Below are 57,671 nucleotides of genomic sequence, written 5' to 3'. Positions count from 1 at the left end.
GAGGGCAAAGCGGCGGCTTATGTTCACAAGCTGGTAAAACAAGTGCCTAAATTCGGGAATGATGAAGATTATGTGGATAGTATCGTGAATGATGTCTTTCATTCCTATCTGAAGTTGCTGCCGGACTATAAGACGGAACGCTATGGAAAAGGACCGGAGGTAAGCTGCTATACCATGTCTACCAGTAACATCACTTCCTATGTGCCCAATGGACTGGATGTAGGAGCAACTCCGGACGGCAGGAAAGCCAAAAGCCCGTTAAATGAGGGCTGCTCACCCACACAGGGAACGGATCGGAATGGACCGACCTCGGTAATCAATTCGGTTGCCAAACTTCCCAATGATCAGGTGGCTGCCGGCCAGCTCTTAAATATGCGGTTTGCCCCCGGTGCGCTGGCGGATGATGAGAATCTGGAAAAATTCGTAGATTTTCTCAAAGCGAGCCTGTTAAAGGGAATTTATCATAACCAATTTAACGTTGTTGATACGAAGACATTCCTGGATGCAAAGAAAAATCCGGAAAACTATACCGATTTAATTGTGCGGGTCGCGGGCTATTGCGCTCAGTTCGTCTCCTTAATGCCGGAGGCCCAGGATGCCATTATCGCCCGCACGGAAAATACCTGGTCCTGATATGAGTACAAAAGGATTAATTTCAACGATTCAAAAATACTCTACCAAAGATGGTCCGGGAATTCGCAGTACCGTATTTTGCATAGGCTGTAATTTGCGTTGTAAATGGTGTTCCAATCCGGAACTTATGGAACCGGGGATAAAGTATATGCATTTTGAAAACCGGTGTATTCATTGTGGCGCCTGCGTAAGCATTGCCAGCAATCAATCGATCAAATTTGCGGAAGTAGGTTGCGAGATTGACCGGGCACGCTGTATTAATATGGACGAATGTATGGATATCTGTCCCCGGGAAGCTTTTGAAAAAGTCGGGTATGAGATAACCAGTGAAGAACTGGTCGGGAAATTGCTCAGAGATAAAGTGTTTTATGACCAGTCTGCCGGCGGAGTTACCTTTTCGGGCGGTGAACCGGCCCTGCAGGGGGATTTTGTCGTAGAAGCTGCAAATCTATTGCGGCAGCAGGGTGTCCATGTGGCATTGGATACGGCAGGCTGTTTATCCTGGGGCGAGTTGAAACCGGTGGTGGAAGCTGTCGACCTGGTTCTGTATGATATCAAGGCTTTTGACCGGGATATCCACATAGCCTGTACAGGAGCAGGTAATGAAATGATTTTAGCCAATGCACGGAATATTGCCCAAATGAATAAAGAAATGATCATTCGCCTGGTCATTGTGCCGGGCTGGAATGATCAGTTCACCGATATAAAAAAGAGGCTTAACTTTATTAAAGAGCTGGGAAAAGGGGTGATACGAGTTGATCTATTAAGGTATCATGCCCTGGGGGCCGGAAAGTACCGGCGTCTTGGCCTGGAATACCCGATAACAACCGGTCTGGAATGTGATGAAACGCTATTGGAAGCAACCAGGCAAATGGCCGTGGAACTGAATTTGAATGTCCATTTGGAATAAATAGAGGATATTTTTGTAGCTGCTCTAGAACTATAGACGTGATGATAGTAAGGCTGCCGTTTAATTCTTGTAACGGACAGAAAGGAAGTCATTATGTTTCAAGAAGAACGTATATATGAAATAGTAAATATGTTAAAAGACAGAAGAGTGCTGTCCAATCAGGAAATCATGCAGGCCTTTCAAATATCCCGGGACACGGCCAGGCGGGATATTGTTAAGCTGGTGAATGAGGGCTTTGCCATACGGACCCATGGCGGCATTGCGCTGCCTGCTATTCAAGATGAAGTTAAGGATTATAAAAAACGGCTTTCCATTAATTCCGAAGCTAAAATACGTTTGGGAAAATATGCACTGAAGTATATTTCCGCGGGGCAAACATGCTTTTTTGATGTATCAACAACGATTCAGGTTTTGTGCCAGTATCTGGACGAAAATGTGCTGGCTTTTACCCACTCGCTGGATAATATGGAAGCATTAGCCGGGAAACAGGGTGAGGTTCATCTGCTGGGCGGTAAGTTAGAGCCCAAAAATCGCTATTTGTATGGCAGTAAAACGATTATGCAAATTGAGGATATCCGTTTTGATATTGCCTTTTTAGGGGCGGCAGCCATAGCCGCGGACGGTATTTATGTAGTGGATGATGAGGATGCCTGTATCAAGCGAAAAGTAGCCGAACGGGCGGCTTTTGTTTGTGTTGTGGCCGACGGTGCAAAGTTTAATAAAACGAGCAGCTTCAAAGTAATCTCTTTTGAAAAAGTAGATGTACTCCTTACTACCCAGGAACCTCCTTTGTCGGTTAAAGAGAGTGTGAAACATACGGGCACAACTGTGGAAGTAGTATGAGTATCAGTAAAGCGATATCCGATTATTAAGTTTTCCACTTAAGACTTTTATATAAACAGCAGAGCGTTACGGCCTATTCTTGCAAACACAGCGTTGGTTTCAAGGGTAGGCCTAATTGTTTTGTGCTGGGAAAATACCTAGTTTGGGCTGGTTAGGGATTTTTATAAACATATTGACAGTAAATGATATATGATATATCATAAATGTATGATACATTTGATATATATCAATAAAATGTTTATTGGGGAGGATCTGCTATGAAACCAGAAAAAAAAGCGTGTGAAATGTCGCTAAGGGAACTTGCAGCTTATATTGACCAATCAGTTTTAAAACCGGAGTTTACTCAGGAAGAGATTAAAAAATATATTCAGGAAGGCATAGATTTTGGCTGTAAAACGGTCTGTGTTAATCCGGCATCTTTAGATATTGCCGCAGAATTGACGAAAGGCACGGAGACCAAAATTTGTGTCGTATGCGACTTCCCGTTTGGGTTATCCACTACAGCTTCCAAAGTAATACAAGCAGAACAATATTGCAAACGGGGCGATATCTTTGAGCTTGATATCGTAGCCAACTATGGCTGGATTCGCAGTGGACTGTGGAAAGAAGTAGAAGAAGATATTAAGGCGGTCTGTGACGTATGCCATAAATACGGGACGGAAGTGAAGGTAATCTTTGAAACGGATGCGTTGACTATTGAACAGGTTAAGAAGGCTACGGCAGCGGCCATTGCTGCAGGTGCCGATTTTGTGAAGACTTCAACCGGGTTTTATACGGGTGGCAAAAGTGATGGTGCTACGGTAGCGGTCATTCAGGCCATGCTGGATGTGGCTCAGGGACGCTGCAAAATTAAAGGATCCGGCGGAATTCGTGATCAAGAGCACTTCTTTAAGCTTATTGATATGGGAATTGACCGCATGGGCGTTGGTTATCGTTCTACACCGGTTGTTCTGGGAGTTAGCGTAAAAGATGCAGCCAATAAAGACACGTATTGAGTAACAGAGGTATTGACCGACGTCTCCATTGCACCCTATGTTTGTTCGCGGAAGCAGAAATTTGCCATTGGCAAATTTCTGCTTCCTTTCATTTGGCGATGAAAAATGATAGCTAGAGCCATTTTTCTGTCCTTATCAGTAAATAAGAAAAAACTAAGTTTGACATGATTAAAAGTAAATGTTGAAAAAAATGTTTTATGATGTCTAAGGGAGAGGTATAATGTTAAGGGATTAATTGAGCAGTAGTTAATTAAGTCTTATAGCGTAATTTGAAAAGTAAGCAGGAGGTACTATTTTGACTATATTTCAAACAATTGCTTTTGCAATTGTTCAGGGGATTACCGAGCTTTTCCCCATTAGTAGTGTTGCCCATGGAGTGCTGACACCGTACTTTTTTCATTGGAATCTGGATCCAAATTTTTTAAAAGAACATTTCCTGCCATTTCTAGTTATGCTTCATTTAGGAACCGCGGTTGCGCTGTTACTATTCTTTGGCACAGAATGGATACGGATCATTGCTTCCCTATTTAAAGCTGACCAAGAGAATAGAAAACTGCTGTATTTAATTTTGGTTGGATGCATTCCCGCCGGCTTGATTGGCATTACTCTGGAGAAACCGCTAAGGATGATGTTTAGCAGTGTGAGCAGTGCTGCCTTCTTTTTGATTGTCAATGGTTTTTTGCTTTACTGGGGCGAAAAGATGCGTGTACAAGGCAGGAAGCAGATACGTGATCTTAGCTACAAAGAAGCGGCAGTGATCGGTTTATTTCAGGCATTGGCACTGGTTCCCGGTTTTTCCCGCTCTGGTGCCACCATGACAGCCGGTTTTTGGGCAGGGCTACAACATGCCGAAGCGGCGCGGTTTTCCATGTTGCTGGCAACTCCGATTATTATCGGGGCTGGCATTGTAGAAGTTCCCCGGCTTATGCATACCGGTTTGGGTGATTTACTGCAAGTTTCCCTGGCGGGCGGTGTGGCTTCCGGAATTGCGGCGTATATAAGCGTATGGGCCTTGATGAAGTGGTTCCATACGAATGAGATCAGTGCGATGCGGCCCTTTGCCTGGTACTGCTGGTTAGTCGGTATACTTGTCTTAGGCAGTTATTTTCTTTTTTAAATTAAGATTGGTGTTTGTGGGAGAGTGTTTTTATGTCGTCAAATGATAAACCAAGAAGAAGGCGGATGCGCCCGACCAAACTTTTTTGGGTATTGCTTTTTATATTGATTACCGTACCGCTGACAACCATGGCATATTTATATTGGACAAGCGATTCTTCCGGTGTTTCCAGTCAGTCGGGTATGAGTAAAAAAACGATAGAACATTTAGCAAACCGCAAAATTAATATTCTGGTATTAGGTATTGACGAACGGAAAAATGATATTGGCCGTTCGAATGTTACTTGTGTCATGACGGTGGATACAGACAGTAAAAACGTGTCTATGTTGTGGATACCCCGGGATAGCCGTGTTGCTATTCCCGACCATGAATGGAATAAAATCGGACACGCCTATTCTTACGGGGGCCATCAGTTAGCTGAGCAAACAGTGGCCAACCTTCTGGGAATTCCCATTGACTACTATATAGCCGTTAATATGGATGGATTTAAAAAGGTCATCGATGCATTGGGCGGAGTGGATATCAATGTAGACAAGCGTATGTATTATTATGATCCCTATGATGAAGGGGAAGTGGATAACGATGGCTTAATTGATCTTAAGCCGGGGTTGCAGCATATGGATGGAAATACGGCTCTGGAGTATGTGCGGTTTCGTCATGATGAAATGGGGGATATCGGACGGATTGAACGGCAGCAAAAGTTTGCCAAGGCATTGTTGGAGGATATCATTAGCCCTTCTATTTTTACGAAGCTTCCCGGTGCGGTTAAAGAAGCGAACCGGGCTTTTCAAACCGATATACCGTTAACTGATATGCTAAGCCTGGTCTCAATAGCGAAAGATGCCTATAAAAACGGTTTGAAAACAGAAATGGTTTCAGGCAAGCCGGTATATATAGATAATCTTAGCTATTGGCTGCCCGACATTTTAGATATGCGTAAACAAGTGGCAGCGATACAAGGGGTAAAAATAGATACTGATTATCTGCACAATGCCGATATGCTTGAAAAAAATTATGAGAAATCTATTGCAAAACTTAAAGTGGAGGATGCACCCTGACGGTGAACCTATGATCCACAGGAAGTCCTGAAAGATAGCTGTAATGCTTGAATTCTATTTTTATATTAAAAAAAACGTGTCGCATTGCGTTTCCTGAGAAACGTTTTGCGGCACGTTTTTTTTAATAGGGGGGGATTTCTGCCTGTATTTTATATGATACTGAATTTTTTGCCCATACTAGAGAAAATATCAAGGGCTTTATCAATTTGTTCTTCTGTGTGAGTCGCTATGGTTGTCAGTCTGATTCGGCTTTCATTTTTCTTTACAACCGGATACTTTATGGCAGGAGCCAGAATGCCATGTTCAAAGAGATAGCGAGATGCATCCACGCATTTTTGCTCAGAGCCGATAATAATCGGGATAATCTGTGTCTCGGAATTGACTATATTGAACCCCAGCGAAGCTAATCCGGCTTTTAACCGGCGGACATTACGCCATAAGTTCTCGCGCAGGGAAGGTTCTGCCTGGATAAGCTTTAATGCGGCTAAAATTCCGCAAGCCTGTTCCGGCGGAATGGCAGAGGTGTAGATAAAAGAGGAGGATCTTAACTTGAGATATTTTATCAGACTCTCCGAACCGGCGACAAAGCCGCCGATTGCCCCTATGGCTTTGCTCAGGGTGCCCATTTCAATATCGACTTGTCCTTCCAAGCCCAAGTACTCGGCTGTTCCTTTGCCGTTTTCCCCCAGTACGCCTGTTCCATGAGCATCATCCACCATCACCATGGCATCATAGGTGCGTGCCAGTCTAATGATATCGGCAAGCGGCGCAATGTCGCCGTCCATACTAAAGACACCGTCAGTTATAATGAGTTTGCGTTTGTCTTTATAGCGTTTTAGAATTTTTTCCAGATGATTCATATCCTTGTGAATATAGTTTTTTACCTGGGCGCGGCTGATTCGGCAACCTTCGCGAATGCTTTGGTGATTGAGAAAATCGCTGATAATCAGATTATCTTCATCGTTGATAGGCAGCGGGATATCATAAATCCCGAACGGATCGGGATTATCCATGATGGCAGGTATGACTCCCAAATTGGTTAAGAACCCGGTGGCGAACGTAAGCGAAGCATCGCGTCCTTTAAATTTTGCCAGTTCCTGTTCCAGCTCTTCCAGCACTCTGATATTCCCGGCAATAAAACGGGATTCGCAGGTACCAATCCCGTATTTTTGAATTCCTTCCATGGCGGCTCTTTTTACTGTCGGATGGATGGAAAGTCCCAAATAATTATTTGAGCAAAAACATAAATACTCTTTTCCTTCAATCACTAAATTAGGGTAGGGGACAGCATCCACCACTCTTATATCTGGATAAAGATCATGTGCCTCGGTATATTGGAGGATCTCATTTATTAGTTTCATAGTTTTTTCCTCAATGACTTTCTAGTAGTTTAAAACTCCAATATCATATTATAGGAATCTGAATATTACCTGAAAAGCAATAACGTTTTTCACTATATGTGTCTATATGAAATTCAACAAAGCAGATTATGTGGTGTCAGGTAAAAAAACGGCCATAAAAAACAGGCCAGCTAAAGGTAACTGGCCTGTAAGACAAGGGTATTAACGAATAAAGAAGGAGATTACGGATTTTGTCCGTTATCATCCTGGTTTTCTGCCGGTTTCATCGCCGGTTGCGGTAAGGACTCATGACTGGAAAACACTAATTTAATGCACCAGAGACCTGCTAGACCGACTAATGAATATACAATGCGGCTAAGCATGGACTGTTGACCGCCAAGAATAGTGGCGACTAAGTCGAATTGAAACAAGCCGACTAACAGCCAATTGAGGGCGCCAATAATAACTAAAATTAATGCAGTTTTATCCATCATATCACCTCTTTTTTTCTCTAGTATGTAATTCGATTGTCGCTTCTATTCCTTGAATATAAGCTAAATTAGCCCTAGTGCTAACCGGTTGTATCAGCAATGGTTGTATATACGCAAAAAAAAGACTGACCCCAAGTCAGTCTAGTGCTGTCGACAAAGTAAGCCAATAATCTGTTTTATTTATTTTTGGTCAGCCTTATCTGTTCGCTGGTTTCCTTTAGAAGTTGCCGTAAGGCAGCTTCTACGCCGTTGATGACACTTGTCCAGTCATTGGGCTGTGGTTGGCGAAATAACCGTAACGTAGGATACCATGGACTGTCTTGACGATGCTGCAGCCAGCGCCAGCAGCTATTGAAATGGACAAGCAGCCATACCGGTTTTCCCATGGCTCCGGCAAGATGGCATACGGCAGTATCCACAGTGATGATCAGATCCAGATTGGCAATTAGAGCAGCCGTATCGGCAAAATCATTGCAAGCGTTCATCATATCTACCAGAGGGAACTCTTGCGGAGCCGGCGGTCCTTCCTTTTGCAAACTATAGAACTGAACAAAATCAACGGATAAGATAGGGGCAAGCCAAGATGGATGGATAGACCGTCTGGTATCGGCAGAGGAGAGTTCAATAGAAGCATCTCTTTGTTTACCAGACCATACGATACCAACCTTCAAATTAGTTCTCCTGGCTGGCGGCAGCTGGCGGTGCCATTTTTCAATATCCTCTGGCGGTATGGAAAGGTAGGGAACTGTGTGAGGGATCGTATTCAAGCGGGTTTGAAAGGCCAGCGGCAGGCTCAGCATTGGACAATAATAATCAAAATCGGGCAACGGTTCGCCATAGGGGATTACCTCAACGTTCAGCAAAGAATGAAGCAGTCTCACCAGCGGCGGTTGTACCTCGAGCACTACGCGAAGTCCTTGGTCGGCGGCCATTGACGCATACCGGCAAAACTGCAAGGTATCCCCATAGCCTTGTTCACCGCGAATTAGCAAGATGCGGCCAGGGATAGCCTCTCCTTGCCAGCGGGGTTTAGTGGTTTTTTCTCGATTGGAAAAGGGTTTGATGAGTTCCAGTCGCCATTCGAATTCACGCCAGCCTTCTTCAAGTTGTCCAGTGCTCAGAAGAGACATAGCTAAGTTTACGTGAGGTTCCGGATTGGCAGGAGACAAAGCCAGGGAACGTCTGTAGATCGTAACGGCTTCCGCCAAGTCGCCCGTAGAATGCAAGGCAACGCCAAGATTGTTGAGGGCTATGGGATAGTCCGGTTGAAGCACCAAAGCTCGTTTAAATAGGGCGATGCTTTTCGTAAAATCATTTTGGCAGTGATAAATACTGCCGAGATTAATTAACGCATAAAAATAATCAGGATCAATAGACAATACACGTTGAAAATACTCGATGGCTTCAGTTAATTGTGCTTTCTCCATAAGAAGGATTCCCAGGCCGTTTAGAGCTTCCAGATGATCCGGCGCCAGGGTGAGAGTCTGTTGATAAGCTTCCAGCGCGTCCTGTTTATTTCCTTGCTGGTCATGAACCCAGCCGAGAAAGTAGTAGATATCCGGGCTTCCCGGAATGAATTGGGCGGCCTGTTGCAGGGTTTGGGCGGCTTCGGTATATTTTCCCTGCATTACGAGGGCTTGGGCGTGATTATAGTATAGTTCAGGAGAATTGGGCTGAAGCTTCAGCGCTTTCTCAAAATATTCTGCTGCTTCCGGAAAATGGGTCAGTCTATATTCGATGTCTCCTAACAGACTCAGGCAGACAAGGCTATCAGGATGGCTCTGACAAAAGATAGAGCAGATCTCACGGGCTTTTTCCATTGACTGAATATTGTTACTGGATAGAGCCTCTAGAACTTCATGGTAGGGTAAAAGCTGCATATAGCATCTCCTCACATAACTGTAGCAGAAATAATAGTTGGAGAAACTTTCTTTATTAGTATAACTCATATTTTGGTAATTAGCATTATTCCGGCTTTCGTCCAGATGACAGAATGATTTACAGTATCTGCGGATATAGTGTACAATACAGATATAAAGAATGATCTTGAAATTTGTTTTATGTAATTAAATTTATTTTCATTTCATACTAAAGAGGAGCATTCTATGTCGAATGAAGAGTTTAAATTATTGGTAAGGGTTACTAAGAAGTACTACCTTCTGGATATGAAACAGGATGAAATTGCCCAAACAGAAAAAATTTCTAAATCAACCGTTTCCAGGCTCCTCAACAAAGCCAAGGAACTGGGCTATGTGAAAATAAATCTCGATTTTCCGACATTGGTAATGGAAGAACTGGAAAAAGAGCTGAAAGATGTTTTTAATTTGAAGCATATTTATATAGCAGAGTCGTATTCCAGAGATGAGCGCCTGATCTTGTCCAGTGTGTCGGATGGGTTATCAAGATATTTGAATACCATTATCTCCGACGGTGATCTTATCGGTGTGTCCTGGGGAGAAACGATGACTTATATGTCGGAGAACCTGAAGCTCTCTCCCAAAAAGGGTGTCAAGATTGTTCAATTGAACGGTGGTGTGGCCCGTAAGAATATATCGACATTGAGTGAAAAGATTTTAATCAATTTTGCTGAAAATTATGATGCTGTGGGATATTTCCTAAATGTTCCTTCTTTTGTGGATAATGCAGAGATTGCCAATACAATTATGCAGGATTCCAAAATTAAAGAGGTGTTGGATTTAGCCGAAGAAGCCGACACTGTTATTTTTGGGATTGGCTATATAAACAAAAACTCTATTCTGGTTAGGGCGGGATATTTTTCTGAAAAGGATTATGAGAATCTTCGGGCAGAAGGGTTTGTCGGGGATATTTGTTCCAGGTATATAAAGGAAGACGGCTCACATGCCACGGGAGAACTGTATAATAGGGTTGTTGGAATCAATTTGGAATCGATCATGAAAAAGAAAAATAGTATTGGGGTAGTTATTGGGCCTGAAAAGGCCAAAGCCACACTGGCCGCGCTAAAAGGTGGCTACGTAAATTCACTATTTACAGATGAGGCCACGGCAAAAGAAATCGTTAATTTATATAAAAGAGAATAATAAGTCGATTGGTCATTTGTCGGACAATGTAATAAACAAAATTGATAAAAGCAGGAATGCTTCACATAGAGTGAAGCATTCCTGCTTTTTTGATCTTAAAAACAATTATTGTCGCAAAAATACAGATAAATCAGATTTATTTTCATTGACAGATAAACCATGAAAGATTTACAATGTATATGAAATTAATCTTAATATATATGAAATTAATTTCAAGAAAAAAATGAAATGAAGGAGGATATTGCCATGAAGGCGGTTCAAATGTTTGCGGTTAAAGATTTAAGAGTCAATGAAGTAGAAAAACCTTGTCCTGCACCGGATGAGGTGTTGCTTAAAATTTATGCGGTTGGTGTTTGCGGTTCAGACATACCCCGTATTAATAAGAAGGGGCCGCATGTACTGCCGATTATCCCCGGACATGAGTTTGCCGGCCAGGTGGTGGGACTCGGTGAGGCAGTTACCGGCTGGAGCATAGGGGACAAGGCGACTGTTGCACCCTTGATTCCCTGCAAGCGATGCGTTTGCTGCAAGGGAGGACTGTATTCCTTGTGTGAGGACTATAAGTATTATGGGTCGCGGAATGATGGAGCTTTTGCCGAATATTTGGCAGTTAAGTCTGAAAATATGATCAAGCTTGATGAGAAAATTCCCTATGACTGGGGAGCGACGGTTGATCCGGCAGCGAATGCTATTCATGCTTTTATACGGGGGAATATTACAGAAAAAGATAGCCTGACGGTATTTGGAATGGGTGGAATCGGTCTATTCGCAATTCAGTATGGCAAAGCGATTGGGATAAAAACAATAATCGCCGTGGATATCAATGATCAGAAGCTGGAAGCGGCAAAAGACTGTGGAGCCGATTATATAGTAAATTCCCGGCGGGAAGATGCAGTTGTCCGAATCAGGGAGTTGACCGCTGGTGAGGGAACCTCTGCAGTTGTTGAAATGTCCGGCTCTCCGATTGCGCAGGTCCAGGCCGTTTTGGCTGCCAGTAAAATGGGCCGAATTGTGTATCTTGGTATTAGCAATTCGGAACTTACGTATCCCAAAGAAGCTGTGGACAGGATTCTAAGAGGTCAGCTTTCGGTCATTGGCAGCTGGAACTCTTTTTCGAGTCCATTTCCCGGACGTGAGTGGCTGGAAGCAGCCAGTTTTATGGCCCAGGGGAAATTAAACCCGGATAAGATTATAACGCATCGCTTAGGCCTTGAAGAAGTTCCGGAAGTGTTTCGCAAAATAGATCAAGAACCATTCTACTTCAATAAAATTATCTTTTATCCTCATGGAAAATAATTAAAAAAAGGAGAGGTGGCTCAATATGGTAAATCAGGGGCATTTATTCTTGGGAGCTGATTTTGGTACGCAGGGAGTGCGGGTTGGTTTGGCGGATGAGAAAGGCAGTATTTTGGAGGCTAAAGAAATAAAGTATCCCATTCACTATCCCAAGCCGGGCCAGGCCATACAAAACAGTGCGGATTGGTGGCGGGGATTTGAGGAGGCCTTGGGGGCGGTACTGGGAAATATCACTCCAACGCAAAAAAAGGCAATCCGGGCAATCTCCATTTGTGCTACTTCCTCTACGATTGTTCCGGTTGATCAGGAGGGAACCGCGCTTGATGATGCTATTATGTGGATGGACATTCGTGCGAAGGAACAAGCCAGAAGAATAAATGAAATCAATCATGAGGTATTAAAGTATTGTGGTGAAGCGGTGTCCCCTGAATGGCTGATTCCCAAGCTACTGTGGCTAAAAGAAAACAAACGGGAGATTTATGATAAAGCCAGCCTGATTGTGGAGCAGATAGATTTAATTAACTATAAGCTGACCGATATCTGGGCGGCAAGTAAGGTCAATGCAGTATGCAAGTGGAACTATATTGAAGGTATTGGTTTCGATGATGACTACATGGAAAAAATCGGGCTGGATGACTATAAGAATAAAATGATTGTTAACATTGTTCCCATGGGGAAATGTGTGGGTTATTTGAAGCAGGAGCTTGTGCAAAGATATGACCTGCCAGATATTCCTGTTATTCAGGGTGGAATTGATGCACATATTGGTATGATTGGCATGGGGGTCGTTGGTCCCGGCAAAATGGCGGCAAACATGGGGACAAGTTTTGTTCAGCTCATATTTACTGATCAGGACGTTCCGGTTAAGGGAATATGGGGTCCCTATAAAGGGGCGATGGTCGAAGGGTTGACTTTATTGGAAGCGGGTCAAATTTCGGCTGGGTCTATTATCAAATGGTATCAGAATATTTTTAATTTAAATAGCCCGGAAGCCTATAAAATTATGCAGGAAGAAGTAGAGAATGTACCCATTGGTGCCGACGGTCTACGGGCACTGGACTTTTTTCAGGGAAATCGCACTCCATATAAAGACAGCTATGCTACAGGAGTTATTACCGGTCTCACCTTAAATCACGACAGGGCGCATTTTCACCGGGCTATTATGGAAGCCGTATCGTTTGGTTTTAAAAATATAGTGAAAAATTTTGAAGACAGTGGTGTACCTATTACCAAAGTGATTGGTACCGGCGGAGTCACCCACGACCGGACTTGGATGCAAATTCTATCGGATGTAACGGGAAAAGAATTTACTATTAATGAGAATACCAATTATGGGACCATACTGGGCTGCACCATGCTTAGTGCGGTGGGCAGCGGAGTGTATGACTCATTGTTTGAGGCGGCGGAAAACATGGTTCATGAAAAAGAAACGATACAGCCTAATCTGGAAAATACAAAAAAATATGAAAAACCGTTTGAGGAATATCTGCATTTGTATCAAGCCTTAAAAACAGTATAAAAGAAAGAAGGGGACCAGATGATTGCCAATTTGAATAAATACGTAGATCATACCTTGCTGAGAGCTGATGCAACAGAGAAGCAAATAACGGCGCTTTGCAAAGAAGCGGCAGCTCATCATTTTATGTCTGTCTGTGTGAACCCGTATTGGGTGAAAACGGCAGCGCAATGTCTTGCCGGTACGGATGTGAAGACCTGCACCGTTATTGGATTTCCGCTCGGAGCTTCATCAACCGGGATTAAAGTGGCTGAGGTAAGACAAGCAATTGAAGATGGGGCCGAAGAAGTTGATATGGTTATTAATATCGGTGAATTAAAAAACGGTAATTACCAGGCTGTTAAAGCGGACATTCAATCGGTGACTGAGGCGGCAAAGGGAAAAGCGCTGGTCAAGGTAATTATTGAAACAGCATTACTTACGGATGCGGAAAAAATCAAAGCCTGTGAATTGGCTAAAGAAGCAGGGGCGGATTTTGTCAAAACGTCAACAGGGTTTTCGACAGGAGGCGCTACGATTGCCGATGTTGCCTTAATGCGCCGGACGGTAGGAAATGAAGTCGGGGTAAAAGCCAGTGGCGGAATAAGGAGTCTGGAGGATGCGCTTACACTTATTGAGGCAGGTGCAAACCGTTTGGGATCCTCCAATGGTGTGGTTATTATGGAGAAGATATTGTCGTAAACGGTGGCAACGATGAGGAGGAGGTTTGGGCAATGGACAAATATAGAAGTATTGTAGTGAAGAGCAGTAATGGTGGTTTTGGCGGGCCATTAACGATTACTCCGACGGAAAAACAACATAAAATTATGTACCTGATTGCTGGTGGGGATCGTCCGGAAGTGGTCGATAAAATTTGCGAATTGACAGGCATGGAAGCTGTGAACGGATTTAGATACAGGGTGCAGGAGGAAGAAATGGCGGTGGCCGTTATCGACTGCGGCGGTTCCCTGCGAAGCGGAGTATACCCACGTAAAGGAATTCCTACGATCAATTTAGTGCCTACCGGAAAAAGTGGCCCTTTATCTGAATTTATGACAGCAAATATGTACGTATCGGGAGTTGGTGTTGATGAAATATCTCTCTTAAAAGACTAATATAGTTCATGATGGTTATACCCGACTTGAGGTCAGTGAGTTATCTACCAAACTTTAAAGAGGGGGAAGGCCAATGAGTTTGGCAATCACTTTAGTAGCGGCTTTTGGTGGTGGCGTTTTCGGTGCTCTGATTGGTGGTACAACGGCGTTCATTTTTACGGGAATACTTGCACTAACCGGAATTGTAATAGCTGTTTCAGGTGGTGGCAATATTATTTTAACCCAGGTTGCCTTTGGTCCTTTTTTTGGTCCTCACATTGCGTTTGTCGGTGGAGTTGCGGCAGCTGCTTATGTAGGGAGAAAAAATGCTGTTGAAAAACAAGCAGCGGAAGAAAAAGTTGTCTCAGCGGGCACTTTGCCCGACGTCAACGGAGCGGACACAACAATTCCTTTATTTAAAATTAAGGATCCAGTTATGCTTCTGGTTGGGGGCGTTTTCGGGATTCTCGGCTATTTGTTGAATGATTTCTATTCGCTGACATTTAATCTTCCGACTCTAGCCCGTATTGATACTATTGCCTTAACCGTTGCCACCTTTGGTGTCATATGCCGTTTGGTATTTGGGCGTTCCGGGCTGACCGGTGCATTTCCGGAAAATGAAAGAAGGTTTAATTTTACCGGAACCGTGCTGATGTTTAATGCCATTTGGGGCTTTGCTTTATCGGCCGTTGTAGCGTATGCAGTCATATTACTGAACATTAGCAGCTTTGGTTTTGCTATAAGCGCGGTATCGCTCATCTTTTTGTACTTTGGGTTAGAGTTTCCGGTGTCTCACCATGTTTCCATGGTCGCCGGGTATGCGGCGTTAGCTTTTGGCAATGTCTGGATTGCTGCCGTATTTGGCATATTAGCTGTTATAACCGGAGAATACGTCCAAAGATTTGTAAATACCCATGTGGATACCCATCTGGATATGCCGGCGATCATCATTGCTTCGTGGAGCTTTGTGATATTGGGAGTTATCTCTTAAGGTTTATTGATGAACTTAAACTAATAAATAAAAGCCCTAAACCAGGTCGAATTCGGTTTAGGGCTTATTCTTCTATTGAGTGGATGATATATAGTAAATCGGCTTACCGCTAAAACCATCATGCCAGCGGCTGATTGTTATAGGAACATATTTTATGTCGTTTGTATTTGTAAAATATAATACCTTATCTTTATCAATAACAGCAGCCCAAATAGCATTGTCTGAATCTCTGATCATAATAATAGATTCCATCACGGTAAATAATCCACGAACGTTCATGTGGTATACACGGGCTCCGCTATTATCTAAATCTTTTTCTGGCGTGGTGAATTGTGCTGTATTTACAAATTTCAAATAATATTGACCGGTGATGCGTCTAAATTCGGCTTCCTGATCTTTTTTAAAAACATCTTGGTGTGTAAAATAATTCTCATCAACTACGGCAGTTTTTTGTTTTTCTTTATCATTGTAAGTCCCGTTGAAAAAAACTCCGATGCCGCCATAACGATACATCTCATATGTCTGAGTAACATAAATTTTATTATCATTAAAAGAAAATTTTAATATACCACCTTGGTTATCATCGAAAATAGCCGTATCGTTTATGATTGTAGCAACCCCGGAGATGCTTCCGATATTGGTTCCACTGTAAGCTCGTATATTAAAAGAAAAGCTGTCATTTGTATTAGAAGTGATTTTAAGAACGGCGGAATTAAACTGACTGCTATCCCGCTCCCAGGTTCCCTCCCAACGATTGATAGGAGTGCTTGTTTCCGTTTCTGAGAAGGCTGTTCCCAGGCAGGTAGTCACTAACAAGACAGTTAGTATTATGATATATATTTTCTTCATACAATCAACCTCACAATTTTATTTTAACGATGTGCATCAGGGGTCGGCTCTCCTACTTTTTATTGTAAGGGAATAACGAGCAAAAACAAAGCGCCAATGAAAAAGTAAAACCAAATTCTATGCGAACTGTGCATGAGCATCTTTATATTGAATGTCTCGATAGTTAAACCTAAAGATATTTTGTATTTGGCAGAAGGAATGGGGATGTAATTCTCGAAAAATTCTCTATGTGATTTTTGTTAAATTATGGAGGGAATGATGAGAGATGGAAAAGAGTATGGACTTATGGAGTGGCATCCGTAAGTTACAGCTGCTTGTTTTGGTGACATGTGTACTTCTATTAGTAAGTACACATGTATTAGTCAATGCTGCTGGTTACGAGAGTCCACTTTACATTATCAAACAAGATGGTAAATATGGTTATGGTGATGCTGATGGTCATGTTGTTATCCCACCTGTTTATTTACAGGCAAAAAGATTTTCTGAAGGTGTTGCTGCTGTTCAGATTCAGCAAGGATTTTGGGGCATGATCAATACAAAAGGGGAAATAGTTGGTACGTTAAGAAATGTTGATGAAGTTAGGGAATTCTCAGAAGGGCTGGCTGTTGTAAGGCAGGGCGCAAGATACGGATATATCGATAAAAAACAACTGGTTATTCCATTTAAGTATGATGAGGCTGAAGATTTTTCCGAGGGATTGGCCGTAGTCGCAAAACGTGACGGAAATACTATTATGGAAAGATTAAATAATATTAAGTACGGGTATATCGACCCAAATGGAACGGAAGTTATCGAATGTCAATTCAGATCGGCAGGTAATTTCAAAGAAGGATTGGCTCCGGTATCTTCGGAGGCAACAGATTTTCGTTGGGGCTACATTGATAAAGAAGGGCACTATGTAATAGAGGCAAAATATTTCACTGCAAGAGAATTCTCTGACGGGCTGGCTCCGGTAACAATAACTTTGGGACAAAGTGGTTTTATTGATCATCAAGGAAGTGTGGTAATTCCTCCTCAATATAGTTGGACATATAGTTTTTCAGAAGGGCTTGCCCGAGTAGATGTTGAAGGAAAATATGGCTTTATCGACAAGAATGGTAACATGGTGATTAAGCCGATATTTACTTATGCTGATGATTTTCGTGATGGCCTTGCCCGAATATATGATAAGAGTCCCGGATTTGGTGAAGATGATTATAAGTATAAGGATGTTGGCTTTGGCTATATTGATAAGCATGGTAATGTAAGGAGGCAAATTACAAAATAGTTAATCATGATAGTAAAGGATGACAGGATAACTGGGAAAGCATAATCTTTAAATCAGAGTAACGATTGCGGCATTTTTCCACTGAGCTTTAAGAGAAAACTCCTACTGAATTTTACATTAATTTGGCAGGAGTTTTGTGGTTGTATATAGGAATTTTATTATTATGAAGCAATATGGAGATTTCTTTGGTGTTAATAAACAGAATTAACCTATTGGGTGGTGAGGAACTGAAAAAAAGGATGAAATGTAAACGATCATATATAATCAGTCTTTCTTTGATTTTCTTGCTTGGAGTGGTTTGTATCCTTTATACTAATCAGCGTGTCTTAGAATTTGGATCAGACTATATTATTAAAGCCGACGAGGTGCCGGAAAGTGATGCAATCATAGTTCTGGGAGCATATGTTTCGCCAGATGGGGTAGTATCCCAGATACTTGAAGAACGACTGAAAGTCGGGTATGAACTCTATCGGCAAGGTAAAGCTGGGAAAATCATTGTAAGCGGGGACCATAGCCGCAAAGATTATGATGAAGTTAATGCGATGAAAAAATATTATCTTGATAAAAACATTCCTTCGGAAGACGTATTTATGGATCATGCCGGATTTACAACATATGAGAGTATGTATAGGGCTAAATATATATTTGGGGTAAACAAGGTGGTCATTGTATCTCAGAAGTTTCATGTTCCGCGGGCTATCTTTATAGCAAGGCAACTAGGCATTGAGGCGTATGGTGTGGAAGCTGAGACAGGCAACTATAGCCGGTTCGTAATAGTAAGCAATAATATAAGAGAATCAATAGCGCGTTGTAAAGCCTTTATAACGGCGGCTATAAAACCTAAACCTACCTTTTTAGGTGAAACAATACCTGTCAACGGTAGTGGTACCGTTACAGATGACAAACCCTAGTAGCATGCTGGAAGAGCAAAAGAAGTGTACTTTAAGCATTTAAAAGCTATTGTCTGTTTATCTAAACCATACCACATAAGGGAACTCCTGCTAGATATTGTATTAATTTGGCAGGAGTTTAGTGCTTTTGCCCGGAAAATAAACAAAATACAAATAAAATGAGCGATGCCGTCTATAATTTCTGGAGAAGTGTGATCAAGCGGCAGGGAAGGACTTTCTTGTGCCTATAGTAGGTATTGATTTAGGAACAACAAATAGTTTAATTTCATATTGGGACAATGATCGAGTGCAGATAATCCCAAACGCAGTTGGTAGTAACTTAACTCCTTCTGTGATTAGTGTAGATGAAAATCAGGAGATATTTGTTGGACAGATTGCCAGGGAACGTTTAATTGGTTATCCTCATTTAACGATAGCTGCCTTTAAACGTTATATGGGAACCAGCAAGACCTTTAAATTAGGTAAATATAAATTTCTACCAGAGGAATTGTCATCTTTTGTTATTCGCTCACTAAAGCAAGATGCCGAAGCTTATCTGGGAGAATCAATTCATGAGGCAGTGATTAGTGTTCCTGCGTATTTTAATGATGCACAGCGCAGGGCTACCAAACGGGCGGGAGAATTGGCCGGATTGAAGGTGGAGCGACTAATTAATGAGCCTTCCGCTGCGGCGTGTGCTTACGGACTTCATCAGAAAAAATCTGAAACAAAGTTCTTAATATTTGACCTTGGTGGTGGCACTTTTGATGTTTCAATTGTTGAACTATTTGAGAATGTTATGGAAGTAAAAGCAATAGCCGGTGACAACTATCTGGGAGGAGAGGATTTTACCAATGCTTTGATTTCCGCTTTTGCTCAATATCATAAGATGAATGATAAAAATATAGAGCAAAAAGCATACGTAATGATAAAAAAGCAGGCTGAACTATGCAAGCAAAGCCTGAGTAACCATATGACAGCAACCATGAATTGCCTCATTAATGGCAAAACATTGGAATTCAACATGGATCGCAATGGATTTTCAACAGTTGCTAAAGAATTATTAAATCGGTTGCGAGTCCCTGTTGAGAAAGCTCTGCGAGATGCCTCAATAAAAGCAGATGAGCTTGATTCAGTTATATTGGTCGGTGGTGCGACTCGCATGCCTATGATTCATACGCTTGTTAGCAAATTGCTGGGCCGTTTTCCTTCTTGTAGTTTGAATCCGGATGAAGTTGTCGCGATTGGGGCCGGGATTCAGGCTGCTATGAAGGAAAGGAATGTTGTGCTGAAAGAGGTAGTTCTGACGGATGTCTGCCCCTACACATTAGGAATTGAGACATCTGTTCCCAGTGGTTACGGTTATTACGAAGATGGACATTTTGCTCCGATTATTGAACGTAATACAACGATTCCGGTGAGTAAGGTAGAGCAATTTTGTACCATTTCTGATAACCAGACTTACATAAATGTTAAGATATTTCAGGGTGAAGGCCGCCTAACCAAAAGTAATATATCGCTGGGATCCATAAAAATGGAAGTTCCACCAGCACCGGCAGGTCAGCAAACCGTGGATGTGCGGTTTACCTATGATATTAATGGTATATTGGAGGTGGAAGTTAACGCTGTCAAAACAGGGCTACGAAAACGAATTGTTATTGAAGAAAGTCCTGGCACTCTGTCTAAAGCAGATATTGAAAACAGACTGGCAGCTTTAGCGGCCATTAAAATACATCCTAGAGATCGGCAAGAAAATCAACTACTTCTTGCGCGAGGCGAAAGACTATTTGAAGAATCCTTGGGGGATTTTAGGATGGAAATTGCTGCTCTTCTTCACCAGTTTGAACGCGTGATAAACAGACAAAATGATCGGGAAATAAAAAAAGAAGCTGAATTATTTCGAGTAAAATTAGATGAATTGGAACGAAGACAGGGGTATTGATATGGACTTTTGGGCTGTATTGGATTTAAATTCGACCACAGATATTTCTGCCATCAAAAAAGCTTATGCTGCAAAGTTGAAGATATTTCATCCGGAGGATGATCCGGAAGGTTTTCAACGGTTGAGACTGGCCTATGAGAATGCTCTGAATTTTGCAAAATATAATCAGAAGCCTACCAAGATACCTGTCATTACTCAACAAGTACAAACGTTTGGCGAAGAGATGTATGATAAACCAGCTTTGATAAACAATCCGATAACATTTGATGCAAATGGGAATAACCGAAATACGGCAGAAGAACTTGTCAATGAATTTATTGATAGAGTAAAAAAGATTTATCATGATCCTAATCTTAAAAATGATGTGACTCAATGGAAACATATATTGGAAGACGAAAAGTATTGGAATCTTGAAATTAAACAAACTATAAATTTACGTTTACTACATTTTTTGGCGAATCCCGAGGTTGGATTGCCTCAGCAACTTTCTCCTTATCAACAACTTTCACCATATAGAGCTTCTAAAAATGCTCTGTTGCCTGAGGTATGGGAATTGTTTAATGATTTTTTCTTTTGGACGGAGCGGGAACGGGAACTTTACAATATGTTTCCTCAGGATTTTCTGGATTTTGTATGGGAGAAAGTTCATTTTAGAAGGGAACAGCAGGAACGACGTAAACTGAAAAATATTGTTAGGAGATATGTACCGGTTAATAAAAGTCCATTATTTTGGGCTGGTAAGATGCTTACTGCTATTTTAGTTATTATAGTTGCAATCATTTTCATAAAGTTTGCAGGACCATTAGGAATAGGTGTAGCAATCGTCTCTTGGTTAAGATACAAACATTTCGTACGCTAAATGCTAGATATCTAAAAACAGGATGCTTGCAGCTTTATCCCTACAATCGAAAAGCAATAGTGGAAAGGGAAAAATATGAATACAAAAATGATTATTAGATTACTTGTTTTATTTATTTTATTGTTTGGTATTTTTAACAGTAAGCCTGTATTTGCTCTGCAAGCAGGGGATGTAGTTCCTGCGCAAGGTCCCTACGGTATAAAGGTCGGACAAATTGCTCCTGATTTAATACTTCCGGAGTTAAGCGAGCAAGACAGTAACTTGGATTTTAAAGCCGGAAAACCGACAATTATTATTTCTCTGCATACTGGCGAATATATGAATAAACTACAGGAATTTCAGAAGGTTTATGATACATACAAAGATAAGGTCCGCTTCTTCATCATTACATCAGGAGACCGTCAGGAGGTCGAAAAAACGTATAAAAAAAATAATGTTACAATACCTGTCATTATCGATAGCACCATTCATTTTATCAGAAAATATAATGGCAGTGTGCCAAGCATGATGATTACCAATGGTGAGGGGAAGATAGTCTATAATAATTTGATTCATGTTGAAATGAATTCGTTTATGCAATATATAGATAAATTAGTCTTTGGTGAAGAGCCATTACCAGGTATGAAATTTGCACCGGATGCTCGTGAAGTACCTAAAGTGCCACAACTAATGAAACTGGGCACAGTTCTTACAAAAGAAAATTTTAAAGATTTAGATGATAATGATTTTGAAGTTGATTATCATAGCGAGCCGACAGTTTTGTTTTTTTGGAAGGATTTTTCCTCTCCCGATACGTTGGAAAGGGAAATGCCAATAATAGAGAAGCTTTACATGGAAAATAGGGGCAAGATTAATTTTTATACGATAGTTTCAGCCAGAAAGAAGGATTTTGTAATTAGGACATTGGCGGAACATCATTGCACTGTTCCTACATTATTTGATACTGGTACTGCACTTGGTTATACTTATAGCTTCCCGGCGATTGTGGTTGTCGATGGGCAGGGAATATTGCGCTTTCGACCACGAACGATTGATGCCGTAAGCTTGCAAAAAATCATTGATGAAAGCCTAGTTCCATACAAAGCGTTGCCTGAACCGAAAGATGCCAGTGAATGGGCACAGCGCGGGAATTTATTTCTGGAAAAGCAGGATTATCTGGAAGCAGTTGATGCATACAGTCAGTGCCTGGCGCTGGATGCTACCTTCTATACAGCCTTTGTAAGTCGAGGCGATGCTTATGAAAAAATGTTAAGATCAAAAAATGCCTATGACGATTATACGGCAGCCATTGAATTAAAACCGAGAGAGGTTAGCAATTATTATAAAAGGGCAGCGGTTGCTCGTGAAATGCGGCAATTTTCCCAGATGGTCGCTGACTATAGTAAGATTATCGAAATGAACCCGAAGGAAACGAAAGCATATCTGTATCGAGGGAATTACTACTTAGAGAATGGACAAGCGGAGCTGGCAATTGCAGATTACACAACGGCAATAAAAGTCAATTCCAGGGAAGCGGAAGCCTTTATAAAGCGTGGTGACAGCTATCTGTCAATGCAAAGGTATGTTGAGGCTATAGCCGATTATAACACTGCAAGTAGGTTAAATCCCCCTGATACCAGGAGTTATACGGGACGAGGGATTGCGTATTTAAGACAAGGCCAAAACAGCCGTGCGATTAATGAGTATAGCGCTGCTATTGCGATTAAACCTGAACCGAGCAGTTATTATTTGCGGAGTATTGCCTATTATCGTCAGGGAAAATCTGATCTTACTCTCTCTGATTTGGGTAAGTTTATCGAATTAACGCCTCAGGAATCTTTGGGATATTACCAGCGGGGAATTGTGCATCACCTGCGCCAAGAGGAAGCCGAAGCTGTTAAAGATTTTACAGTGGCTATGCAAATATTGCCCAGGGATGGCAAAATAGCATTTGCATTGGCCCAGTCTCTGGAGAAAAATCAAGAACAGGATAAGGCTCTTGCGGCCTATAAAGTGGCGTTAGAATACCTTCCCGAGTACAAAAAAGAACAAGTAGCCAAGGCAAAAAGCCGAATAGATGGGGATTGGAATAGTTATCCTGAATGGATGGAATAAAATTATGAATATCCTTATTGATTTAAGTTATCACTGAATGTAACAGCCATATTCCTCGAAAGTGAGTGATGCAGTTGATTTATATGATTTTGGGAATAGTAATGATATTAATAGCTTTAATTATGAAATATCCAAAGTTGCAAAGGGTCAAATTATTTTTTGAAAAATTATTCTGGCTAGATGAGCTACAAGGAGAAGGTTTTTTACGTAAAAGTCTTCAGTTTTTTGGAAAGCTTAGCATGTTGATGTACTTGTTTGCAATTCTTTGGTCTATAGTGAGAAGCCTGATTTTTTTTGACTTCTCAATGTTATATGGCATTTTCTTTATTGGTATTGGATTTCCGTTATGTTATCGTTTAGTTGTAGGATTTCAGCGGTATCTTCATAATGTCTGATTAGTTCTTTAAAATACGGCCATATGTAGTTCCAATATGTTCTTAAGCCGTAAGCACTGACAGAGCCTGGAGAAGCGGAGCCATCTCATGAGACTTGGGACGGACGTCTTACCATTCAGTAGGTGTTTAACCTGATAAATAAGCCCCAAACCAGGCGCTTTAGAACTTGGTTTAGGGCTTATTTTTATGCTATTTCTGGTTTTGCAGAAATTCGGACAGGGGTTGACCCTTGATATAGAGTTGTTCGATCACGCCATAACCGTCTTTGATACGAACAGCAGCTACGGTAGCATCGCCGACATGTTTACGGTAAGCGTCCTCGGCGGCTGTAGTCAGATCTTCCGGCAGGTAATAGCGCTTGAACGGAAGATCAATATGAATCGTATCATCCTGAATATAACTGACTTTCACCTGAAGGTAGGCAGCGTTGGAAGGTGCGGAACGACTGATGCCGCTAATATAGGCATGGTTTTGACTGTCGTGGTCAATCAAGGCATACGCGGTCTGGCCATAACGCCATGCCGTATGATCTGGTCGGGGTATGATTGTTTGCTGGAAGCGCAAATCCATGTAGCGTCCTTTAAAGGTATCGTAAGGATCAACCGGAGCCGTTTGCCAATAGAAGGTTTCCCCGGTTTGCAGAATGTCTTCCCAATGCCAGGCCATATAAAGCGGCGTTGCTAACTGCAAAATGGCTGCAGTGATAAATAACAGCAGGCGGATTTGCTGCCTCATAGTTTGCCACCTCCTTTGCTCCGTACCAGATAGAGATTAGTCCCTAAAAAGGCAATACCCAGTAGCATAAAGACCAGGCCGCGGACAATAAAGCTGAAATCAATATCCAGAAAACGGGCGGCGATGATGGCTGTCAATAGCAGCATACCGGCATTAACCAATCCCAACTGCTGCTGGTGAACCCCGGCGCGAATAGTGTGCAGACTGATAAAAAGAAAAAAGATATTAGCTAATATCGTGGTAGTCATCCCGCCAGGATCAGCCAGGTTGAACAGATAGCCGCCGGCAACGATGAAGGGCGCCAATAAAAGCGGCAGATCCTTTCGCCAGTTCAGACGGCGGATAAACAGGCCTTGTATGTATAGCAGCAGGAACAGCACAACGATGACCAGACTGGTCTCAGCTAGGAAAGGAGTAACAGGCATGGTAAGCTGCCTCCCGGAACTACGGAAGGTCAGAAAAAAGAGGAGTACGGTTATCCCGGTTAACCCGATACCCTGGAACGGCATGGGCCAGCCGCTGGTTTGACGGGAAAACCATAAACGGCCAATCAACACATTACACACAAATAAAGCGACATAAGTCAGCATGCCAAAGTGGTCGAGAAAGCGGTTGAATACGGCTGTAAAAGCAATATAAAAGCAAACATTGGCGACCCAGCAGGTTATGATGGTGGTATTGGCATAGCGTTCCTGTTTGATTAACCGGTAGTAATGCGGCAGGACCAGACCTGATAACAACAGCAGCCAAGGCCACTGCGCTTCAAGTCTGAAAGGACCGCCGGCAGTCCAGAAGGTAAGCCCTAGGGTGTAAAAAATGCCGGCGCTGCGCGAATGCAGCAGATAAATGACCGGCGAAGATAAAAGCAGCCAGGTACGTAAAAACGCATCGGTATCTTCGGCCAGGTGGTAGGTTTGCCCGACTATAGCCATGGCTGCGCCAAGCATTAAAAATTGAAAAGTACCGGCTGATTCACGCCAGATCAGGCTGTCTTGTTTCCGGTATAGAGTGAAGCCTGAAATGGCTTGCGAGAAGAGCAACAATCCAGTAGCTATCAGTAAACGGGTAATTCTGGGCAGATTCTCCCAATTGTGCGCAAAAATCAAAATGATGCCCAGCCCTACTAATATAGTGCCAATTACTCCGAAGAGCAATAGCACGGTACGCCGTCCCGGTGTAACGTCCGGTGCCCCGTAATGATGTCTTAAATTTTCGGCTGTTTCCGGTGTTAAGATGCCCTTTTCAACCAGGCCGGGCAGTTCCCGGTATAACCATTCCACCGCTTTTTTGCTCATAGATGATTCTCCTAACAATAGTTTCCACGCAGGTATTATGCCTAACGGTTCCTCAAAACAGAGGATTGCCTGTTAGGCAGACAATCAGGATAAACGCAGTGAAAAGGTTATTTCCTCACTGCAATCTTTCAGGAGCTATCTTTTTATTCTTTGATAAGCTGTTCTACAATATTTTCGCAAAGTTCATGCGTTACCAGTGCATCTTCCAGAGATATGGCTGGCGGCTGGCTGTTTATCACGCAGTATAGGAAATGATCGATGATCTGTTCAAAACCCCGCCGGTATAGGACCGTCTCCCAGTCGTTGTGTTTTAAATAATGCTCGGTATTTTGTGTCGCATGCCGGGTCTGCTGTAAATCGGTGACGGTGAACTTTTGGCCGGAACCCATGTATTCGAGAATTTCCTCATTGATACCGCTGGTCCGGCTCATAATGCCGAGGGCCGTACGATGCTGGCTGGAAAGTTCCAAAACGATAGTAGACAGTTTACCGTTTTCGGTTAAACCACGTGCAGAGATCGTATCTGCCGATGTTCCGAAGAGATAGCGGAGCGTATCTACCACATGGATAAAGTCGTCGAAGATAAAATGCCGCACTTCATCCGGCTCTGCGGCGCGGTTTTTTTGCATCATGATAAGTTGCGGGGCTGCTTGCTGTTTGAGATTGGCGTACATGGGAGCAAAACGGCGGTTAAAACCGGTCAGAAGAATTTTCTTCTGACGCAGTGCCAGTTCAGACAGTTCAACAGCTTCTTTATAATAATACGCAATGGGTTTATCCACATAGACATGAATGTTGCTTGACAAAAGCGTAGTGATTATATCTTTGTGGGCTTCGGTGGCGGTATGAACAAAAGCAGCCTCTACACCGGAGGCAATCAGTTCATCCAGTGTTTGTACGGTTTGAGAAATGCGATATTTCTTGGCTATGGACGATAAAACAACAGGGTTTCTGGTGCAAAGCACCAGTTCTAAGTTCGATCTGGCCGTTATTACCGGTAAGTATGCTTTTTGGGCGATATTACCCAGACCTATAATCCCAATTCTCATAGATGATTCCTCCTTTGTTTTACCATTATATATCATGGGGGGACTGATCAGTAGTCGCTAATCGAATTTTTAAGGAGTGTTTCCAGGATACAGTAGAGGAGCTGGTGCGGGGACAGTACTGATGATTTAATTTTGCCAGTGCTGCACCGATTTATAAATTTACATGATTAAAAGTAACCTACCCTGTGACTTAGGCGGGACCTCCCTGCGGATTATAAAAGAATAAGAAGTAGAAGCATTATGTGTTCATTGCAATAATATGTCCAGCATCTTCTGGTAGTTATTAATAAACTGTTTGGTAATAACGTAATGATCGGTTTGTTCGTAAGCCATCTGCTGCAAGCCGGTGCCCTCCGCCGATAGCTGGTAGATCAAGGCGCCCGGGTAAGCGAGCAGAAAGGGAGAATGGGTGGCGATAATAAACTGGGAGTCCAGCCGGATTAGTTCGTGGATGCGGGACAGCAGGGCCATTTGCCTTACCGGCGAGAGGGCGGCTTCCGGTTCGTCCAGAATGTAGAGTCCCTGGCCGCGAAAACGGTTTTGAATGGCAGCAAAGAAGGATTCGCCGTGGGACTGCTCGTGCAGCGAACGGCCGCCGAAGGAGTCAATGACGCGGGCGCCAATGCCTTCGGAATCCATCTTTTCAATGGAAGTAGCCAAGTTGTAAAAGCTCTCGGCCCGCAGGAAGAAGCCGTCCCGGAGCCGCTTGGTTCCCTTGACCAGTCTAACGTGCTGATACAGGCTGGAATGGGAGTCGTGTGAGGAAAAATTAAAGTTAAGCGTACCTCCCTCGGGGTTGAAGCCTCGCGCCACAGCGATAGCTTCCAGCAGCGTTGATTTGCCGCTGCCATTTTCACCAACGAAGAAGGTAATCTGCGGATGAAACTGGACCTCCGTATGATGGGTAAATAGAGGGAGGCAAAATGGATAACGGGAAGTATCTATATTTTCTTCTTTGATAAATTGGCAGCATTTCAGGAAACTTTCGCTTTTTTGCAGCATAGGTGAATCTCCGTGTTCAAATATTTTGCTATATTCATTATAGCATTTTCAAATGTTCTTTTTGACTTTCGGGGATGTCGCCGTTTCCCTCGGCGTATTTCAGGCTGTTATAAGAAAAAAATTGTAGCGGTGCAGGAATTTTGGCGCGCATGTAAAATACTGTGAAGTAGAATACTATGTATTGGCTGCTCATGAAAGCCTATAGTAATCCATTGGGGGCGTAGCTCAGTTGGGAGAGCGCTTGGCTCGCATTCAAGAGGTCATGGGTTCGAATCCCACCGTCTCCACCAGACAACTTAAGGCCTGCAGGGTTGATGCTCTGCAGGCCTTTTTGCTATAAGGTTTGCTGCTTTTCACTCTGAGGCAGGTTCTGGTCAGTTACCGTTAAGCTGATAAATTTGGCGAGGGAAGGGGGAGGACTGAGTAAAGAAATGAGTCGCTTTCTTGTGAATGTTGATCTTGAAAAAAACTTACCTGAAGGAGGAGCATGATGGCTGTGGAAGGTTTTCGTATCCAAATTGCGCAGGAAGTGCTTGACGATCTGAAATATAGACTGGATCATGTTCGATGGCCAGACCAATTGAAAGATTCGGCTTGGGAACGGGGAACAGAAATGGGCTATTTACAGTCGCTTGTTTCGTATTGGCGGGACCATTTCGATTGGCGTGCCCAAGAACAGGAACTGAACCGCTATTCCCAGTTTCACTGCAAGGTCGATGGAATAGATGTGCACTTCGTGCATGAACGCGGTAAAGGTCCCAACCCTTTACCCATTATCCTTACTCACGGATGGCCTGACAGTTTTATACGTTACAAGAAGATCATCCCCCTGTTGACCGACCCGGCCCGTTATGGCGGTGACCCGGCTGATTCTTTCGATGTGATTGTCCCTTCCCTGCCGGGATTTGGTTTTTCTAGCCGTCCTGAGCATAGTGGCATCAATAATTTTCGGGTTTCCGAGCTTTGGGCTAAACTAATGACCGAAGAACTTGGTTATCGACGTTTTGCTGCTGCCGGTGGAGATATTGGTTCTGGCGTTACAAGATATCTGGCATTAAACCATCCGGAGCTTCTTGTTGGAATCCATCTTACGGATATCGGTATCATTAGAAATCTCATGACTTCTAATGAGGCGGGGCTTGCCAAAGAAGAATTGGACTACAAGAGAAGTGCTCAACAATGGATTGCCCAAGAGGGCGCCTATATGTCCATTCAATCGACGAAGCCCCAGACTCTTGTGTACGGACTTTCCGATTCACCGGTGGGGTTAGCTAGTTGGATTGTTGAAAAATTCCGTGCCTGGAGCGATTGTCAGGGTGATCTTGAGCAGAGTTTCAGCAAGGATGAGCTGCTTACTAATATCATGATTTATTGGGTCACGAACACGAGCGGGTCATCAACGCGCATATATTATGAAAATATGAATTCTTTGCCGCCCATGGGACAAATTGAGGTCCCCACGGGAATTGCCCTCTTTCCGGCTGATATACTGCTGCCACCTAAAGAATGGGCGGAGCGACATCTAAATATAACTCGCTGGACGTTAATGCCTCGTGGCGGACATTTTACTGCCATGGAAGATCCCGAGCCTTTGGCTGAGGACATTCGCACGTTCTATCGACCGTTCAGAACGGAAGCGAAAAAATAATTATCAACTTACGGCTGTCGCAAAAAGTTGACCAAAAGGAATATTCCTTTTGGTTTTATAAAAAACAGGATTTTGGTAAAGCGTATAGAACTATACTAAAACTAAAGAGGAGTTTAATGTTCATCCGCATCTTTGCCTGTTTCTTTATCAAACAGGAGAAGATGCTTTTTATTTGAAAAATGGTAAAGCCGAACTGCCTTCGTTCAGGCTGAAGGTTTTAGATTTTATTTCTTATGCAATGGTGGTACTTTGCCGGTCAATCCGAATAATCTATTTAAGCTAAAGGCATACTCAGTTTGGAAAGCCATAAAGAAAGGTTGAGATAATATGGGGAGTATCAATGTAGTAGAAGGATTGGGCTATCTGGCTTCCGTTCTAGTAGCTATTTCCTTCTTAATGAAATCGATAAATAAACTGCGGTTTGTGAACCTGATAGGTTCTATATGTTTTGTCATCTATGCCGTTGCGATTCATGCAATACCGGTGGCCTTAATTAATTTATTTACAGTTTGTATAAATGTCTATTATTTGACCTCAAAAAATGCTTCTAGGCAAGCGGAATAGGCGATATAGCGTTGCCAGGTGTTCCAGTCGGGAAATAGAAAAAACCTTATATGCGCATATAGGAAAAAAATAATTGCTGCGAAATAATTATAAATAAGGAATAGGTAATAAATCTTGGATTTCATAAAACAAGCCGCTTAGAGCCGGGAGGGTTGCTTCCAGCGAAAGTTAAGCGCGGCTAAGCTTCAGGCGGAGCTCAAACTGGCCTGAATCAGGCCTTCTTTATTCTATATTCAGTGTTTACAATGGCAGGAAGTGAGGTGCCAGTTTAGGTGATACCGCATGTAGTCCGCATATCAGTAAAAGATTTAGTAGAGTATACCTTGCGTTCGGGTGATATTGATACTCGTTTTGTGGGAACCAGCAGAGCGGTAGAAGGAACCAGAATACACCAAAAGCTTCAAAAGGCTGGTGGCGACAATTATATAGCGGAAGTCACACTAAAATATGAAATTAGCTACAAGGATTTTCTATTCCTGGTAGAAGGCCGGGCAGATGGGATCATTAGCGAGCAGCAGCAGGTAGTGATCGATGAAATCAAGACAACGGCTATTCCCCTGGAACGGATCGATGAGACCTTTAATACCCTGCATTGGGCTCAGGCCAAATGCTATGGACTTATTTATGGTGAACAAAACAAGGTAGAACAGCTCGCTATTCAATTGACTTATTACAATATTGATACAGAGGAAATAAAACGGCTAAGAGAAACCGTTACCCTGCAGGAATTGCAAACGTTTTTTTATGGGCTGCTGGATAGTTACTTAGTTTGGGCTAAGCAGCTTGAGGCATGGAAGGAGTTGCGGGACTCTTCCATAAAAAAGCTGAATTTTCCTTTTCCAGCTTATCGACAAGGTCAGCGGGAGCTAGCGGTTGCGGTATATCGAACCATTTCGGATAACAAAAAACTGTTTGTCCAGGCACCCACTGGAATTGGGAAAACCATTTCCACTTTGTTTCCGGCCGTTAAGGCGATGGGCGAGCATAAAACGGGCAAGATATTTTATTTGACCGCCAAAACCATTACCCGCCAAGTGGCGGAAGAAGCTGTGAACGTCATGCGAGGCTGTGGCTTGGACTTTAAATCCATTACGATCACAGCGAAAGATAAAATCTGTTTTAAGGAAAAATCTATATGCAACCCGGACCATTGCGAATATGCCCAAGGACATTTTGATCGGGTCAATGATGCCATTATGGAGTTGTTTTTGCAGGAGCGAGCTTTTACCCGGGACGTAATCGAAGCCTATTCACAAAAGCATATGGTGTGCCCCTTTGAGCTTTCCCTGGACTTAGCCTTGTGGGCCGATTGCGTTATTTGTGACTATAATTATGTTTTTGATCCCCGGGTGTATTTAAAACGATTTTTTCAGACCAGTCAGGGTGATTATACCTTTCTAATTGATGAAGCACATAATTTAGTGGACCGGGCAAGGGAGATGTTTTCCGCCGAACTGACCAAAAGCACCTTCTTGAAGGTGAAAAATCTCTGTAAAGGCCAGCCTATTGGCAAAACCCTGAGTAAAATTAATACAGTTATGCTGGGCATGAAAAAAGAGTGCGGCGAAGAAGGATATTATACACAGTTGGACCAACCAGAGGAGCTTTATCCTCTGCTTTGGACATTTGTTAAGAAAGCGTCTGCTTTATTAACTGACAATCATAAAGCAGACGGTTACGATGCCTTGTTGGAACTCTATTTTAATGTGCTGATATTTTTAAAAATGGTAGAACTCTATGATGGCCACTATATTACGTATGTAGAAACATCCTCGTCAGAGGTTACGGTGAAGCTGTTTTGCCTGGATCCCTCCAAGCTGCTGGGGGAAGCAGTCCAGCGAGGCAAGTCCAGTGTATTTTTTTCGGCGACCCTGGTCCCGTTGGATTATTTTAGTGAAATATTGGGTGGTGAGGCAACGGATGCAAAAATTGCCTTCCCATCGCCCTTTAAGGTCGAACATTTATGCTTGCTGGTGGCTGACCGGATATCCACCAAGTTCAAAAATCGAGCGAGTAGTTATCAGGAAATTGCTCAATATATTCATCTGGCGATCCAGCAGAAACCCGGGAATTATCTCGTTTTTTTTCCATCCTATCACTATATGCAGGAAGTGTATCATATTTTTTCGGAATTATACTCTGACATCGAGACCCTGATTCAGACCAATGTCATGTCGGAACTAGAGCGGGAAAGTTTCTTGGAGCGGTTCCGGCCGGACAGTAATCGCATGTTACTGGGTTTCTGTGTGTTAGGAGGAATTTTTTCAGAAGGTATTGATCTCAAGGGGGACAAACTGTTGGGGACTGTAATTATCGGAGTGGGGCTTCCCCAAATCTGTTTAGAGCGCAATCTGATTATGGAACATTTTAGAAAGAAGAATGAACTGGGCTTTGAATATGCGTATATGTATCCAGGTATGAATAAAGTGCTGCAAGCGGCTGGACGTGTGATTCGCTCTGAAGACGATAAAGGAGTGGTACTGCTGATTGATGAAAGATTCTCCAGCTATTATTATAAAAAGCTGTTTCCGGCCCACTGGCGTTATCCTAGGGAAGTACGCGACGGAAATGAAATCAATACATGGTTGCAAGTGTTTTGGAAAGGCCTGTGATATTACATAGGCTTCTAATGCAGCGTTCCATGCTGCCGGGTTACGGGAGTTTACTTTACATTATCAAACAAGAGGGCAAATATGGTAATGCCGATGGTCATGTTGTTATCCCACCGTTTATTTACAGGCAAAAAGGTTTGCCGAGGGAGTTGGATCAGGCTTTCAAATTGCTGGGGAGGCGCTGGTATGTCAGGAGAGAACGAAGACCAAGTGAATTACTGGATCATGCCGGAATTGAATCATCTGGAATTGTTGCATGCGAAATATGTGAAACAGTCTTTTGCAAAGCATATTCATGAAGGATTTGCAATTGGTGTGATCGAAGCGGGGGCACTCCGTTTTTCCTATCGGGGTAAAACGAATATTGCAACTCCGGGATGTATTAACCTGGTCATTCCGGGAGAAGCTCACGACGGTACGGCTTTGTCGGAAGAGGGATGGACCTACCGGATGTTTTATCTTGAGTCAAAGCTTTTGGAGCAGGCTGCTGCTGAACTGTCCGGCAAGGACGGGAGGATGCCCTTCTTTGCGGATGGGGTGATCAAAGATGATACTATGGCCAACTTTATTAAAAGAGTTCACTGCTCGCTGGAAAAGGCGGTATTGCCGCTTGTAGAGCAGGAGTCAATGCTATTGACCTTGCTAACGGAATTTATTTCACGCCATGCCCGGGAGCGCTTGCCGGTAAAAACTGCCGGGAAGGATCACCGGGCGGTTCAAGTAGCCCGTGAATATATTGAGGAGACCTATGATCGGAATTTTTCGCTCCGGGAATTATCCGCTGTCTGCCATCTCAGTTCGTTTCACTTGCTTCGAATATTCCGGGAGCGGCTGGGAGTTCCGCCACATGCCTATTTAAAACAGGTGAGAATCAAGCGGGCCAAGGAACTGCTGGCAAAAGGACGTTCTATGGCATTTGTTGCTCAGGAGACAGGATTTACCGATCAGAGTCACTTTGCCAGGCAGTTTAAGCAGATTACCGGCATCACACCGAAAAAATACAGCAATATCATACAAGAAAATTCTCCGCCAAGAATTTAGAATGAAAGAAATTCTTATTAGGAGATGGTGGCTATGTTATGTGTCACGGATACCTGGCGGCAGATACACCAAGGTGCAAGTATGGGCCTTATGGTTGTAAAAAATATAGGAAAGCCGGCAAACGTTGAAGCAGGTGAAACGTGCAAACGGGAACTGGAGGCTAAGCTGCGGCAAACCTTTACGAGTAAAGAAGAACTGGTGAATTACTTTCCTATTTCAGTTTATAGTCAGTATTACAAGCAATATAAAAAGACATACCATGTTTTGCAGCAGTTAGAGTCTGTCGTTTTTAAAGAAAGGTCGATTCCCTCCGTTTCCCCAGCTGTGGAAGCGATGTTTATGGCAGAACTAAAAAATGGCCTGCTAACGGCCGGCCATGATTACGATGCGCTGCATTTGCCCTTAACGCTGGATGCGGCGACAGGGCAGGAGCAGTATACCCTGATAAACGGCAAGGAACAACGGGTAAAGGCTCAGGATATGATACTATCCGATACGGCAGGCATCATTTCAAGCATCATCTATGGTCCTGATCGTCGCACCCGGATTGACCCGGAAACCAGGCAGGCTGTCTATACCGTTTATGCTCCGGTGGGGATTCCGCAGGAACTGGTGAACCGTCATTTAACCGATATATACGCTTATATTAGACTGATGATACCGGGAGCTTTCCTGGATTGGCAGGAAATAGTCATGTAAAGCGGCGCGGCAGCTTGGTTGGAAGGAGTAGTAAATAATAATCACTTACTTAGAATCGGGGATATCGAAGAAAATATCTCCCATTTCCAATCTTTTTTTGACCAATCTAATAAATTCCCGTGCGGCAAATCCTAAGTACTTATCGGTCCGATAAAAAATACCGATATGGCGGGTAATCGGCCAATCCTTTATTTTAATCAAATGCAAGGTGGGGTCATTGATTGATCTGGTTAAGGGAAGCGGTTGGACGGTTGCGCCAATGTTTTCTTTTACAAACCCGAAAATGGAGGCTCCTGATGTCGTTTCTATGATCGTATTTAATTGAACTCCATTGTGCCGGCAGCATTCCTCAACCAGTTCCCTGCTTACAAAGCCTCTTGGATACATAACCATATGGATCTTATCTAAATCCATAATCGAAAGGGATCTGATATTGGCCAATTTGTGTTTTTTCGAAACAACTAGTACATATTCCTCCGAGTATAGCGGAATATGTACTAGTTGTTTTTCTGATCTTGGCAGAATGGAGATGCCCACATCCGCTTCATTATTAAGAACCTGCTTGTCTACATTAACTGATGAAAGTATCTTTAAATGGATTTGCGGAAACCGATTATGAAAATCGATAAATAAGGAATTTAGCCGATAATCTAATTCGGCATGTAACACTCCTACGGCCAAGCTTCCTCCCTGGAATTGGTGCAGTTCACTAATTTTGTCCTGTGTATTTTGCAAAGTCCAAAGAACGTTTTGGCTATTTCTTAAAAGAATAGAGCCGGCTTCCGTTAAGGTAATTCTTTTACCAATGCGGTCAAATAAGGGTAACCCGATTTCTTCTTCTAATGATGCAATTTGTAAACTTAAGGTGGACTGAGCGATTCCTAGTTTTTCAGCGGCTCTGGTAAAATGCAGTTCCTCACAAACTGCAATAAAATACTTCAATTGTTTAAGTTCCACTATGTATTCCCTCACGAATCATTGCGATTTTTAATGATAATCATATAATTCATTGTATTGAACAATCATTCCTCTTGTAATATGATAAATTTTGTATTTTGAATTATGTTGTTTGTGAGTCAGCAGCTTGCGTTACGACGACAGAAAGTTAATGTCACAATCGAATGGATGAAAGAATGTAAACATGAATGGAAAAAAGATGGTGAGTCACATGACAAAAGAAATAAAAATAGCCTTATTAATGGCTGCCAGTCTCTTTATGGAGATTTTAGACGGAACCATCGTAACGACCGCACTACCTACTATGGCCCAGGAGTTTCATACAGGCCCGGCCACCATTGCGTTAATGGTCAGCGTGTATTTGATTACCGTTGCTATTTTTATCCCCTTAAGCGGCTGGATGGCCAGGCGTTTTGGCAAGAAACGAATTTGGATTATGGCGGTTGGTCTCTTTACCCTTAGTTCACTTTGCAGTGCCTTAGCCCCTAACTTTGCTTTCCTTTTGCTCATGAGAATTGTCCAGGGAATTTCGGGAGCCTTGATGGTACCGACGGCAAGATTGATTGTACTAGAAAAAACACCACCTTCGCAGCTGTTAACCATGGTCGGTTACCTTACATGGCCTGCCTTGATCGCACCGGCCATAGCCCCCGTGTTTGGCGGATTTATTGTTACGTACTGGAGCTGGCATTGGATCTTTTTGATTAATATCCCCATAGGTTTCATCAGCGCCTTCATCGGCATGAAGTTAATCGAGACGGATCAGGTCAGTAATAGAGCTGTTTTTGATTTTTTAGGGTTTATCGAAATTGCCTGTTTATCCGGTGCTATTCTAACGGGAGCAGAGCTGGCCACGCATGGAAAAGAATATTGGTTTAGCGCCTCCGGATTAATTATCTTAGGGGTAATACTGTGCTTTATTGTTTTCAACCACTTAAAAAAAGCAGCTCATCCGTTGTTTTCCCTGGAGTCATTAAAAATCACTTCGTTTAGAGTTTGTCAGACTGGTGGTTCTGTCTTATGGCTGTCTGTTGGTGCCATGCCGTATCTGCTAACGATTTTTTTACAGACAGTCTTTCAGTGGTCTGCGGTAAAAGCAGGCAGTTATGTGTTATTTATTTTTGTGGGAAACGTGGGGATTAAGCCTTTTACCAATTTCATTATTCGAAATTTAGGCTACCGCGGTGCACTATTGTCAGCATTTGGAATGGTATTTGTCTCATCCATTTGTTTAGCATTCATTCAAACCGACACAGTGCCTATTTGGATTATGTTTCTTGCCTTAGTTTCCGGAGTAGGGCGTTCCTTGGCTTTAACTGCCTACAATGGGCTGAGCTTTTCTGAAATAGATCCTCAGCACCGAAACAGCGCCAATACGTTGAATTCTGTTACTTCCATATTGTCACAGGGAATGGGAATATCACTCATTACCGTGATTGCAAACTTATTGCAGCATTTCTTTCCCATGACTATCTCCTATGAATTATGTTTTGTTTTTCTCGGTCTGTTGATGATCTTTCCCGTTATTGAAGTACTATTTCTACCTAAAAACATTGGCCATGCGACAATCAACTAGTTTTAAAGAAGAGACAGGGATATTGTAGCGCATGAAAAATAGTGCAGATTCGTCCCTCTGCTCATCACCTAAGACGCATCACCGAGGATGGTAAACATATGGCCTGGTGGCTGAAGGTGACTTCGAAAATGACAAAGCAAATTGGGTTTGCGATACTCTGATTAACTAACTATCGTCCGGTACCTTTGGCTGCCGGGCTTATTTTTTATAGTAATATTCTGTCCTGTGCATAATTGATTTAATATTAGTAAAACTAGTAAGGCTGAAAGAGGTGAGAAAAATGGATATAAGCTATATCTTTATGATCTTTGCGGTTATGGTCGGGGTTGCATATATTTTATTAGTACCTAAAGAACAATATAAACGTTATCTCCTTTATGGACTTACCTTCGGAAGTATTGTGGATGTTATTCTGGTGTCAATACTTACTTATATGGGGCTTTTAAAGTACCAAAATATGGGCGCATTTAATGTTCTTGGAATTATTTCTGCTTGGACTCCAGTTTCATGGGGACTTACGTTTAGCATTTTTTTTTACTTGATGCCAAAACGTAAATCTTTTTTGTTAGCATATGTACCGGCGTTTGCTGCATTAAGCCAGATAATAGGAATGGTATTTCGGAACTACGGTTTGATTGAGTACAGAGGTAGATTTTTACTCTTCTTTGTTTTTTTAGTTTGGTATGCATTCGCAGCATGGGCATATCGAAGAGATTTACAGTTTTACCTATTGAGGTCGGCTATGCAAAAGAAGTTGCACCATGAAGATTCTGATGATGACATGTAAGATCAAATCCCTCCATTCTGGTCGATCACCCAGGTGGAGGTTTTTTCACCTAGTTCTGTATAGCGTCATATACTAGTAACAAACGATTCAGAGTTAGGAGGATAATATGATTCGTCCTAAAGATTCCATGAACAGAGAGCCAAACATAATTGACTATGGTCCAAAACCTTTTATCCTAGATCTAGAGCAGGCAACAAAACAAAATAAGACATTCCGCACCACTATATGGACGGGCAACTTTATGCAGTTAACCCTAATGTGTATTCCTGTTGGCGAAGATATCGGGCTGGAAATACACCCTCATCTTGAACAGTTCATTCGTATTGAAAAAGGGTCGGGACTTGTTAAAATGGGCGTTCGTAAAAATGATTTGTGCTTCCAAAAAAATATTGGTGATGGCTATGCCTTTTTTATTCCAGCAGGGACCTGGCATAACCTAATTAATACGGGGGAAAGCCCATTGAAACTGTATTCAATTTATGCACCACCCCAACATCCGAAAGGTACCGTACATCTTACAAAGGCAGATGCCGAAGCAGATGAAAACGACTAAAAAGCAATAACAATCCCCGCTTCGGTTGAAGTACATCCCAAACATTGGACTACTTAAAATATGGAAATAAAAAGAGCGCCCCTCTGCTCCACGAAGAAAAATCACCGTATCTGCTTCAAAGTAATTGCGAAAATGTAATTCTGAGGAGTATGCTGTACATAGGTGATATTTATGTATGAAGATATGATTGAAAAGATAACAAAAATAGAGAATGGATTTAAAGAAACAGAACATGCTGCTAACCTAATTATCAGCAATCATTCGGTACATGATTGTTTCTTGATGGCAAAAGAGTATTATCAATCGGAACATTATCAAGTCAGGTCCTTGGCTGCATTTATCTGTGGTGCCATTTCAAGCGGATTGCACGAAGCATTAGTCTTTTTAAAAGAAGCGGTTAGTTTGGATACAAGCTGGCAAGTTCAGGAAATACTGGCCAAAGCATTTGACCGGTTTTGTCATGATCGTGGCTATGAAAATTCACTGCCGGTCATGGAAGAATGGCTGAACCATAGTAATCCTAATGTCAGAAGAGCTGTTATCGAGGGATTACGGATATGGACGGGCCGGGATTATTTCAAACAAAACCCAGGCGAAGCGATAAAACTGCTTGCGAACGTAAGGAATGACCCCAGTGAATATGTAAGGAAATCAGTTGGCAATGCTTTAAAGGACATCAGTAAGAAGCATGGAGAATTAGTAGAAGCAGAACTGCAAACCTGGGATCTATCGCAAAAATCAGCACAACAAGTATATAAGCTGGCAAGAAAGCATCTGGAAAAGTAGATGAACGTGAAATGGAGGTGTCGCCAAATGTTTGGCGACACCTCCATTTTTATGCTATAGCACACGCCCAATACAGTGCTATTTAGCGTAATATATATGTGGCAAGCACACTCTGCAGTTCATAAATGTTGAGATTCTTATTGAATTTCTTTTCAATGGGAGTGTCAGTCCCGGAAATCCAGATTTTGAGCTCAGCATCAAGGTCAAAATGACCGGCGGTTTCAATACTAAAATGGGTTATGGCACGATAAGGTATGGAATGATACTCAACCTTTTTGCCGGTAATCCCTTGGATATTCACTAAAATCAGGCGTTTGTCCGTGAATATGAACATATCACGAATGAGTCGATAGGCCTTTTCAATTCTCTCGTTATTTGCGAGAATACTAGCGTATTCATTTTGGACAGTACTAATATTTACTTCTGATGCATTGCCCAGAACTGAATCTAAAAATCCCAAAGTAACAACTCCCTTATCATTAAAATCCACAATATCATTATACATGGAGTTAACAGATATAGTTAGAACAACTCGTGAAAATTTAGGGATATTGAACAACGTAAATGTCCAACTGTTTTCTATTCAGGAGTCTGCCCTGCATCTCTGCGGGCGATTTTTGGTTGATATATAATTTTATCTAAGTAATGAGCAAGTATCTTTGCTATATAGTATAATAAGACAAATATTCCGCGGAGGTAAGTGTTTGAATATGGAGATATCAAATATATATTTTTTTGTTTTCGTATCTTTAATTCTGATTTTAACACCTGGGCCAACTACGATATACGTTATTACGAAAGGAATGACGGAGGGACGTAGGGCAGCATTCAAGGCCCTGATGGGAGCATCGATAGGAGATATGTTTCAGGTATTAGCAGCTTCTTTCGGTTTAGCAGCCTTGTTACAAGCATCCTCTTTTGCATTTTTTATCATAAAGATGCTTGGTGCCGGTTATTTGTTCTATATTGGAATAAGGTGCTTTCTAAATAGACAGAAGGTGTTCGTAAAGACCCCTAAGGTGCAATCTAAAGGCAAGAGCTTAATTTTCACTGGTTTTTTAACCTCTGCACTAAACCCGAAGACTACGCTGTTTTTTCTCAGCTTTTTGCCGCAATTTATTGATAACAAAAGCGTAAATGCCCATTATCAGATACTTTTGTTTGGAGCAGTGTTTGTTATTATGGGATTTCTTATATTGAATATCTACGCTTTGGCATCAACAAAAGTACGCTCCTGGATTGAGAAAAATGAAAAAATACAGGGATATTTCAATTGGGTAACAGGGTTAATTTTTATTGGTTTTGGATTGCGTCTTGCATTGTCAGAACGGAGATAGCATCATGAAAAACCTCTCGGGATTTCAGATAGGAGTTAAGAAATCGTATGTGTGTCATGGGGACGAGGGTATTGGCAATTTACCAACTACTTGAACAAACTACTAAGTTCATTGCACATTGAGTTCATGAATTGCTCTATCATCGCTTTTGGCATTGTGGACTGAAACGAGTTCACGGTAAGGGTTAATGTATTATCATAAGTACTAGCAATAATTGCGAATCCAGGTGAAAATACGGCGGGCCCAACCATATAACATTCGTCAATTTTTAATAATCCAAACTTAGTTGTTTCGTCGGCAATAATTCCGACATTCGAGAGGGTCGGGATGCATAATCCGGTGGAAGAAAAGTATTTTTGACGCTGTTGAAAACGCATACCAACATTTTTAAAAATGCTCATTTTTTCATGTGCCAGTTCTAATGAATATGCACTTTTAATTCCGGGATAATTACGCATTATTTTTTTTGTTTCCATCACGAGACGTGATAATGTTTCATCGAATGATTCCGTAGGATCATGGTTAACCGTAATATCCTGTATTACAGAAAGATTACAAATCGTTTTTGATGTACGATCAGGTAAATATCTCCGCAAATCCACCGTAAAATTAAAAGCTATGGTCTTGTTCTGTATTTTCGCTATTTTAGATACAACTCTAATGAATGCAGTCAACAGAACGTCATTCACCGTAGCATCGTTGTTCCTAGCATAGTCAGCTATATTATTAACCGAATAAATTTTATTCGCTACAAATGTTCGTTCGTTCTCTTCGCGTAACTTACAGGGAAACGCCACTGTGGGTTGAGCCGGATCAGTCCCGGTTTTCATTATTTCGTTTACGGCGTTAGCAATATGCTGAATATTAAAAATCTGATCTTGTCCACGACTAGATGTTCTTGGTTCTACAACATATTGTAGTCCTTTACATAGCTGATTATAAATCGATGCCAGCAGGTTTAAATATTGCTTAAGTCCGGCTGCGTCTGAGCAAGCATGATTAATTTTTATACAAACAGTGTCCGATTCTGTCCTGATTAGGCGTACTTTTATTTGACAATCAGTGTCATAACGAGCGTCAATGAATTTTTGCAACTCTTCATCAATATTGTTAGTTTCAACCACAGAAAACAAGTCAGCAATATCAAGATCTTTTCGCAGTTCCCAAACAGGATAATTGCCATCTTCTATGAAGCGGCACCTAAGAATTGGTTCAACATCGAGGGATAACCATACAGCTTGTTGCAGCATTGTTTCATCAATTCTTCCATTAAGCCGTAAGACACAACGGATTTGACTGTCTGCAAGATATTTACCAATTAGATAATTTACCGCATCTTGTGCAACAACCGGAAAACATACGGGTTTTTTGTTCATGACAAAGACCTCCTAGTTATATTGTTAGTTTAATTGAATTAACTATTTTTATAAAAAAATATAAATATGTCTCACTTGTTGTTTTTGAACTCGTAATTCACAATAACTTTCCTCAATATATCGATATGCGTTTTTAATTCATCCTCTGTAAGGCACTCTTCAACATATTTGGCATAAGCATCGGTGGCGCCGTCATTTATTTCAATCAACTTTTTACCTCTATTATTGACCATAATATAATAAACACGACGATCTGTTGCTGATTGTACTCTTTCAAGATAGCCAATTTTTATTAGTTTGTTTACAATGGAAGTAACAGCAGGTTTGGTCACTTTAAGCTTTTCTGCTATCTCGCTATATGTAGGATTATTTATCCGATAGATATTGTCAAGATAATAATATTGCTTAATTGTTAAATTCGGCAATTCAGGCTCCGAATTGGCTTCGCGATAAGTTTGCGATATTTCAATTAATATCTTTCTAAGCTGTATATATAGATCAGACAATGCCACTTAAAATTTTTCCTCCCCTACAAAAAAAGTTAACACTACTTAACTATTATAGCCAATACGAGGCATAATAGCAATTGGTTTGTGTTTTTTATTCCGGAATCCTTACCGTTGTCCCTCAATTCTTTAAATCAGGGGGGCGGTTGATTGGGTTTGAAGGAGTTTGTCAATATACTGAAGTACCTTAATAAGGTAGCTGTTATGCAATAAAAGGTTTTTCGCGTTCACATTTTTATGGAAAAATTGAAGATGAATTGTGATGGAGATGGATTTATGGAAAATATCAACGATAGCGTACTCAATAAAAGTGATAACATAGTTCTTGAATCCGTTGATAAACATATTGACCAACTTGTTTGGGTTCTCAATCATGATGATTGTTTGATTGAGGCTCTAGGTTCGAATAACTCTGTTAAGATATCCAAACAGAATTTTATGGAAACCAATAAAAAATGGACTGTTGAGAGATGTACAAATTTATTTGCGATCGTTCTTGAGAAAAACGCGATAGGGATGATAGCGTTAAGTCATCAGGATATGGTCAACCATACTGCCCGAATTGGTTATTGGCTAGGGAGTAGATATTGGAATAAAGGATATGCCAGTAAAGCTTTTCGGCTTATACTCGAGTTGGCCAGAAGAAAGGGATTGAAGTATGTAAGTTCTACAATTAGAGAAAATAATATAGTATCTAGGAAAATATGGGAGAAGTATGGGGCCCAAAGTGTACTGGAAGATGATAAATATTCTTTTGTGATTGATATTGAAAAAATATTCCCAATGCGACCTCGGTAGCTGCATCTAATCATTGTGTCAAATTCATACATCATTTGCAGGAGTTTCCTTATTAGAATCTAAAATAGTATTATATTCCAAACGAATTTCAAAGATTAGATGCACGTGGATGTTACTCAGTGAAGCCGTTTTCAGATATCAATTAGGGCCAATTATGACAGATCTTATTTGGTTATAAAGCTCTAAAGAACTGTTCACGAGAGTTGTTGGAATGTACGATATTATAGGGGGAGTGATACGATTGTATCAGGTATTGTGGGAAAAATTTGAGTCATTTACGTTAACACCATTTTTGGCAATTATTTGTATGGTTATGTTTCTTAGCTTACCTCAAAACGCAGACGCGGCAATTCAAGAGTATAATTTATCGGGACATACCGCTTTGATTCGTTCAATTGACATATCTTCAGATGGAAGATATTTAGTAAGTGGCGGAGAAGATCGTATTGCGAAGGTTTGGGATTTATCAAATGGATCAATCTTTAGAGATCTAACTTCCTATACGGAAATTGATAACAAACAACGTACACACACGATTCAAGGACATAAAAAAGAAATTTTAAGCACTGCTTTTTCACAAGATAGCAAATTAATAGTCACTGGAGATTACGATGGGCATATTAAGATTTGGTCAACCGATACAGGGAAGATAACATTTTCAATAGACAGCTCATCTGGCTGTTTTGCGGAGAAGTTTTCTTATGATGGAAAATATCTTGCCGATGCTGGTGTTTTTGACAATATAACATTTTGGGACACAAATAAGGGAGATTATAACGGTCGTACGTCAGGTATTACTAAAATGCCATTTCAAATTGCATTTTCTAACGATAATAAATTAGTCGCCGCTGGAAACGATTTTGGAAAAGTCCAGTTATGGACAAATAAAGATGGCGATCGTCATGAACTACGGACGCTTTCGCAAAACAATAAATGGAACTATGTGAATGAGTTGGCTTTTTCACCGGATAACAAATGGATAGTTGCTGGAAGTGGCAACTATCCAGACAAGGCAGGAAATAACTTAAAGTTGTGGGAAGTCGACACGGGTCGCTTAGTGTGGAGTGTTGTTGGGGATAGTGATGGGATAGGTTCAGTAAGCTTTTCCCCTGATGGGAAAACTATAGCGACATTTGGACAAAGCCTTAAAATATGGGATATCTCTGGAAATTTATTAAAAGAAATACCATTAAAATCTACCAGCACTTCAAAATATAGAGGTATTCAAAAAGTACGTATAATAAATGACGGGAAGATAATAGCCTGTAGGTCAGATGGAAACAACATTAAGGTTTGGGTTATAAATGCTGAATAGCTTTTTGGGATAGGCTGCAAGGCTTATGGAATACTTATGAAGATGTGTGTGAAGAATGGTTTTTACCAACATATTTATCTTGTTTGTGTCAAGGAATATGAAATTTATAAAAGAAATCGTATTGATGCAAAAAAGATATTCTGGCACAAATAAGGAAAACTTGTGATAAAAAATTAAAACTCTTGCATTAATGCAGGAGTTTCCATTAGAGGTAACTGAGTTGTTTGTTACAGACTACAAAAGCCGAAATGGAGGTGTCGCAAAGCGGTTTGCGACACCTCCATTTATTTGTGAAAAGGAAGTTATGAGGAATAGAATAAGTATGGAATTTTTATTCATTATTATATAGGTATATAACTATTATTTTTATAAAATAATAGTATTTTACTTATTGCTATACTGGTGTTAGACTATGGGTAAATCATTTAATATATTAAAAGATTGAACACACTTAGCTTGAAGGAGCCGATTATTATGAAAATTTCTATTATTGGTGCAGGCAATGTTGGAGCTACTGCAGCAAATGTGATTGCGCTAAAAAATATAGCCAGCGATGTTGTTTTATTGGATGTTAAAGAGGGCGTTGCTGAAGGAAAATCTACAGATATGATGCAAGAATTAGCTATAATGGGATCGAACACAAGAATCGTTGGTTGTACCAATGACTATAAGAAAACAAGCAATTCAGATATCATTATTATTACCTCTGGCATTGCCAGAAAACCAGGAATGAAACGAGAGGAACTAATCGGAATCAATGCCGGAATTATGAAAGGTGTTGTAAATTCTTGTACAGAATATTCTCCGGAAGCAATATATATTATTGTATCGAATCCGGCCGATACATTAACCTATTTGACAATAAAACACATGGGATTGCCCCGGAATAAGGTCATTGGCATGAGCGGCGTACTCGATAGCAGTCGATTCGTTTATTATTTAAGTCGGGCAATTGGTTGTCATGATAATGATGTCGATGGCATGGTTATTGGTGTTCATGGAGATTTTATGCTTCCATTGACACGTTTTGCTTTTTATAAAGGCATTCCCGTTAACAAATTATTGGATAAAAGCGTTATTTCAGAAGTTTGCGCGAAAACAAAAGACGGTGGTGGGATTTTGACCCAGCTTTTGGGAACTTCTGCATGGTATGCTCCAGGGGCGGCAATTGCTACGATGGCGGAAGCGATTGCAAAAGACACTAAAAAGCTTTTGTCATGTATTACCTATCTTGATGGTGAATATAAAAATACAGATGTATGTGCTGCTGTCCCGGTGATCTTGGGAAGGGCAGGTATGGAAAGAATTGTTGATTTGGAATTGAATGCAGAGGAACAGGCTTTGTTTAATCAAAGTACTGCGGCTTCGAAACAAATCAATAAGATGTTAAAATAGCTTGAGTTGAAAGGCGTGGCTAATAAGCTGCCCCTGGAATATGAGATGGAGGTGTCGCGTTTCGCGACACCTCCATCTCATATTCATGACACTCAACCATACAGTATAAAAAGATCGTTCATTCCATTTTGCTTCTAGTGCATGGCTTTTTGTTTTTGTTTCGACGAATTATGGTGATGGTAAGCAGTAAGGCTAAACAAAAGAATAAAATGATAAAGCGGAAGGTGTTATTATGGAATTAACAAGCAGAAGGCGGGGCGCCTGATCATGCATACCTGACGTTTGTGATAATAGGTGTGATATTATATTATATCTGATGATATAGTAAACTGCATTACGGCCATGGCTGAGGGTTGGCTTAATGACCTTCCTACATTATAAATCGTATAAAACATTCCGAAAGCAGCTCCTGCATGTTCTGGGGGAACAGACGAAAGAACGGTTTTGGCTAAGGATGGCAAGGCAATACCGTTGGCAACGGAAATAAAAATCAGCGGCGTAATGATGGAGACGACGGATAGGTAGATGCCGAGATTTCCTAGCGTATATAGGCTCAAAGTAAGCAGAATAAGGCCGGCTAACATCATGCGAACTGCTCCGAAGCGATCGGCGAGGATACCTCCCAGTGGTCCCATAATTAGCTGGGGGACTGACAGGAGAATGATTAGCAATCCCGATTGTAACGGGCTTAATTGCAAAGTTCCCTGTAAGTAAATAGTCAACAAGAATGTAATAGCAAAGTAACCTATGCAATAATTTTAATGTAATACCCAGTCCGGCGGCATAGTCCCCATTATGAAGCAATGTAAGATCGAATAGTGGATGATTGCTCTGCAGCTCTATGTTTATAAACAGAACGCCCATTAGCAATGTTGTTACCAATAGCCCCAAAACCCGGACTGAATCCCAGCCCCATGCCTGCCCCTCGGAAACAGCGATTAATAAGGTGAGAAGTCCAATCGGCAATTGAAAGATACGAGCAAAAAGGGTACCTAACATCTTTTTCAGTTCCCGAACAATATAGTCTGGTTAACACGTATCTTATCAGGCATAAAGAAGCACTGGTTGTAAGTAGTCTGGTTAAATTTATTGAGATGCTGGAAGAAAATACTACAGTCTACCGTAGGTTAAAAGCATAAAAAAGTCCTGGGAGTCAGATTAGGACAATGAGTCTGTTCCCTAACGATCAATCTCCCTTGTCCTTCTTTTTTCCCCTTAACTCAATCATTAAGAATAATATGTCTTGTGCCATATTATACTATAAAGGTCGAAATAAGGAGGGACAGGCTATGGATGATAGATTCAAAAGGGGATTTCTGGCGGGAATTGTGAGTGGAATTCTTGCCAATGTCATTGATCTTCTGATGGGGAGCATGGGATTGACTACGCTCCGATTTGTAGACTGGACAGGCATCGTCGTACTGGCTCACGTACCGCCCTATACCTTCGCAGAGACGATTTTCACCTTTATAAGCCAAATATTCTTTACAGCTGTAATTGGGGTTGTATTCGTATACCTGCTTCCTTTAATAAAAAGCAAAAATCTTTTTTTAAAAAGTTGGTTTTTCTCCCTGCTGATATGGTTCACAGTCGACGGAATTACGACATTGTATAAAGTAGAAGGAACCTCTCCTATACCTTTGAAAACAGGTATAACCAATGTAATATCGTCAACGATATTTGGCCTGGCGATGGCACAATGTCTACATATGTTTGAACAGGAAAAGGCAACCTCTCCGGTTATGCCGCAGCCTGCCATGAAACCGCTTGATCCACCAAAAGACGAAGAGGATAAGTTACCCTGACTAAGGGCATTGGGGACGTTCTTCTGCTCTTCAAAGAAAAATCACCCTATCTGTTTGTTTCTTAATGGTAAAAGAGTTAAATTAAAATGATAAGTTGAGCTAAAAGGGTAAGAAAAAGCCAGGATAAAACAATAAGCTGCCCCATGAACCTAAATGGAGGTGTCGCGTTCCGCGACACCTCCATTCCTGTTTCATGACACTTACCTAATACAGTGCAGGTTAGCGCAATGTATAGGAGGCAAGTACACCTTGCAGTTCATAAATGTTAAGGTTCTTATTGAATTTCTTTTCAATGGGAGTATCTGTACCGGAAATCCAAATTTTGAGTTCTGCATCCAGATCAAAATGTCCGGCGGTTTCAATACTAAAATGGGTTATGGCGCGGTAGGGGATGGAATGATACTCAACCTTTTTGCCGGTAATTCCTTGTATATTCACTAAAATCAGGCGCTTATCCGTAAATAGGAACATATCACGAATGAGTCGATACGCTTTTTCAATTCTCTCGTTATTGGCGAGAATTCTAGCGTAATCATTTTGGATAGCACTAATATCAACTTCGGACGCATTGCCAAGAACAGAATCTAAAAACCCCAAAGTAACAACTCCCTTATCATTAAAATCCACAATATAATTATACATGAAGTTACCATATATTGTTAGAATAACTCGCGAGAATTAGAACGGATAGTAACAACGTAAATGCGCAACTGTTTTCTACATAAATTGTCAGACTGACAAAATAGGTTAGAATGATAGCAATAAGGCGACGGAGACTTGCTGTCATAAAATAATTATATTTGTAAAATTAATACAGATTTTAGCAGGAGTTTCCTTGTTTAGAATCTAAATTAGAATTATATTGCAAATGAATTTCAAAGAATAGATGTACGGATTTATGGAAAGCCGGAAAGAATAAACCGGATGGTAAACAGTGATATGGTTCGTGAACAATGGGTATACGGCAGCAACTATCTATATCTGGAAACTGGTGTGGTAACTAGTTGGCAGGATAGTGAATAAAGGATTGAATTATTCTGTTTTACGGGATATTTATTCATCTCTTTTTAGCTGCACAGAAATGGTATTACTGTCTCTTGCAAAATTAATTAATAAATAATTAATCTTATATAAAATGGAGGTCAGGATGAAAAAAGTTCTTATATTAACCTTGCTATTAATTGCTCTAACCTCAGTTGTATTTGCGGCAGATTCTCGCGATACGCAATATTCGCCTAATGAAATATATAAAATATTATTTACTGGGATTGGTAAAGAGGAGCTTTCGCAGCCTACAGTAGAGTTAAAGTTTGGTGAGAATTCTGCTAGTAAAATTGATGAAATATTAAAGGAATTGCCATTTAAGAAAAGTAAAATTGCACAGGGAAAGATAGAAAAATATAAATATACGCAAGTAGACTACGATAATTTTTGGACAGTATATCTTTCTGGTGTAGGCGATGAATGGGATCAAAAATTATTTGCAGTAACATTTTCAATTAAGTTAAAAAATCAAAACGTGCAGGAAAAGGATACAAGTGTTTTCTTAAAACTTAAACAGATGTACGGCGAATACACGACTTTATCAAAGTTTATATATGGTGAGAACAAGTTTGATCCTAATTTGAATTATTATATTTGGGAAAAAAATAATGTTATTATTACATATCGTTGCAATAAAACGGAGAAAGATTCAACATTAGTTGTTGAAATGTGGGATAAAACTTATTTTAGGCAAAATGAAGAGAATGGGAAATACTATATTTTACAATATTAAATCATTGAACTAATACATTGAAGTAAAGGTGAAGCAACGCTATTATGGAGAAAGTCTCCTCGGGTAAACCAAAATGAAAAGATAACGAAGGCGGCTATCACGATGGGGGCAGGCGATATCCTGCAGACTGGGAAGATCGTGCTGTTGGCCACTGGCAGTCAAAAGGCTGCTGTGCTCAAGAAGCTGCTAACCGGGGCTGCGGTCACTACGCAAGTGCCGTGCACTCCGTTAAAGCTGCACTGGGATGTCACGGTTATCCTGGATCAGGAACTGGCCCGGCAGATAGGCGCAAGTAGCTGATTTGCTCTATGAATAGTAGCGGAACAGAGTTTTTTTATAAGTCTCGTATTTTAAATAAATATGTATTGCTAAGAAGTAAGAAAGACGGCGACTGGTCTGAGATAAGCAAAGACTGCACGCCGTCTTTGCCTATAAGGGTTAGTAGCCGCTGTTATTTAGGAATTACTATCTAGATCACTCTTGGAGATGGTCTGCCGAGTTGGAGGGTGTAGAAGAAGAGAGCTTGGCGAATTGAACGAACCGTCTCAGATGGTTTTCAGTACAGGCTTGTTTCTTGCTGGCAAAGGAATATTACCAGTCAGAGCATTATCAAGTGCATTTATCTGTGTTGCCATTTCAGGCAGATTGCACGAGGCATTAGTCTTTTTAAAAGAAGAGGTTAGTTTAGATAAAAGCTGGCAAGTCCAGGAGATCCTGGCCAAAGCCTTTGAACGGTTTTGTCATGAGCGTGGCTATGAGAATTCACTGCCGATCATTAAAGAATGGCTAAACCATAGCAATCCCAATGTCAGAAGAGCTGTTACCGAGGGATTACGGATCTGGACCGGCCGGGAGTATTTCAAACAAAACCCCGATGAAGCGATAAAACTGCTTGCAAACTTGAGAAATGACCCTAGTGAATATGTAAGGAAATCAGTAGGCAATGCCTTAAAGGACATTAGTAAGAAACATGGAGAATTAGTCGAAGCAGAACTTCAAACCTGGGATATATCACAAAAATCAGTGCAACAAGTTTATCAGCTGGCAAGAAAGCATTTGGACAAGGACAAGAAGCCTTGGCAAATTGAATAATCGCTTCCCAAAAACAGGAACAGGAGATGTCGCTAAACGGTTGGCGATATCTCCTGTTCCTGCTATACCATCTGCTGCTACATGGTTTTGTTGTTTTGGTGCCGATAAAGTAAAGAGATGGTAAACAGTAGGGCTAAACCCAAGAATAGGATGATAAAGTAAGCCCTGGCCCAACCATAGCGGTCAGGCAACTATCCGTTATAGATGTTTTCAAACTAGCTGCTGAGCTGATATAATAGTTGGTATAACAACTAAGTCTCTTGATTTATAATCAGGGGTAGTGAACCGGAGGCAGTCAATATGGTGAAGCAAACCGATGCTCAGAGTGAGCCGCAGGAACAAACCAAGATATGGAATTTCATGTTTATTAGCATCTTTTTTGCCAATATGGTGATGAATCTGGCTCAGTATATGAGTAATGCTCTATTGGCCATCTATGCCGATTCACTGGGCGCTTCCGCTTCGGCCATTGGCGTTCTGATGAGTACGTTCGCCGTTTCGGCCTTGCTTTTTAAAGTGGTGTCGGCCCCGGCGATGGATACCTATAACCGGAAATATCTGGTGGCGGGCGCCATGGTTACGATGACGGCAGCCTTCCTGGGATATAGCCTGTCGCAAAGCGTACCGTCACTGATAGCCTTTCGCATTCTGCAAGGCTGCGGCCAGGCCTTTGGCAATGTTTGCTGCCTGGCTATGGTGGCTGAGACATTACCCAAGAGTAAGTATGGAGCCGGAATCGGCTACTATTCGCTGGCGCAGGTGGTGGCCCAGGCCAGCGGGCCAACGGTCGGACTGTGGCTTGTCAGCCAGATCGGATACCATCTGACGTTTGCCTTTAATGCCGGTGTCATGCTGCTGGCCGCGTTTTTGGCTTTTAAGATCAAAATTCGCTATAAGCGAACTAAAAAATTGAAAATAACGTTAAACAACATTCTTGCCAAAGAAGCATTTTTACCGGCCACCGTGCTGGTTTTTATCATCATGGCGTTTTGTGTGGTAAATTCTTTTCTGGTCGTCTTTGCCAATGAACAGGGAGTTGGATCAGACATTAGCCTGTATTTCACCGTTTCGGCCATAACGATGATCTTTACAAGACCCATCGTCGGCAAGCTCACCGACCGGTTCGGCTTTGTCAGGGTATTTACTCCCGCACTTTTTTGCGATGTAATTTCTTTTTTTATCATCAGTGTTTCCCATACGCTTTCCAGCTTTCTGCTGGCCGCGTTTTTAGCTTCTTTTGGTTTTGGTGCATGCCAGCCGGCCATTCAGGCGTTGGCTATGAAGTGTGTCCCCAATGAACGCCGGGGCGCAGGGAGCAGCACCAATTTTGTCGGCATGGATATCGGAAACCTACTGGGCCCCACTTTTGCTGGCTTAGTTGCCCAGACCTTCGGCTATAGAATTATGTGGCGCGTCATGGTTGTGCCTCTGCTGATTGCCATAGTTGTTGTAATTATTTTTAAAAGAAAAATAGCCTGTATTGAAGCAAGCTTCCTGGCAACGCAGCGGAGCCATTAAGAAAATGAATATAACTTGTTTCTGTGAAGTTAGCGGACTACTATAAAAAAGAGCGACATTCCTGGTTAAAACAGTCTAGCTGTCGCTTTTTTGTCCGCTCGCTTACCTGCAAAAACTGCCCGGCTAAACTAATGAGAAAAATAAAGTCAAGACAGAGTTTCGTAATTCAAAGATAAGGTTTGCTTACACAGTGATAAATCATGTATTCTAATGGTTTTGTAGCGCCGACCAGTCATTTGTAAAGAATAAAGAGCAAAATCCATAGGGGAAGCATTTGTAGGGAGCGCTTGGCTAAGTAGAACTTCATGCTTCTCATGAATTGTAACAATAATATGAAATTTTGTTTCTTGGTAATTAGGAATAATTTTGAAATATTTCTTTGCTGGTTTTGAATAACTTTTATGTGGTTGTACCTTAAGAATAGTGTCTTTATATCCTTGAGGCATAGGGAGAGAGACAATGCGGTTTTCATCAACCCACTCAAGACGTCCACCATCTTGATCGATAAGAGTGTTAGGAGTAGATCGTGGGCTACAAAAAAAGGGAATGATAAGCACAGAGGACTCTCCAATTTCATAAAGCCAAGGTTCATAAAGTTCGCACACGTCAATCTCAATTCCAGATTCCTCACGAAATTCAGTTTTTAATCTATCTTTTATAGTAAAATCATTTGCTTCTAAATGTCCTCCTAATAACTCATATTCATTTCGTTCGTTTATACGTAATAGGTATTTATCATTCTTTTTTAAAACACCTTTTACCGATATAGGTAATCCATTCATAAAAAACACTCCTTATAAAAGATGACTATACAGTATAAGAATACAACTAATCAATGTAGCTGTAAATAACATGCAATTATTCATATAAAATAATATCTTTTTAATTTAATGAATATGTATTGTGGATTAAAAGAATATATTGTATATTGTACCTGTTGAGTAAAAAATACCCAACAAAATAAAGGGGGTATTTTTCATGGGAATTTATATTATACGAAATGGAAGGTTTCTTCCACATCAGGCAATTATTTTGACTAAAAAGCACGCTTTTCCCGATTTTAAATTAGAAAAAATAATCAATGCTTATCAAAAGAGAAAATTGCATAACGTGAAAAATTCTATATGGGAATTGGAAGTCCATCCTGTTAACTTCTGCCAACTAAAATGCAATGGGTGTTCCTATGGAAGTCGTCATAGTGGAATGGTAATTAATTTTGATAGACTAATTGATTTAGTAAATTATTATAATAAAAGTGATCTAAAAACAATATTTTTTTCAGGTGGTGGCGATCCGTCAGGATGGAATAGATGGGAAGATTTTGTAGAAAGAGTTGAACATAATAGATCTTGGCATATAGGAACATCTACGAATCTATACAATCTAAGTAACATGAAAAATATTCTAAATAAAATTGATTTTTACCAAATTCATGTAGTTGGTTATGATAAAGAAAGTACAATACAAGAATGTGGCTTAGATGTATTTAGCTCTATAGATAATAACATTAAGACTTTATTTGAGAGAAGAAAAGACAATCAAACAATAACGATGAAATTTTTGATGAGAAATCAAAATTACACAGAATTGAATTATTATATAAATTATTTGGAACAATTTGATTGTGATTCAATAGTGATTAAATTAGAACAAAATTTTTTAGAAAACAAAACGCTGAATGGTGCTATAAACTTACAACAAGTTCGTGAAACTCTAAAGGGTAGCCATATTTTATCAAAATACGATTATCTCTTAGATAATCTGGACGATCCGGTATTCAATAACCCTATTCCACGGTCTTGTTATATTGCTGCGACGGGATTATACGCTTTATTGCGAACTAACGGAGATTTATTTCCATGCGTTGCATCTCCCTATGATAATAAAAATGCTTATTGCAATATCAATATTACAAGTGACTATTCTAACCATTTGGACGCTAATTACTATGATTTAAAAATGAAAAATAAAGTATGTCCATTAAAAGCTTGCCGTCACTATAGATTTGACTCTATTATTGAAAATTATCTTAATAATAAAGAAAGACGTCTTGAAGATGTCAATGAATTAGAACCCACACTTTTGTAAAATTCAGGAGGTAATAATATGGCTACAAATGATATATGGGGAATCACAACGTATTTTAATCCGGCTAAATATAAATCTAAAAAAGAAAATTATTTGACTTTTCGTCAAGAATCAAAACGTAATGGATTGAATCTTTTATGTGTAGAATTAGCTTTTAATGATGCAAATTATGAACTTACAAAGAATGATGCCGATATTATGATTTATGTGAAAGCCAAAGGTAATAGCATTATGTGGCAAAAAGAAAGACTTTTAAATATAGGTCTGAAGAAACTGCCTAGGGAGTGTAAGAAAATTATATGGATTGATTGTGATATACTTTTTGAAAATAAAAATTGGGTAACTGAAACAGCAAAATTATTAGATAATTATTATATCATTCAGCCATTTAAAAACGCATATAAGTTAACATGTGAGGAAAAGTTTCCTGTTGATATTACAAATCGGGCAGTTGGTGGTAACAACGGAGAGAAGCTTCCTAGTTTTGCTTATGTTGTCACTAATGAAGGATTCTCAACAGATAAATATTGTGGACATAAAGGGTATTGCTGGGCAGGGCGACGAGAGTTGTTTGACAAAATAGGGTTTTATGATGCAGCCATTTTGGGAGAAGGAGATTCTGTTATGGCTCATGCGTTTATAGGAGTTCCTGTTACGGGATATACAGAAAAGCTCCCTCCTAAATGCAAGGCACATCAAATTTTATGGGCAGAAAAAGCGTTTAATATAGTTAATAATAGTATATATTATATGAATTACAATATATTTCATTTATACCACGGAGAGTCAAAAAATAGACTTTACAGGGAAAAGTGCTTACATTATGCTCTTAACGACTTTGACCCTGATACAGATATTAGAATTAATCCACACAATCTAGTATGGGAATGGTCTAGTGATAAGCTTAAATTGCATCAATTTATGTTTGAGTATTTTTATCAAAGGAAGGAAGATTAAAGCATAAAGAGGGGAATATTTATGATAGCAGCGGTATGGGGAACGGGGGAATTTGGGAAATATATCAAACAATATTTTAACAATGAGAAAATATCTGTAGAATATTTCATTGATCAAAATAGGGATGCGTTAACTCTAAATGGAACTCAGATTATATTACTTCCAGAAAAATATTTGGAAGAATTAGATATCGTTTTAATTGGTATGTTAAAAGAAATTCCATTCAAGGATGTTGTGAAAAAGTTGAGAATGGCAGGTATTAACAAGATTGGAATAGTGCCTGCTTACATATTTATGTCTGGAAAAGAGATTAGTATAAAGGATATTTTCTGGCTAGACTTGAAAAAAGAGATTATGCCATATCTAGAAACAAATATTATAGATTCTTGTAATTTAAAATGTAAGGGATGTACCCATTTTTCCAATTTATATACTAACAATAGTATTTACGATATTGAATTATTCAAAAAAGATTTGAGTAAATTAGAGGAGAATTTTAACATATTATACTTTCGTTTATTGGGTGGAGAGCCATTATTGAATCCTGATCTGGTACAATATATTAAAATTACTAGGACCATACTTCCAAGTACAGATATTAGAATTGTTACTAATGGATTGTTAATTTTGCAGCAAAAAGAGGACGTGTTATTTCACGTGATGAAACAATATAATATTAGTTTTGATATTTCTAGTTATCAGCCCACTCGTAAAATAAAACACAGTATTATAAAAAAACTAGATGCGTATGATCTTCGTTACCGATTTTCTATTGATATAGAGACTTTTAATGCTCTTTTAACCATGCATGGAAAAAATAATCCACAAATATCACAAGAAAAGTGTTTTAATAGAGGATGTCGTTTTTTACGAGAAGGTAAGTTATACAAATGCCCCTTAGATGGCTTAATGTATAAATATAAAGAGTATTTTGGCATAGACAATTTGCCAATAGATAGCGGAGTAAATCTGTATATGGATGATTTTACCGGACGGATTAATGCATTGGATGATGCTATTAGTTTATGTAAATACTGTTCAGAAAAACCGCGAATATTTAAATGGGACGTGGCTAGAAAACCAGAAATAGACGATTGGCTGGATTGCTAGGGAAGTCAGACTGTGCAAAAACATTTAGCAGTCTAGATCTTGAAGACAACGTACCGATTCTTTTTGTCTACTCCTTGGCACTTACGTATTTTGTGGTGTAAACCTTGCCTGCGGGTTTCCAGGCTAAAAGAACAGGTCAGTCGGTGGTTGCTAAGTTTCTCGTGTGAGTAGACGGGGGATTACCCCGAATTTACTACTTCTAGAAGAACAGTTTGAGGATGAGGTGTTTGGCTTTAATCCTCTTTTTTGTAAGTGGCTTGATAAAAAATTTAGAACTATGGAATAGACCGCAGATAAAAGAATGGTGAAAACTCCTGCGTTGGAATTAGTGTTTTTAATGCTTTTGGCTCGCCGAAAGTGTCCCTAGCATTGGTGCTGTTTATAATTTGTATGAATTTTACAGGAGTTTTATGGATTCACCCGAAATAGTAAGATATAATAGGCGTTATTACTTTGTCCATACGTTGTTAAATCATAGAAAAACATGGAATTATAGTTAAATGTTACGTGAGGTAAATATTATGAGTAAAAAACCCGCTAAGTCTAAATTATTAATGCCCAATCTGCCGAACGAATTGCCCTTGGCATCTATAAATGAGCTTCGTGAGGAAGACTCCGTGGCACTCAGCCTGATACAAGACTGTACATTGGGAACTCAGACTGCCGCAAATGTTGCCATTAGCCAAGTTCTGTTTAAGAATGTTGTTTTTAACTCTGTACATTGGCCGGCCCTCAAACTAACTGATACTGTTTTTGATCAATGTGATCTTTCCAATGTAGATTTCACTCATTGTTTTATGGACCGTGTACAGTTAACCAACTGCAAGCTGGGAAAAGGCTTGGGGACGGTGGTTGTGTCTTGAGGAAAGAATTTATCGGAGAGATGTATAAAGGAAGACGGTACCCACCGTTCCCGTGTCTCCTGCGAAGGAACCGGTTGCGATTGATAGCCTATAGGGACTGGAATATTAGATGTATTGTAGTAAAAAGTTAACGGGAAAAGACGTTCACGGCTGTTAAGCGATCGGACATACCTAGGATAATGAACCTCCCTCTTGTTTTGAAGAAATAGAAGGCGGGGGCCGGAGGAAGTGTCTTATAGGACAGAACCATCGTCCGCTGTCCCTTTTGCGGCAAAGACGGGCAAATTGTTAAAAAAACAACAACCCATCTGCCTATTTTAGAAACAGAGAGAGTGTGAGTGCTTTTTTGAAGGAAAGATTTATTAAAATAAAGTAAGACAGTACCACCGTCCCTGTGTCTTTCCGGAACCATCGTCCCTTTGTCCTTCTGAGTGTTTTTTGAAGGAAAGATTTATTAAAATAAAGTGAGACAGTACCACCGTCCCCATGTCTTTTTTATACCTGCACTATGTACTGGACTTGTGGTTTACGGTAAAGATAAAGCGGGAATGCAGAGGCGAAGCCTACATAATCCGGTATTGTGATGACTTTGTATGCTTCTTTCAATACCAAGATGATGCGGAAGATTTCTACGGTAAGTTGAAAGAACGATTAAGAAAATTCAACCTAGAGATAGCAGAGGAGAAAACAAAGATCATCGAATTCGGACGTTTCGCCGTGGAAAGGCGGAACAAAAGAGGGGAAGGCAAACCAGGGACATTCGACTTTCTCGGCTTCACCCATTACTGCAGCCAAAACAAGAACGGAAACTT

The 57,671-nt window shown here is 40.8% G+C and carries 55 protein-coding genes and 1 tRNA gene (1 of these 56 running past the window's edge); 41 read left to right on the top strand and 15 right to left on the bottom strand.

What is annotated here, in order from left to right:
* The 6 genes from BMW43_RS17110 to BMW43_RS17085 form a co-directional block, all read left to right on the top strand.
* On the top strand, positions 1-633 hold the 3' end of the coding sequence (locus BMW43_RS17110) for a glycyl radical protein (protein WP_091750508.1). It extends 1,791 nt beyond the left edge of the window; 633 of the gene's 2,424 nt are visible here — the last part of the coding sequence; its start codon lies beyond the left edge, outside the window; it ends in the stop codon at positions 631-633.
* Positions 596-1,543: a glycyl-radical enzyme activating protein gene (locus tag BMW43_RS17105; protein WP_342725877.1), complete on the top strand. Its 948-nt coding sequence runs from the start codon at positions 596-598 to the stop codon at positions 1,541-1,543. Before BMW43_RS17110 ends, BMW43_RS17105 begins: the two co-directional genes overlap by 38 nt.
* A gap of 93 nt (positions 1,544-1,636) precedes the next feature.
* Positions 1,637-2,386 (top strand): DeoR/GlpR family DNA-binding transcription regulator, encoded by a 750-nt coding sequence (locus tag BMW43_RS17100; protein ID WP_091750506.1) that lies wholly within the window; start codon positions 1,637-1,639, stop codon positions 2,384-2,386.
* Between the two features lie 257 nt (positions 2,387-2,643).
* Positions 2,644-3,381, top strand: coding sequence for a deoxyribose-phosphate aldolase (gene deoC / locus BMW43_RS17095; protein WP_091750503.1), 738 nt, complete (start codon positions 2,644-2,646; stop codon positions 3,379-3,381).
* 295 nt (positions 3,382-3,676) lie between these two features.
* On the top strand, positions 3,677-4,498 hold the full coding sequence (locus BMW43_RS17090) for an undecaprenyl-diphosphate phosphatase (protein ID WP_091750501.1): 822 nt from the start codon (positions 3,677-3,679) through the stop codon (positions 4,496-4,498).
* A 32-nt stretch (positions 4,499-4,530) separates the two neighbouring features.
* Entirely contained in the window at positions 4,531-5,556 is a 1,026-nt protein-coding gene (locus BMW43_RS17085) for an LCP family protein (RefSeq protein WP_091750498.1), read from the top strand.
* Between the two features lie 149 nt (positions 5,557-5,705).
* Here BMW43_RS17085 and BMW43_RS17080 read toward each other — a convergent pair whose 3' ends face one another.
* From BMW43_RS17080 to BMW43_RS17070, 3 genes are all read right to left on the bottom strand, one after another.
* Complete coding sequence (locus BMW43_RS17080) at positions 5,706-6,917, bottom strand: aminotransferase class I/II-fold pyridoxal phosphate-dependent enzyme (RefSeq protein WP_091750495.1); 1,212 nt, start codon at positions 6,915-6,917, stop codon at positions 5,706-5,708.
* Positions 6,918-7,138: 221 nt separating this feature from the next.
* A complete protein-coding gene (locus tag BMW43_RS17075) occupies positions 7,139-7,390 on the bottom strand; it encodes a DUF378 domain-containing protein (RefSeq protein WP_281246132.1) in 252 nt (83 codons plus the stop codon).
* Positions 7,391-7,563: 173 nt separating this feature from the next.
* On the bottom strand, positions 7,564-9,267 hold the full coding sequence (locus BMW43_RS17070; RefSeq protein ID WP_177173651.1) for a tetratricopeptide repeat protein: 1,704 nt from the start codon (positions 9,265-9,267) through the stop codon (positions 7,564-7,566).
* 225 nt (positions 9,268-9,492) lie between these two features.
* Between BMW43_RS17070 and BMW43_RS17065 the strand changes: the two genes are divergently transcribed.
* From BMW43_RS17065 to BMW43_RS17040, 6 genes are all read left to right on the top strand, one after another.
* Positions 9,493-10,446, top strand: coding sequence for a sugar-binding transcriptional regulator (locus BMW43_RS17065; RefSeq protein ID WP_091750487.1), 954 nt, complete (start codon positions 9,493-9,495; stop codon positions 10,444-10,446).
* 246 nt (positions 10,447-10,692) lie between these two features.
* Entirely contained in the window at positions 10,693-11,742 is a 1,050-nt protein-coding gene (locus BMW43_RS17060; protein WP_091750484.1) for a galactitol-1-phosphate 5-dehydrogenase, read from the top strand.
* A gap of 25 nt (positions 11,743-11,767) precedes the next feature.
* Positions 11,768-13,261, top strand: a complete 1,494-nt coding sequence (locus BMW43_RS17055; RefSeq protein ID WP_091750481.1) for an FGGY-family carbohydrate kinase — start codon at positions 11,768-11,770, stop codon at positions 13,259-13,261.
* Positions 13,262-13,279: 18 nt separating this feature from the next.
* Positions 13,280-13,939, top strand: a complete 660-nt coding sequence (gene deoC / locus BMW43_RS17050) for a deoxyribose-phosphate aldolase (protein ID WP_091750477.1) — start codon at positions 13,280-13,282, stop codon at positions 13,937-13,939.
* Positions 13,940-13,971: 32 nt separating this feature from the next.
* Positions 13,972-14,352: a PTS glucitol/sorbitol transporter subunit IIB gene (locus tag BMW43_RS17045; RefSeq protein WP_091750474.1), complete on the top strand. Its 381-nt coding sequence runs from the start codon at positions 13,972-13,974 to the stop codon at positions 14,350-14,352.
* A gap of 73 nt (positions 14,353-14,425) precedes the next feature.
* Positions 14,426-15,322, top strand: a complete 897-nt coding sequence (locus tag BMW43_RS17040; protein WP_091750471.1) for a DUF7973 family transport facilitator — start codon at positions 14,426-14,428, stop codon at positions 15,320-15,322.
* A 72-nt stretch (positions 15,323-15,394) separates the two neighbouring features.
* Here the strand turns inward: BMW43_RS17040 and BMW43_RS17035 are convergent, their stop codons facing one another.
* Complete coding sequence (locus BMW43_RS17035) at positions 15,395-16,171, bottom strand: hypothetical protein (RefSeq protein WP_091750470.1); 777 nt, start codon at positions 16,169-16,171, stop codon at positions 15,395-15,397.
* Positions 16,172-16,436: 265 nt separating this feature from the next.
* Here BMW43_RS17035 and BMW43_RS17030 point away from each other — a divergent pair, with 265 nt between their 5' ends.
* The 5 genes from BMW43_RS17030 (at position 16,437) to BMW43_RS17010 (ending at position 23,223) form a co-directional block, all read left to right on the top strand.
* Positions 16,437-17,438: a WG repeat-containing protein gene (locus BMW43_RS17030; protein ID WP_091750467.1), complete on the top strand. Its 1,002-nt coding sequence runs from the start codon at positions 16,437-16,439 to the stop codon at positions 17,436-17,438.
* A 188-nt stretch (positions 17,439-17,626) separates the two neighbouring features.
* Complete coding sequence (locus BMW43_RS17025; protein ID WP_218140717.1) at positions 17,627-18,349, top strand: SanA/YdcF family protein; 723 nt, start codon at positions 17,627-17,629, stop codon at positions 18,347-18,349.
* Between the two features lie 220 nt (positions 18,350-18,569).
* Positions 18,570-20,270 (top strand): Hsp70 family protein, encoded by a 1,701-nt coding sequence (locus BMW43_RS17020; RefSeq protein ID WP_091750464.1) that lies wholly within the window; start codon positions 18,570-18,572, stop codon positions 20,268-20,270.
* A complete protein-coding gene (locus tag BMW43_RS17015; RefSeq protein ID WP_143050650.1) occupies positions 20,242-21,129 on the top strand; it encodes a J domain-containing protein in 888 nt (295 codons plus the stop codon). The genes BMW43_RS17020 and BMW43_RS17015 overlap by 29 nt, the downstream gene beginning before the upstream one ends.
* A 75-nt stretch (positions 21,130-21,204) precedes the next feature.
* A complete protein-coding gene (locus BMW43_RS17010; protein ID WP_091750458.1) occupies positions 21,205-23,223 on the top strand; it encodes a tetratricopeptide repeat protein in 2,019 nt (672 codons plus the stop codon).
* A 584-nt stretch (positions 23,224-23,807) separates the two neighbouring features.
* Here BMW43_RS17010 and BMW43_RS17000 read toward each other — a convergent pair.
* The 4 genes from BMW43_RS17000 to BMW43_RS16985 all read right to left on the bottom strand — a co-directional run bounded on the left by BMW43_RS17000 (position 23,808) and on the right by BMW43_RS16985 (position 27,699).
* The gene (locus BMW43_RS17000; RefSeq protein WP_091750452.1) at positions 23,808-24,353 is read right to left on the bottom strand and encodes a GDYXXLXY domain-containing protein; all 546 of its coding nucleotides are present in this window, start codon (positions 24,351-24,353) and stop codon (positions 23,808-23,810) included.
* On the bottom strand, positions 24,350-25,648 hold the full coding sequence (locus BMW43_RS16995) for a DUF2157 domain-containing protein (RefSeq protein ID WP_091750450.1): 1,299 nt from the start codon (positions 25,646-25,648) through the stop codon (positions 24,350-24,352). Before BMW43_RS16995 ends, BMW43_RS17000 begins: the two co-directional genes overlap by 4 nt.
* 143 nt (positions 25,649-25,791) lie before the next feature.
* A complete protein-coding gene (locus BMW43_RS16990; RefSeq protein ID WP_091750447.1) occupies positions 25,792-26,697 on the bottom strand; it encodes a Gfo/Idh/MocA family protein in 906 nt (301 codons plus the stop codon).
* Positions 26,698-26,943: 246 nt separating this feature from the next.
* Positions 26,944-27,699, bottom strand: coding sequence for an AAA family ATPase (locus BMW43_RS16985; protein WP_091750444.1), 756 nt, complete (start codon positions 27,697-27,699; stop codon positions 26,944-26,946).
* A gap of 214 nt (positions 27,700-27,913) precedes the next feature.
* Between BMW43_RS16985 and BMW43_RS16980 the strand changes: the two genes are divergently transcribed.
* The 6 genes from BMW43_RS16980 to BMW43_RS16955 all read left to right on the top strand — a co-directional run bounded on the left by BMW43_RS16980 (position 27,914) and on the right by BMW43_RS16955 (position 34,263).
* A tRNA-Ala gene (locus BMW43_RS16980) sits at positions 27,914-27,989 on the top strand.
* Between the two features lie 197 nt (positions 27,990-28,186).
* The gene (locus BMW43_RS16975; RefSeq protein ID WP_218140716.1) at positions 28,187-29,347 is read left to right on the top strand and encodes an epoxide hydrolase family protein; all 1,161 of its coding nucleotides are present in this window, start codon (positions 28,187-28,189) and stop codon (positions 29,345-29,347) included.
* A gap of 327 nt (positions 29,348-29,674) precedes the next feature.
* Positions 29,675-29,911 (top strand): YgjV family protein, encoded by a 237-nt coding sequence (locus tag BMW43_RS21915; RefSeq protein WP_091750438.1) that lies wholly within the window; start codon positions 29,675-29,677, stop codon positions 29,909-29,911.
* A gap of 272 nt (positions 29,912-30,183) precedes the next feature.
* Positions 30,184-32,523 (top strand): ATP-dependent DNA helicase, encoded by a 2,340-nt coding sequence (locus BMW43_RS16965; RefSeq protein ID WP_091750435.1) that lies wholly within the window; start codon positions 30,184-30,186, stop codon positions 32,521-32,523.
* 186 nt (positions 32,524-32,709) lie between these two features.
* Positions 32,710-33,564: an AraC family transcriptional regulator gene (locus BMW43_RS16960; RefSeq protein ID WP_091750432.1), complete on the top strand. Its 855-nt coding sequence runs from the start codon at positions 32,710-32,712 to the stop codon at positions 33,562-33,564.
* A gap of 33 nt (positions 33,565-33,597) precedes the next feature.
* Positions 33,598-34,263 (top strand): phenylalanine--tRNA ligase beta subunit-related protein, encoded by a 666-nt coding sequence (locus BMW43_RS16955; protein ID WP_091750430.1) that lies wholly within the window; start codon positions 33,598-33,600, stop codon positions 34,261-34,263.
* Between the two features lie 45 nt (positions 34,264-34,308).
* Here BMW43_RS16955 and BMW43_RS16950 read toward each other — a convergent pair whose 3' ends face one another.
* A complete protein-coding gene (locus BMW43_RS16950) occupies positions 34,309-35,220 on the bottom strand; it encodes a LysR family transcriptional regulator (RefSeq protein ID WP_091750428.1) in 912 nt (303 codons plus the stop codon).
* Positions 35,221-35,431: 211 nt separating this feature from the next.
* Between BMW43_RS16950 and BMW43_RS16945 the strand changes: the two genes are divergently transcribed.
* From BMW43_RS16945 to BMW43_RS16930, 4 genes are all read left to right on the top strand, one after another.
* Positions 35,432-36,796, top strand: a complete 1,365-nt coding sequence (locus BMW43_RS16945) for an MFS transporter (protein WP_091750425.1) — start codon at positions 35,432-35,434, stop codon at positions 36,794-36,796.
* Positions 36,797-37,076: 280 nt separating this feature from the next.
* Positions 37,077-37,583, top strand: a complete 507-nt coding sequence (locus BMW43_RS16940) for a hypothetical protein (protein WP_091750422.1) — start codon at positions 37,077-37,079, stop codon at positions 37,581-37,583.
* A gap of 106 nt (positions 37,584-37,689) precedes the next feature.
* Complete coding sequence (locus BMW43_RS16935) at positions 37,690-38,136, top strand: cupin domain-containing protein (RefSeq protein WP_091750418.1); 447 nt, start codon at positions 37,690-37,692, stop codon at positions 38,134-38,136.
* 171 nt (positions 38,137-38,307) lie between these two features.
* Positions 38,308-38,922 (top strand): DNA alkylation repair protein, encoded by a 615-nt coding sequence (locus BMW43_RS16930; protein ID WP_091750415.1) that lies wholly within the window; start codon positions 38,308-38,310, stop codon positions 38,920-38,922.
* 82 nt (positions 38,923-39,004) lie between these two features.
* Here the strand turns inward: BMW43_RS16930 and BMW43_RS16925 are convergent, their stop codons facing one another.
* The gene (locus BMW43_RS16925) at positions 39,005-39,382 is read right to left on the bottom strand and encodes a PH domain-containing protein (protein ID WP_091750560.1); all 378 of its coding nucleotides are present in this window, start codon (positions 39,380-39,382) and stop codon (positions 39,005-39,007) included.
* Between the two features lie 250 nt (positions 39,383-39,632).
* Here BMW43_RS16925 and BMW43_RS16920 point away from each other — a divergent pair, with 250 nt between their 5' ends.
* Positions 39,633-40,259, top strand: coding sequence for a LysE family translocator (locus BMW43_RS16920; protein ID WP_091750558.1), 627 nt, complete (start codon positions 39,633-39,635; stop codon positions 40,257-40,259).
* 86 nt (positions 40,260-40,345) lie between these two features.
* Here the strand turns inward: BMW43_RS16920 and BMW43_RS16915 are convergent, their stop codons facing one another.
* Together BMW43_RS16915 and BMW43_RS16910 are read right to left on the bottom strand one after the other, a co-directional pair.
* The gene (locus BMW43_RS16915) at positions 40,346-41,635 is read right to left on the bottom strand and encodes a condensation domain-containing protein (protein ID WP_091750412.1); all 1,290 of its coding nucleotides are present in this window, start codon (positions 41,633-41,635) and stop codon (positions 40,346-40,348) included.
* A 71-nt stretch (positions 41,636-41,706) separates the two neighbouring features.
* Positions 41,707-42,147: a MarR family winged helix-turn-helix transcriptional regulator gene (locus BMW43_RS16910; protein ID WP_091750409.1), complete on the bottom strand. Its 441-nt coding sequence runs from the start codon at positions 42,145-42,147 to the stop codon at positions 41,707-41,709.
* A 270-nt stretch (positions 42,148-42,417) separates the two neighbouring features.
* Here BMW43_RS16910 and BMW43_RS16905 point away from each other — a divergent pair, with 270 nt between their 5' ends.
* The 3 genes from BMW43_RS16905 (at position 42,418) to BMW43_RS16895 (ending at position 45,649) form a co-directional block, all read left to right on the top strand.
* On the top strand, positions 42,418-42,939 hold the full coding sequence (locus BMW43_RS16905; protein WP_218140715.1) for a GNAT family N-acetyltransferase: 522 nt from the start codon (positions 42,418-42,420) through the stop codon (positions 42,937-42,939).
* 241 nt (positions 42,940-43,180) lie between these two features.
* Positions 43,181-44,254 (top strand): WD40 repeat domain-containing protein, encoded by a 1,074-nt coding sequence (locus tag BMW43_RS16900; RefSeq protein WP_177173650.1) that lies wholly within the window; start codon positions 43,181-43,183, stop codon positions 44,252-44,254.
* Positions 44,255-44,728: 474 nt separating this feature from the next.
* On the top strand, positions 44,729-45,649 hold the full coding sequence (locus tag BMW43_RS16895; RefSeq protein ID WP_091750403.1) for a malate dehydrogenase: 921 nt from the start codon (positions 44,729-44,731) through the stop codon (positions 45,647-45,649).
* Positions 45,650-45,951: 302 nt separating this feature from the next.
* On the opposite strand, the gene BMW43_RS16890 is transcribed toward BMW43_RS16895, so the two are convergent.
* Positions 45,952-46,398 (bottom strand): MFS transporter, encoded by a 447-nt coding sequence (locus BMW43_RS16890; protein ID WP_091750400.1) that lies wholly within the window; start codon positions 46,396-46,398, stop codon positions 45,952-45,954.
* Positions 46,399-46,938: 540 nt separating this feature from the next.
* Between BMW43_RS16890 and BMW43_RS16885 the strand changes: the two genes are divergently transcribed.
* On the top strand, positions 46,939-47,454 hold the full coding sequence (locus tag BMW43_RS16885; protein WP_091750397.1) for a hypothetical protein: 516 nt from the start codon (positions 46,939-46,941) through the stop codon (positions 47,452-47,454).
* A gap of 219 nt (positions 47,455-47,673) precedes the next feature.
* Here BMW43_RS16885 and BMW43_RS16880 read toward each other — a convergent pair whose 3' ends face one another.
* The gene (locus BMW43_RS16880; protein ID WP_091750553.1) at positions 47,674-48,051 is read right to left on the bottom strand and encodes a PH domain-containing protein; all 378 of its coding nucleotides are present in this window, start codon (positions 48,049-48,051) and stop codon (positions 47,674-47,676) included.
* Between the two features lie 550 nt (positions 48,052-48,601).
* Here BMW43_RS16880 and BMW43_RS16875 point away from each other — a divergent pair.
* The 4 genes from BMW43_RS16875 (at position 48,602) to BMW43_RS16860 (ending at position 51,841) form a co-directional block, all read left to right on the top strand.
* A complete protein-coding gene (locus tag BMW43_RS16875; protein ID WP_091750394.1) occupies positions 48,602-49,231 on the top strand; it encodes a hypothetical protein in 630 nt (209 codons plus the stop codon).
* Between the two features lie 102 nt (positions 49,232-49,333).
* Positions 49,334-49,531, top strand: a complete 198-nt coding sequence (locus BMW43_RS16870; protein ID WP_091750391.1) for a sugar phosphate isomerase family — start codon at positions 49,334-49,336, stop codon at positions 49,529-49,531.
* A 231-nt stretch (positions 49,532-49,762) separates the two neighbouring features.
* Positions 49,763-50,323 (top strand): DNA alkylation repair protein, encoded by a 561-nt coding sequence (locus BMW43_RS16865; protein ID WP_218140714.1) that lies wholly within the window; start codon positions 49,763-49,765, stop codon positions 50,321-50,323.
* A 300-nt stretch (positions 50,324-50,623) separates the two neighbouring features.
* A complete protein-coding gene (locus BMW43_RS16860; RefSeq protein ID WP_091750384.1) occupies positions 50,624-51,841 on the top strand; it encodes an MFS transporter in 1,218 nt (405 codons plus the stop codon).
* Between the two features lie 146 nt (positions 51,842-51,987).
* On the opposite strand, the gene BMW43_RS16855 is transcribed toward BMW43_RS16860, so the two are convergent.
* Positions 51,988-52,623, bottom strand: coding sequence for an NUDIX hydrolase (locus BMW43_RS16855; RefSeq protein WP_091750381.1), 636 nt, complete (start codon positions 52,621-52,623; stop codon positions 51,988-51,990).
* A 196-nt stretch (positions 52,624-52,819) separates the two neighbouring features.
* Here BMW43_RS16855 and BMW43_RS16850 point away from each other — a divergent pair, with 196 nt between their 5' ends.
* From BMW43_RS16850 to BMW43_RS21825, 5 genes are all read left to right on the top strand, one after another.
* Positions 52,820-53,929: a radical SAM protein gene (locus BMW43_RS16850; RefSeq protein WP_091750379.1), complete on the top strand. Its 1,110-nt coding sequence runs from the start codon at positions 52,820-52,822 to the stop codon at positions 53,927-53,929.
* An 18-nt stretch (positions 53,930-53,947) separates the two neighbouring features.
* Entirely contained in the window at positions 53,948-54,886 is a 939-nt protein-coding gene (locus tag BMW43_RS16845; RefSeq protein ID WP_091750377.1) for a hypothetical protein, read from the top strand.
* 21 nt (positions 54,887-54,907) lie between these two features.
* Positions 54,908-55,996 carry a radical SAM family protein gene (locus BMW43_RS16840; RefSeq protein ID WP_091750375.1) on the top strand — a complete coding sequence of 363 codons (1,089 nt, stop codon included), beginning with the start codon at positions 54,908-54,910 and terminating at the stop codon, positions 55,994-55,996.
* Positions 55,997-56,517: 521 nt separating this feature from the next.
* Positions 56,518-56,859, top strand: a complete 342-nt coding sequence (locus tag BMW43_RS16835) for a pentapeptide repeat-containing protein (RefSeq protein WP_177173648.1) — start codon at positions 56,518-56,520, stop codon at positions 56,857-56,859.
* 486 nt (positions 56,860-57,345) lie between these two features.
* Positions 57,346-57,671, top strand: a 326-nt coding sequence (locus BMW43_RS21825) for a reverse transcriptase domain-containing protein (protein ID WP_342725859.1), incomplete at its 3' end; no start/stop codon positions are given.

It is taken from the genome of Propionispora vibrioides (genome assembly GCF_900110485.1).
GTDB classification, from domain to species: Bacteria; Bacillota; Negativicutes; order Propionisporales; family Propionisporaceae; genus Propionispora; species Propionispora vibrioides.
The sequence above is the reverse complement of the archived record's forward strand: the minus strand, read 5'-3'. Positions and strand labels throughout refer to the sequence as shown.

Excerpts from the sequence above, each read along its gene's own strand:
- BMW43_RS17080 (WP_091750495.1), bottom strand. The coding sequence starts at position 6,917 with ATGAAACTAATAAATGAGATCCTCCAATATACCGAGGCACATGATCTT.
- BMW43_RS17085 (WP_091750498.1), top strand. The coding sequence starts at position 4,531 with ATGTCGTCAAATGATAAACCAAGAAGAAGGCGGATGCGCCCGACCAAA.
- BMW43_RS16905 (WP_218140715.1), top strand. The coding sequence starts at position 42,418 with ATGGAAAATATCAACGATAGCGTACTCAATAAAAGTGATAACATAGTT.
- BMW43_RS16850 (WP_091750379.1), top strand. The coding sequence starts at position 52,820 with ATGGGAATTTATATTATACGAAATGGAAGGTTTCTTCCACATCAGGCA.
- BMW43_RS17040 (WP_091750471.1), top strand. The coding sequence starts at position 14,426 with ATGAGTTTGGCAATCACTTTAGTAGCGGCTTTTGGTGGTGGCGTTTTC.
- BMW43_RS16875 (WP_091750394.1), top strand. The coding sequence starts at position 48,602 with ATGAAAAAAGTTCTTATATTAACCTTGCTATTAATTGCTCTAACCTCA.
- BMW43_RS21915 (WP_091750438.1), top strand. The coding sequence starts at position 29,675 with ATGGGGAGTATCAATGTAGTAGAAGGATTGGGCTATCTGGCTTCCGTT.
- BMW43_RS16945 (WP_091750425.1), top strand. The coding sequence starts at position 35,432 with ATGACAAAAGAAATAAAAATAGCCTTATTAATGGCTGCCAGTCTCTTT.
- BMW43_RS16860 (WP_091750384.1), top strand. The coding sequence starts at position 50,624 with ATGGTGAAGCAAACCGATGCTCAGAGTGAGCCGCAGGAACAAACCAAG.
- BMW43_RS17055 (WP_091750481.1), top strand. The coding sequence starts at position 11,768 with ATGGTAAATCAGGGGCATTTATTCTTGGGAGCTGATTTTGGTACGCAG.
- BMW43_RS16920 (WP_091750558.1), top strand. The coding sequence starts at position 39,633 with ATGGAGATATCAAATATATATTTTTTTGTTTTCGTATCTTTAATTCTG.
- BMW43_RS16840 (WP_091750375.1), top strand. The coding sequence starts at position 54,908 with ATGATAGCAGCGGTATGGGGAACGGGGGAATTTGGGAAATATATCAAA.
- BMW43_RS16930 (WP_091750415.1), top strand. The coding sequence starts at position 38,308 with ATGTATGAAGATATGATTGAAAAGATAACAAAAATAGAGAATGGATTT.
- BMW43_RS17100 (WP_091750506.1), top strand. The coding sequence starts at position 1,637 with ATGTTTCAAGAAGAACGTATATATGAAATAGTAAATATGTTAAAAGAC.
- BMW43_RS16895 (WP_091750403.1), top strand. The coding sequence starts at position 44,729 with ATGAAAATTTCTATTATTGGTGCAGGCAATGTTGGAGCTACTGCAGCA.
- BMW43_RS17035 (WP_091750470.1), bottom strand. The coding sequence starts at position 16,171 with ATGAAGAAAATATATATCATAATACTAACTGTCTTGTTAGTGACTACC.
- BMW43_RS17015 (WP_143050650.1), top strand. The coding sequence starts at position 20,242 with ATGAATTGGAACGAAGACAGGGGTATTGATATGGACTTTTGGGCTGTA.
- BMW43_RS16955 (WP_091750430.1), top strand. The coding sequence starts at position 33,598 with ATGTTATGTGTCACGGATACCTGGCGGCAGATACACCAAGGTGCAAGT.
- BMW43_RS16845 (WP_091750377.1), top strand. The coding sequence starts at position 53,948 with ATGGCTACAAATGATATATGGGGAATCACAACGTATTTTAATCCGGCT.
- BMW43_RS16855 (WP_091750381.1), bottom strand. The coding sequence starts at position 52,623 with ATGAATGGATTACCTATATCGGTAAAAGGTGTTTTAAAAAAGAATGAT.
- BMW43_RS17045 (WP_091750474.1), top strand. The coding sequence starts at position 13,972 with ATGGACAAATATAGAAGTATTGTAGTGAAGAGCAGTAATGGTGGTTTT.
- deoC (WP_091750477.1), top strand. The coding sequence starts at position 13,280 with ATGATTGCCAATTTGAATAAATACGTAGATCATACCTTGCTGAGAGCT.
- deoC (WP_091750503.1), top strand. The coding sequence starts at position 2,644 with ATGAAACCAGAAAAAAAAGCGTGTGAAATGTCGCTAAGGGAACTTGCA.
- BMW43_RS17010 (WP_091750458.1), top strand. The coding sequence starts at position 21,205 with ATGAATACAAAAATGATTATTAGATTACTTGTTTTATTTATTTTATTG.
- BMW43_RS17065 (WP_091750487.1), top strand. The coding sequence starts at position 9,493 with ATGTCGAATGAAGAGTTTAAATTATTGGTAAGGGTTACTAAGAAGTAC.
- BMW43_RS16885 (WP_091750397.1), top strand. The coding sequence starts at position 46,939 with ATGGATGATAGATTCAAAAGGGGATTTCTGGCGGGAATTGTGAGTGGA.
- BMW43_RS16990 (WP_091750447.1), bottom strand. The coding sequence starts at position 26,697 with ATGAGAATTGGGATTATAGGTCTGGGTAATATCGCCCAAAAAGCATAC.
- BMW43_RS16995 (WP_091750450.1), bottom strand. The coding sequence starts at position 25,648 with ATGAGCAAAAAAGCGGTGGAATGGTTATACCGGGAACTGCCCGGCCTG.
- BMW43_RS16935 (WP_091750418.1), top strand. The coding sequence starts at position 37,690 with ATGATTCGTCCTAAAGATTCCATGAACAGAGAGCCAAACATAATTGAC.
- BMW43_RS16835 (WP_177173648.1), top strand. The coding sequence starts at position 56,518 with ATGAGTAAAAAACCCGCTAAGTCTAAATTATTAATGCCCAATCTGCCG.
- BMW43_RS17070 (WP_177173651.1), bottom strand. The coding sequence starts at position 9,267 with ATGCAGCTTTTACCCTACCATGAAGTTCTAGAGGCTCTATCCAGTAAC.
- BMW43_RS17105 (WP_342725877.1), top strand. The coding sequence starts at position 596 with ATGCCATTATCGCCCGCACGGAAAATACCTGGTCCTGATATGAGTACA.
- BMW43_RS17075 (WP_281246132.1), bottom strand. The coding sequence starts at position 7,390 with ATGATGGATAAAACTGCATTAATTTTAGTTATTATTGGCGCCCTCAAT.
- BMW43_RS16940 (WP_091750422.1), top strand. The coding sequence starts at position 37,077 with ATGGATATAAGCTATATCTTTATGATCTTTGCGGTTATGGTCGGGGTT.
- BMW43_RS16870 (WP_091750391.1), top strand. The coding sequence starts at position 49,334 with ATGGGGGCAGGCGATATCCTGCAGACTGGGAAGATCGTGCTGTTGGCC.
- BMW43_RS16985 (WP_091750444.1), bottom strand. The coding sequence starts at position 27,699 with ATGCTGCAAAAAAGCGAAAGTTTCCTGAAATGCTGCCAATTTATCAAA.
- BMW43_RS16975 (WP_218140716.1), top strand. The coding sequence starts at position 28,187 with ATGATGGCTGTGGAAGGTTTTCGTATCCAAATTGCGCAGGAAGTGCTT.
- BMW43_RS17030 (WP_091750467.1), top strand. The coding sequence starts at position 16,437 with ATGGAAAAGAGTATGGACTTATGGAGTGGCATCCGTAAGTTACAGCTG.
- BMW43_RS16915 (WP_091750412.1), bottom strand. The coding sequence starts at position 41,635 with ATGAACAAAAAACCCGTATGTTTTCCGGTTGTTGCACAAGATGCGGTA.
- BMW43_RS16960 (WP_091750432.1), top strand. The coding sequence starts at position 32,710 with ATGTCAGGAGAGAACGAAGACCAAGTGAATTACTGGATCATGCCGGAA.
- BMW43_RS17060 (WP_091750484.1), top strand. The coding sequence starts at position 10,693 with ATGAAGGCGGTTCAAATGTTTGCGGTTAAAGATTTAAGAGTCAATGAA.
- BMW43_RS17000 (WP_091750452.1), bottom strand. The coding sequence starts at position 24,353 with ATGAGGCAGCAAATCCGCCTGCTGTTATTTATCACTGCAGCCATTTTG.